The 55440-nt window shown below is 64.5% G+C and carries 57 protein-coding genes (2 of these 57 cut by a window edge); 38 read left to right on the top strand and 19 right to left on the bottom strand.

What is annotated here, in order from left to right; genetic code table 11:
- Nucleotides 1-789 carry the 3' end of a YccS family putative transporter gene (yccS, locus tag C8E00_RS11465; RefSeq protein WP_133697626.1) on the top strand. The gene continues 1398 nt to the left of window position 1, outside the view, so the window shows 789 of its 2187 coding nt (coding positions 1399-2187); its start codon lies beyond the left edge, outside the window; it ends in the stop codon at nucleotides 787-789.
- Nucleotides 790-922: 133 nt separating this feature from the next.
- Nucleotides 923-1357 (top strand): XRE family transcriptional regulator, encoded by a 435-nt coding sequence (locus C8E00_RS11470; RefSeq protein ID WP_133697627.1) that lies wholly within the window; start codon nucleotides 923-925, stop codon nucleotides 1355-1357.
- 28 nt (nucleotides 1358-1385) lie between these two features.
- Here the strand turns inward: C8E00_RS11470 and recG are convergent, their stop codons facing one another.
- On the bottom strand, nucleotides 1386-3479 hold the full coding sequence (gene recG, locus C8E00_RS11475; RefSeq protein ID WP_133697628.1) for an ATP-dependent DNA helicase RecG: 2094 nt from the start codon (nucleotides 3477-3479) through the stop codon (nucleotides 1386-1388).
- Nucleotides 3476-4396, bottom strand: coding sequence for a hydrogen peroxide-inducible genes activator (locus C8E00_RS11480; protein WP_133697629.1), 921 nt, complete (start codon nucleotides 4394-4396; stop codon nucleotides 3476-3478). Before C8E00_RS11480 ends, recG begins: the two co-directional genes overlap by 4 nt.
- A gap of 117 nt (nucleotides 4397-4513) precedes the next feature.
- Here C8E00_RS11480 and C8E00_RS11485 point away from each other — a divergent pair, with 117 nt between their 5' ends.
- The 15 genes from C8E00_RS11485 to C8E00_RS11555 all read left to right on the top strand — a co-directional run bounded on the left by C8E00_RS11485 (nucleotide 4514) and on the right by C8E00_RS11555 (nucleotide 17065).
- Nucleotides 4514-5392 carry an SDR family oxidoreductase gene (locus C8E00_RS11485; protein WP_133697630.1) on the top strand — a complete coding sequence of 293 codons (879 nt, stop codon included), beginning with the start codon at nucleotides 4514-4516 and terminating at the stop codon, nucleotides 5390-5392.
- A 249-nt stretch (nucleotides 5393-5641) separates the two neighbouring features.
- Nucleotides 5642-6466 (top strand): phosphonate ABC transporter ATP-binding protein, encoded by an 825-nt coding sequence (phnC, locus tag C8E00_RS11490; RefSeq protein ID WP_133697631.1) that lies wholly within the window; start codon nucleotides 5642-5644, stop codon nucleotides 6464-6466.
- A gap of 50 nt (nucleotides 6467-6516) precedes the next feature.
- A complete protein-coding gene (gene phnD / locus C8E00_RS11495) occupies nucleotides 6517-7533 on the top strand; it encodes a phosphonate ABC transporter substrate-binding protein (protein WP_133697632.1) in 1017 nt (338 codons plus the stop codon).
- 77 nt (nucleotides 7534-7610) lie between these two features.
- The gene (phnE, locus tag C8E00_RS11500) at nucleotides 7611-8405 is read left to right on the top strand and encodes a phosphonate ABC transporter, permease protein PhnE (RefSeq protein ID WP_133697633.1); all 795 of its coding nucleotides are present in this window, start codon (nucleotides 7611-7613) and stop codon (nucleotides 8403-8405) included.
- A 34-nt stretch (nucleotides 8406-8439) separates the two neighbouring features.
- Nucleotides 8440-9234 (top strand): phosphonate metabolism transcriptional regulator PhnF, encoded by a 795-nt coding sequence (phnF, locus tag C8E00_RS11505; RefSeq protein WP_166638311.1) that lies wholly within the window; start codon nucleotides 8440-8442, stop codon nucleotides 9232-9234.
- Nucleotides 9231-9683, top strand: coding sequence for a phosphonate C-P lyase system protein PhnG (phnG, locus tag C8E00_RS11510; protein ID WP_133697635.1), 453 nt, complete (start codon nucleotides 9231-9233; stop codon nucleotides 9681-9683). The genes phnF and phnG overlap by 4 nt, the downstream gene beginning before the upstream one ends.
- 14 nt (nucleotides 9684-9697) lie before the next feature.
- Nucleotides 9698-10336, top strand: a complete 639-nt coding sequence (gene phnH, locus C8E00_RS11515) for a phosphonate C-P lyase system protein PhnH (RefSeq protein WP_243833179.1) — start codon at nucleotides 9698-9700, stop codon at nucleotides 10334-10336.
- On the top strand, nucleotides 10336-11460 hold the full coding sequence (locus C8E00_RS11520) for a carbon-phosphorus lyase complex subunit (RefSeq protein WP_133697636.1): 1125 nt from the start codon (nucleotides 10336-10338) through the stop codon (nucleotides 11458-11460). Before phnH ends, C8E00_RS11520 begins: the two co-directional genes overlap by 1 nt.
- A gap of 1 nt (nucleotide 11461) precedes the next feature.
- Nucleotides 11462-12295, top strand: a complete 834-nt coding sequence (locus C8E00_RS11525; RefSeq protein WP_133697637.1) for an alpha-D-ribose 1-methylphosphonate 5-phosphate C-P-lyase PhnJ — start codon at nucleotides 11462-11464, stop codon at nucleotides 12293-12295.
- Complete coding sequence (locus tag C8E00_RS11530; RefSeq protein WP_133697638.1) at nucleotides 12292-13152, top strand: phosphonate C-P lyase system protein PhnK; 861 nt, start codon at nucleotides 12292-12294, stop codon at nucleotides 13150-13152. Before C8E00_RS11525 ends, C8E00_RS11530 begins: the two co-directional genes overlap by 4 nt.
- A gap of 13 nt (nucleotides 13153-13165) precedes the next feature.
- Complete coding sequence (gene phnL, locus C8E00_RS11535; protein WP_133697639.1) at nucleotides 13166-13918, top strand: phosphonate C-P lyase system protein PhnL; 753 nt, start codon at nucleotides 13166-13168, stop codon at nucleotides 13916-13918.
- Nucleotides 13915-15063: an alpha-D-ribose 1-methylphosphonate 5-triphosphate diphosphatase gene (locus C8E00_RS11540; protein ID WP_133697640.1), complete on the top strand. Its 1149-nt coding sequence runs from the start codon at nucleotides 13915-13917 to the stop codon at nucleotides 15061-15063. The genes phnL and C8E00_RS11540 overlap by 4 nt, the downstream gene beginning before the upstream one ends.
- Before the next feature lie 9 nt (nucleotides 15064-15072).
- Nucleotides 15073-15645 carry a ribose 1,5-bisphosphokinase gene (phnN, locus tag C8E00_RS11545; RefSeq protein ID WP_133697641.1) on the top strand — a complete coding sequence of 191 codons (573 nt, stop codon included), beginning with the start codon at nucleotides 15073-15075 and terminating at the stop codon, nucleotides 15643-15645.
- Nucleotides 15642-16436, top strand: coding sequence for a phosphonate metabolism protein PhnP (gene phnP / locus C8E00_RS11550; RefSeq protein WP_243833180.1), 795 nt, complete (start codon nucleotides 15642-15644; stop codon nucleotides 16434-16436). The genes phnN and phnP overlap by 4 nt, the downstream gene beginning before the upstream one ends.
- Nucleotides 16406-17065: a DapH/DapD/GlmU-related protein gene (locus C8E00_RS11555; RefSeq protein ID WP_133697642.1), complete on the top strand. Its 660-nt coding sequence runs from the start codon at nucleotides 16406-16408 to the stop codon at nucleotides 17063-17065. Before phnP ends, C8E00_RS11555 begins: the two co-directional genes overlap by 31 nt.
- Nucleotides 17066-17067: 2 nt before the next feature.
- Here the strand turns inward: C8E00_RS11555 and thpR are convergent, their stop codons facing one another.
- From thpR to C8E00_RS11570, 3 genes are all read right to left on the bottom strand, one after another.
- Nucleotides 17068-17592, bottom strand: coding sequence for an RNA 2',3'-cyclic phosphodiesterase (gene thpR, locus C8E00_RS11560; RefSeq protein WP_166638312.1), 525 nt, complete (start codon nucleotides 17590-17592; stop codon nucleotides 17068-17070).
- An 87-nt stretch (nucleotides 17593-17679) separates the two neighbouring features.
- Nucleotides 17680-20862, bottom strand: a complete 3183-nt coding sequence (locus C8E00_RS11565; protein ID WP_133697644.1) for an efflux RND transporter permease subunit — start codon at nucleotides 20860-20862, stop codon at nucleotides 17680-17682.
- A gap of 103 nt (nucleotides 20863-20965) precedes the next feature.
- Nucleotides 20966-22150: an efflux RND transporter periplasmic adaptor subunit gene (locus C8E00_RS11570; protein ID WP_133697645.1), complete on the bottom strand. Its 1185-nt coding sequence runs from the start codon at nucleotides 22148-22150 to the stop codon at nucleotides 20966-20968.
- Between the two features lie 355 nt (nucleotides 22151-22505).
- Here C8E00_RS11570 and C8E00_RS11575 point away from each other — a divergent pair, with 355 nt between their 5' ends.
- Complete coding sequence (locus C8E00_RS11575) at nucleotides 22506-23474, top strand: AraC family transcriptional regulator (protein ID WP_133697646.1); 969 nt, start codon at nucleotides 22506-22508, stop codon at nucleotides 23472-23474.
- A gap of 26 nt (nucleotides 23475-23500) precedes the next feature.
- Here the strand turns inward: C8E00_RS11575 and C8E00_RS11580 are convergent, their stop codons facing one another.
- The 4 genes from C8E00_RS11580 to gmk form a co-directional block, all read right to left on the bottom strand.
- Complete coding sequence (locus tag C8E00_RS11580; RefSeq protein WP_133697647.1) at nucleotides 23501-23890, bottom strand: RidA family protein; 390 nt, start codon at nucleotides 23888-23890, stop codon at nucleotides 23501-23503.
- A gap of 150 nt (nucleotides 23891-24040) precedes the next feature.
- Nucleotides 24041-26176, bottom strand: a complete 2136-nt coding sequence (gene spoT, locus C8E00_RS11585) for a bifunctional GTP diphosphokinase/guanosine-3',5'-bis pyrophosphate 3'-pyrophosphohydrolase (protein WP_133697648.1) — start codon at nucleotides 26174-26176, stop codon at nucleotides 24041-24043.
- 28 nt (nucleotides 26177-26204) lie between these two features.
- The gene (gene rpoZ, locus C8E00_RS11590) at nucleotides 26205-26456 is read right to left on the bottom strand and encodes a DNA-directed RNA polymerase subunit omega (RefSeq protein ID WP_133697649.1); all 252 of its coding nucleotides are present in this window, start codon (nucleotides 26454-26456) and stop codon (nucleotides 26205-26207) included.
- Between the two features lie 65 nt (nucleotides 26457-26521).
- Entirely contained in the window at nucleotides 26522-27169 is a 648-nt protein-coding gene (gmk, locus tag C8E00_RS11595; RefSeq protein WP_133697650.1) for a guanylate kinase, read from the bottom strand.
- Nucleotides 27170-27279: 110 nt separating this feature from the next.
- Between gmk and C8E00_RS11600 the strand changes: the two genes are divergently transcribed.
- Together C8E00_RS11600 and pyrC are read left to right on the top strand one after the other, a co-directional pair.
- Nucleotides 27280-28488 carry an MFS transporter gene (locus C8E00_RS11600; protein WP_133697651.1) on the top strand — a complete coding sequence of 403 codons (1209 nt, stop codon included), beginning with the start codon at nucleotides 27280-27282 and terminating at the stop codon, nucleotides 28486-28488.
- A 33-nt stretch (nucleotides 28489-28521) separates the two neighbouring features.
- A complete protein-coding gene (gene pyrC / locus C8E00_RS11605; RefSeq protein WP_133697652.1) occupies nucleotides 28522-29577 on the top strand; it encodes a dihydroorotase in 1056 nt (351 codons plus the stop codon).
- Nucleotides 29578-29587: 10 nt separating this feature from the next.
- Here pyrC and C8E00_RS11610 read toward each other — a convergent pair whose 3' ends face one another.
- A complete protein-coding gene (locus C8E00_RS11610) occupies nucleotides 29588-30172 on the bottom strand; it encodes a histidine phosphatase family protein (protein ID WP_133697653.1) in 585 nt (194 codons plus the stop codon).
- Between the two features lie 177 nt (nucleotides 30173-30349).
- On the opposite strand from C8E00_RS11610, the gene C8E00_RS11615 reads away from it, so the two are divergent.
- On the top strand, nucleotides 30350-31567 hold the full coding sequence (locus C8E00_RS11615) for an MFS transporter (RefSeq protein WP_133697654.1): 1218 nt from the start codon (nucleotides 30350-30352) through the stop codon (nucleotides 31565-31567).
- Nucleotides 31568-31799: 232 nt separating this feature from the next.
- Entirely contained in the window at nucleotides 31800-32111 is a 312-nt protein-coding gene (locus C8E00_RS11620; RefSeq protein WP_133697655.1) for a 50S ribosome-binding protein YggL, read from the top strand.
- Nucleotides 32112-32140: 29 nt separating this feature from the next.
- Here the strand turns inward: C8E00_RS11620 and C8E00_RS11625 are convergent, their stop codons facing one another.
- Nucleotides 32141-33250, bottom strand: coding sequence for a phosphotransferase (locus C8E00_RS11625; protein WP_133697656.1), 1110 nt, complete (start codon nucleotides 33248-33250; stop codon nucleotides 32141-32143).
- Between the two features lie 397 nt (nucleotides 33251-33647).
- Between C8E00_RS11625 and C8E00_RS11630 the strand changes: the two genes are divergently transcribed.
- From C8E00_RS11630 to C8E00_RS11675, 10 genes are all read left to right on the top strand, one after another.
- Nucleotides 33648-34853, top strand: coding sequence for an ABC transporter substrate-binding protein (locus C8E00_RS11630; RefSeq protein ID WP_133697657.1), 1206 nt, complete (start codon nucleotides 33648-33650; stop codon nucleotides 34851-34853).
- A gap of 8 nt (nucleotides 34854-34861) precedes the next feature.
- Nucleotides 34862-36562, top strand: a complete 1701-nt coding sequence (locus tag C8E00_RS11635) for an ABC transporter permease (protein WP_341765854.1) — start codon at nucleotides 34862-34864, stop codon at nucleotides 36560-36562.
- A gap of 16 nt (nucleotides 36563-36578) precedes the next feature.
- Entirely contained in the window at nucleotides 36579-37253 is a 675-nt protein-coding gene (locus C8E00_RS11640; protein WP_133697659.1) for an ATP-binding cassette domain-containing protein, read from the top strand.
- Nucleotides 37250-37918: a DUF3047 domain-containing protein gene (locus C8E00_RS11645; RefSeq protein WP_133697660.1), complete on the top strand. Its 669-nt coding sequence runs from the start codon at nucleotides 37250-37252 to the stop codon at nucleotides 37916-37918. The genes C8E00_RS11640 and C8E00_RS11645 overlap by 4 nt, the downstream gene beginning before the upstream one ends.
- Before the next feature lie 18 nt (nucleotides 37919-37936).
- A complete protein-coding gene (locus tag C8E00_RS11650; RefSeq protein ID WP_133697661.1) occupies nucleotides 37937-38284 on the top strand; it encodes a glutaredoxin family protein in 348 nt (115 codons plus the stop codon).
- 8 nt (nucleotides 38285-38292) lie between these two features.
- Nucleotides 38293-38997, top strand: coding sequence for a TIGR04283 family arsenosugar biosynthesis glycosyltransferase (locus C8E00_RS11655; protein WP_243833181.1), 705 nt, complete (start codon nucleotides 38293-38295; stop codon nucleotides 38995-38997).
- Entirely contained in the window at nucleotides 38987-39619 is a 633-nt protein-coding gene (locus C8E00_RS11660) for a TIGR04282 family arsenosugar biosynthesis glycosyltransferase (protein ID WP_243833182.1), read from the top strand. Before C8E00_RS11655 ends, C8E00_RS11660 begins: the two co-directional genes overlap by 11 nt.
- A gap of 76 nt (nucleotides 39620-39695) precedes the next feature.
- The gene (locus C8E00_RS11665; protein ID WP_133697663.1) at nucleotides 39696-40304 is read left to right on the top strand and encodes a sigma-70 family RNA polymerase sigma factor; all 609 of its coding nucleotides are present in this window, start codon (nucleotides 39696-39698) and stop codon (nucleotides 40302-40304) included.
- A complete protein-coding gene (locus C8E00_RS11670) occupies nucleotides 40301-40519 on the top strand; it encodes a zf-HC2 domain-containing protein (protein ID WP_208291921.1) in 219 nt (72 codons plus the stop codon). Before C8E00_RS11665 ends, C8E00_RS11670 begins: the two co-directional genes overlap by 4 nt.
- Nucleotides 40516-41427, top strand: coding sequence for an AraC family transcriptional regulator (locus tag C8E00_RS11675; protein ID WP_133697664.1), 912 nt, complete (start codon nucleotides 40516-40518; stop codon nucleotides 41425-41427). The genes C8E00_RS11670 and C8E00_RS11675 overlap by 4 nt, the downstream gene beginning before the upstream one ends.
- Here the strand turns inward: C8E00_RS11675 and C8E00_RS11680 are convergent.
- Together C8E00_RS11680 and C8E00_RS11685 are read right to left on the bottom strand one after the other, a co-directional pair.
- Nucleotides 41405-41719, bottom strand: coding sequence for an EthD family reductase (locus tag C8E00_RS11680; RefSeq protein WP_133697665.1), 315 nt, complete (start codon nucleotides 41717-41719; stop codon nucleotides 41405-41407). The genes C8E00_RS11675 and C8E00_RS11680 overlap by 23 nt on opposite strands.
- Nucleotides 41720-41817: 98 nt before the next feature.
- Nucleotides 41818-42486, bottom strand: coding sequence for a haloacid dehalogenase type II (locus C8E00_RS11685; RefSeq protein ID WP_133697666.1), 669 nt, complete (start codon nucleotides 42484-42486; stop codon nucleotides 41818-41820).
- A gap of 178 nt (nucleotides 42487-42664) precedes the next feature.
- Here C8E00_RS11685 and C8E00_RS11690 point away from each other — a divergent pair, with 178 nt between their 5' ends.
- Both C8E00_RS11690 and C8E00_RS11695 read left to right on the top strand, forming a co-directional pair.
- The gene (locus C8E00_RS11690; RefSeq protein WP_133697667.1) at nucleotides 42665-43222 is read left to right on the top strand and encodes a carboxymuconolactone decarboxylase family protein; all 558 of its coding nucleotides are present in this window, start codon (nucleotides 42665-42667) and stop codon (nucleotides 43220-43222) included.
- A gap of 243 nt (nucleotides 43223-43465) precedes the next feature.
- Nucleotides 43466-45640 (top strand): FAD-dependent oxidoreductase, encoded by a 2175-nt coding sequence (locus tag C8E00_RS11695; RefSeq protein WP_133697668.1) that lies wholly within the window; start codon nucleotides 43466-43468, stop codon nucleotides 45638-45640.
- A gap of 209 nt (nucleotides 45641-45849) precedes the next feature.
- Here C8E00_RS11695 and C8E00_RS11700 read toward each other — a convergent pair whose 3' ends face one another.
- From C8E00_RS11700 to C8E00_RS11720, 5 genes are all read right to left on the bottom strand, one after another.
- A complete protein-coding gene (locus C8E00_RS11700; protein WP_341765855.1) occupies nucleotides 45850-46875 on the bottom strand; it encodes a L,D-transpeptidase family protein in 1026 nt (341 codons plus the stop codon).
- Nucleotides 46876-47074: 199 nt separating this feature from the next.
- A complete protein-coding gene (locus C8E00_RS11705; protein WP_133697670.1) occupies nucleotides 47075-48298 on the bottom strand; it encodes a CynX/NimT family MFS transporter in 1224 nt (407 codons plus the stop codon).
- Nucleotides 48299-48448: 150 nt separating this feature from the next.
- Nucleotides 48449-49285, bottom strand: a complete 837-nt coding sequence (locus tag C8E00_RS11710; protein WP_133697671.1) for a protein NO VEIN domain-containing protein — start codon at nucleotides 49283-49285, stop codon at nucleotides 48449-48451.
- 269 nt (nucleotides 49286-49554) lie between these two features.
- Nucleotides 49555-51108, bottom strand: coding sequence for a Na+/H+ antiporter NhaC family protein (locus C8E00_RS11715; RefSeq protein ID WP_133697672.1), 1554 nt, complete (start codon nucleotides 51106-51108; stop codon nucleotides 49555-49557).
- A 98-nt stretch (nucleotides 51109-51206) separates the two neighbouring features.
- The gene (locus C8E00_RS11720; protein WP_133697673.1) at nucleotides 51207-52070 is read right to left on the bottom strand and encodes a YicC/YloC family endoribonuclease; all 864 of its coding nucleotides are present in this window, start codon (nucleotides 52068-52070) and stop codon (nucleotides 51207-51209) included.
- Nucleotides 52071-52235: 165 nt separating this feature from the next.
- On the opposite strand from C8E00_RS11720, the gene rph reads away from it, so the two are divergent.
- Complete coding sequence (gene rph, locus C8E00_RS11725) at nucleotides 52236-52958, top strand: ribonuclease PH (RefSeq protein ID WP_179152373.1); 723 nt, start codon at nucleotides 52236-52238, stop codon at nucleotides 52956-52958.
- Between the two features lie 78 nt (nucleotides 52959-53036).
- On the opposite strand, the gene C8E00_RS11730 is transcribed toward rph, so the two are convergent.
- Nucleotides 53037-53804, bottom strand: coding sequence for an exodeoxyribonuclease III (locus C8E00_RS11730; RefSeq protein WP_133697674.1), 768 nt, complete (start codon nucleotides 53802-53804; stop codon nucleotides 53037-53039).
- Between the two features lie 93 nt (nucleotides 53805-53897).
- On the opposite strand from C8E00_RS11730, the gene pyrE reads away from it, so the two are divergent.
- From pyrE to trmL, 3 genes are all read left to right on the top strand, one after another.
- A complete protein-coding gene (gene pyrE, locus C8E00_RS11735; RefSeq protein ID WP_133697675.1) occupies nucleotides 53898-54584 on the top strand; it encodes an orotate phosphoribosyltransferase in 687 nt (228 codons plus the stop codon).
- 81 nt (nucleotides 54585-54665) lie between these two features.
- Nucleotides 54666-55220, top strand: a complete 555-nt coding sequence (locus C8E00_RS11740; protein ID WP_133697676.1) for a YfaZ family outer membrane protein — start codon at nucleotides 54666-54668, stop codon at nucleotides 55218-55220.
- Nucleotides 55221-55401: 181 nt separating this feature from the next.
- Nucleotides 55402-55440: the 5' portion of a tRNA (uridine(34)/cytosine(34)/5-carboxymethylaminomethyluridine(34)-2'-O)-methyltransferase TrmL gene (trmL, locus tag C8E00_RS11745; RefSeq protein WP_133697677.1), read on the top strand. 456 nt of this gene lie beyond the right edge of the window; 39 of the gene's 495 nt are visible here — the first part of the coding sequence; it begins with the start codon at nucleotides 55402-55404; the stop codon falls past the right edge of the window.

Below are 55440 nucleotides of genomic sequence, written 5' to 3' on the forward strand. Positions count from 1 at the left end.
CCCACCGAACCCATTCAAGCGCTGATCGCGGTGGCGGCCGGCGTCGCCTTCTTCGCCACCCGTGCACATCATTACACGCTGGCGACGGCGGCCATCACGTTGATGGTGCTGTGTTGCTTCAACCAAGTCGGTGACGGGTTCGGGCTGATCTGGCCGCGTCTGTTCGATACCTTGCTGGGCGCCGCGATCGCGGGACTCGCCGTACTCTTGATCCTGCCCGATTGGCAGGGGCGCGGCCTGCACCGCCAAGCGGCGGCGACGCTCGAGGCCAGCGCGGCTTATCTGCGCGCAATACTCGATCAATACGCGCGTGGCAAACGCGATGACCTGGCCTATCGGTTGGCACGGCGCAATGCCCATAACGCCGATGCGGCGCTTTCCACGACGCTGGGCAATGTCCTGCTGGAGCCGGGCCACTTTCGCAAGGATGCCGATGTCGGGCTGCGTTTTCTGGTGCATTCGCACACCTTGCTGAGCTATCTCTCGGCGTTGGGAGCCCACCGCGGGGCAGCCGGCGCCGCAGGCGACGACAATGAAGCGGTCACGGCGCTGGCCGATGACGTGGCCGAGACGCTCGAGCGGGTGGCGCGCCAGCTCGCCGCGGGCGAGACGATCGCGCCAGGCGAAGATACCCTGACGCGACAGGCAGGCCTGCTGGAGGCATCGGCCGCCGAGGAAACGTGTGATGAGCGTCGCTTGCTGCAGACGCAACTGGCCTTGATCTGTCGCCAGCTCGTCGCGGTGAGCGAGGCGGCGACCCGCTTGTCGACCCAGGCTTCGCGCGAATGAGGGCGCTGCGGGTAAGTCGTTGCTATCGCGGCATAATCGCTACCATGAAACGTAACCGATAGTGTGGTGTTATCTTCAAAAACATAGCGAACTGGTTACGTCGTAGAGGGGCGAGACGTCTTACTGTGCAGGCATGAAAGATGCCAAGACACAATTCGCCCAACGCCTGCGTGACGCCATGCAACAAGCCGGCTATGCGCCCAAGCCCGCCGTGCTGGAGCGCGAGTTCAATCTACGCAACCCAGGACGCCCGGTGACCCTGCACGGTGTACGCCGCTGGCTGCGAGGCGAGACGTTGCCCACCCAGGACAAGCTCGTGGTGCTCGCCGAGTGGCTGAAAGTGCCGCCGGAAGCGCTGCGCTTCGGCACTCACGTGCAGCATCGTGTCCATGAGCGCGATCATTTGTGGGAAGGCTTGAGTTACCGCGAACGCGACACCCTGGAAGCCTTCGCGAGTCTGCCGCCGAGTCAACGTGCGATCGCTCGCGAGGTCATCATGGCACTGGCCAAGGCCGGCAAGTGGGAGCGCCAGGTGGCGCAGGCCGACGACGATGCATCGTCATCGTGAAGGATAGGGCGAGGGCGCATCGCGCCCGTCAGACATGCCCGTAATCCCCGGCGTCTTCGCCCAGCCAGCGACGAATCAATGGCGTGGCGGCCTCCGGTGCCTCGTCGAGCAACGCGCGCGCCAAGGGACTTACGGTGTCGAGGAGGTCACGGTCGCGCTCCAGGTCGGCGATCTTCATCTGTGCCAGGCCCGTCTGGCGAGTACCGAGCACCTCGCCGGGGCCGCGTAGCTCGAGATCCTTCTCGGCGATGCGGAAACCATCGCTGGTATCGCGCATCACCCCGAGCCGCTCGCGCGAGTGGTGCGACAACGGTGGATGATACAGCAGCACACAGAAACTTTCGGTCGCGCCGCGCCCCACCCGGCCGCGTAGTTGATGCAGTTGGGAGAGCCCCAGCCGCTCGGGGTTCTCGATGATCATCAAACTGGCGTTGGGCACGTCGACTCCTACTTCGATCACCGTAGTGGCGACCAGCAGGTCCAGCTCGCCCGCCTTGAAGGCGTCCATCACCTCGGCCTTTTCCGTCGCCTTCATGCGGCCGTGCACCAGACCGACCGCCAGATCGGGCAGCGCCTCGGTCAGATGCGCATGGGTGGCCTCGGCGGCCTGACAGGTGAGCGCCTCCGATTCCTCGATCAGCGTGCACACCCAATAGGCCTGATGGCCCTCGGCGCAGGCGCGCCGGATGCGCTCGACCACTTCGGGACGACGTTCGTCGGGTACCGCCACCGTTTGCACCGGCGTGCGCCCGGGCGGCAACTCGTCGATCATCGACAGGTCGAGATCGGCGTAGGCGCTCATTGCCAGTGTGCGCGGAATCGGCGTGGCGGTCATGATCAACTGATGCGGGGTGAGGCCGCCGGCCTCGCCCTTCTGGCGCAGTGCCAGGCGCTGGTGAACCCCGAAGCGGTGCTGCTCGTCGATCACCGCCAGTCCCAGTCGATGGAACGTCACATCGTCCTGGAAAAGGGCATGCGTCCCCACCGCGACCTGGACGCGCCCATCGGCGATGGCGGCCTTGGTGTCCAGGCGCGCCTTGCCCTTGAGCTTGCCGGCGAGCCAGCCGACTTCGATGCCCAGTGGCGCGAACCAAGCGCGGAAATTGCGATAGTGCTGCTCGGCAAGAATCTCGGTGGGCGCCATGATCGCTGCCTGGCAGCCACCGGCGATGGCGGCCAGGGCGGCCATGGCGGCGACCACGGTCTTGCCGGAGCCGACGTCGCCTTGCACCAGGCGCAACATGGGAACGTCACGTTTCAGGTCGTGGCCGATTTCGTCGAGCACCCGCCGTTGCGCGCCGGTCAGCGAGAACGGTAACTGGGTCAAAAAGCGGGCCTGCAGGCTACGACCGCCGCCCAATGCGGGCGCGTTATCGGTCTGAATGCGCAGTCTTACCTGGCGCAGGCTGAGTTGATGGGCGAGCAGTTCCTCCAGCGCCAAGCGTCGCTGGGCCGGATGCTGGCCTTCGGCGAGTTGTGCCACCGGTGCATCGGGTGGCGGTTCGTGCAGGTAGCGCAGCGATTCGAGCAGTCCCGGTAGCCGAAAACGCTGACGTAGCGTATCGGGAATCCAGTCCGGCAGGGCCTCGGACATCGTCTCGAGCCGCTTGAGCGCTTGCTGGATCAGGCCGCGCAGGCGTGGCTGGGTCAGCCCCTCGGTGGCGGGGTAGATCGGCGTCAGATGCTCCTCGACCGGGGCGTCTTCCTGGCGCAGCAGGCGGTATTCGGGATGGTAGATTTCCAGTCCCGTTGCGCCTGCGCGCGCCTCGCCGAAGGCGCGCACGCGCAGGCCGCGCGTGAATTGCTGCTGCTGCGCGGGGGAGAAATGGAAGAAGCGCAGGCTGAGGATGCCTGAGCCGTCCTTGAGGCGCACCAATAGGCTGCGCCGACGTCCCTTGACCACATCGGCCGCGGCGATTTCCCCCTCGATCACGGCCTCGGTGCCGGCGCGCAGGGTCCCGATCGGCGTGATGCGGGTACGGTCCTGATAGCGCAGTGGCAGGTGGAAAAGCATGTCGGCGATACTGACAATGCCCAAGCGGGCGAGTTTGGCGGCCAACGCGTCTCCCACGCCGGTCAGGTCGCTGACCGGTGCATCCAGCGCCTTTATGTCATCGCTCATGCCGCTTGAATACGCTGCTGTTGGAACGTGTCGATGGCCTCGGTCAGAGCATCGATGGCCTTGGGCCGGGGGAAGCTGGCGCGCCAGGCGATGGCCACCGTGCGGCTGGGCACGCTATTGGCGAAGGGCCGGCTTTCGAGCAGTCCCGCTTCGTAATGGCCGGTCCCGATGGCCGACTTGGGCAGTACCGTGATGCCCAACCTCGACGCCACCATGTGGCGGATGGTCTCCAATGAGCCGCCTTCGGCGATCAGTGTATTGCCAGGATTGTTGAGCTGGTTGTTGATGGCGGGGCACGCCTCGAGAATCTGATCGCGGAAGCAGTGGCCCTCGCCCAGTAGCAGCAACTTTTCGTGCAACAGGTCCTCCTTGGCAATGGCGGTCTTACGCGTCCAAGGATGCCCGCTGGGTAACAGCACTTCGAACGGCTCTTCGTAGATCGCCTTGGTCAGCACATCCGGCTCGTTGAATGGCAGTGCCACGATCACGGCATCCAACTCGCCGCTGCGTAGCTTGCGACGTAAATCCCCCGTGAAGCCCTCTTCGATGTACAGTGGCATCTGTGGCGCATGACGCGACAGCTCGGGAATCAAGTGTGGAAACAGGTACGGACCGATGGTATAGATCGCCCCGATGCGCAGCGGACTCGCCAACTGATCCTTGCCCGCGGTGGCCATTTCCTTGATGAGGCCGGCCTGTTCGAGGACACGATGCGCCTGAGCCACGATCTTTTCGCCCAGGGGTGTGACCTGTACGGTGGATTTGGAGCGCTCGAACAGAGCGATGCCCAGTTCGTCTTCCAGTTTCTTGACGGCCACCGAGAGTGTCGGCTGAGACACATGGCAGCGCTCGGCAGCGCGTCCGAAGTGGTGCTCTTGGGCCAAGGTTACGATATAACGAAGTTCTGTTAGGGTCATGGGCTGGGCCTTTTCGGGCCTCCTGAGCGGTTCAATGGTTCAACACGATATTCGATGCAAGGATCTTTCTACCAAGTAATTTTACTCAGGGACTTTTTACCAAGGGGCTAGGGAAAGGTGAAGAATACGACTCTGATTATTGGTTGTGGCGACATTGGTATCCAGCTAGGCAAACGGCTCATCGACGTCGGTCAGCGGGTAGTCGGCGTGCGTCGCAATATCGCGCCGCTCGCGGAGACCGGCATCGAGGCCCTGGCACTGGACGTCACCGATCCGGCGGTGTTGTCACGCCTGCCAGACGCGGAGACCATCGTCTATATACTAAGCGCTGCGCGCTTCGACGAAAACGCCTATGCCGATGCCTATCCCAAGGGGCTCAAGGCGGTGCTCGGCGAACTCGAGACGCGCGCCACGCCACCCAAGCGCGTGTTTTTCGTCTCATCGACCGGCGTCTATGCCCAGCAAGCCGGCGAAGTGGTCGATGAAACCTCCGAGACCGAGCCCACCGGATTCTCGGGGCTGTTGATGCGCGAGGCCGAACAAGCGCTGCTCGACCATCCGCTGCCCGGCACCGTGGTACGTTTTTCCGGGATCTACGGCCCGGGGCGCGATCGGTTGATCCGCCAGGTCAAGGAAGGGCGCGTCGCGGCGGCGAATCCGCCGATGTATTCCAACCGTATCCATCGCGACGATTGCGTAGGCGTGCTGGCGCATTTGATCGCCCTGGCGCTGGACAACCAGCCGCTGGAGTCGCTCTATCTGGCCAGTGACTGCGAGCCGACACCGTTGCACGAAGTCATGACCTGGATGGCCGGCAAGCTCAAGGTCGAGCTCACCGAGACCATTCAGTCGCCGTTACGGCGCCGGGCCAGCAAGCGCTGCGACAACACGCGGCTGCGTGACAGCGGCTACCGCTTTCAGTATCCCACCTTTCGCGAGGGATACGAGGACGTTCTGAAGCAAGGCGGTTTTCTGAGTGCCACGGAAAACGCCTGACGCCCGACAGACGCTCGGCATTTCCACCCGGCGGATGTGACGCTGCAACGACGAATTCGTGTCAGCAAGATGACGTCCTCCGCCAACCCATTGATTCCTTTCATAAAGCGCCTATGGCGCTTTTTTTGTTGCGCTTCCCTCCCCCGTATTCGTCACCATTTCTTAATTGTCTAGATAAATAGTCGTCATAGGACGTCGCCAGACTGTGTTCAGACTTTCGAGTTCCAAACACCTTCCGGGACGAATCGTATGACCGCCATCATCAGCGTCGAACGGCTCGATAAATCCTTCGGTACCCATGCCGCGTTGCGCGAGGTCGGTTTCGAGATCGCCAGCGGCGAAATGGTCACCCTGATCGGGCCCTCGGGATCGGGCAAGTCGACCCTGCTGCGTCATCTCATCGGGCTGACCCGCGCCGACCGCCACTCGCACAGCCATGTTCGGGTGCTGGATCGTGACGTGCAGCACGGCGGGCGTCTGCTCGGCGCCAGCCGCGAACAGCGCTGTCGCGCCGGCTATATTTTCCAGCAATTCAATCTCGTCAGTCGGTTGAGCGTGATGACCAACGTGTTGATCGGGCACTTGGGGGGCATGCCGCGCTGGCGCTCGCTGGCCGGGCGGTTCACTCGTCAGGAACATGAAGCGGCGCTGCATGCGATGGCACGAGTGGGTATCGAAGAACTCGCCGAGCAGCGCGCGAACACACTCTCCGGAGGACAGATGCAGCGGGTGGCCATTGCCCGCGCGCTCGTCCAGGACGCCGAAGTGATCCTCGCCGACGAACCGATCGCCTCCCTCGATCCGCGCAGTGCCCGGGAAGTGATGGAGATCCTCCAGCGCATCAATCGCGAAGACGGCCGCACCGTGGTCATCACCCTGCATCAGGTCGATGTGGCGCGCCGGTATTGTCAACGCGCCATCGCGCTCAAGAAGGGACGTCTCTACTACGACGGGCCTATCGCGGGCCTGACCGACACTCGCCTGCAGGCGCTCTACGAAGACGCAGGGCTCGATGAGCTCGGCACTCGTGAGGACTGGCCGCCGGCCACTGAACCGCTTCACGCCGTGGGCTGAGCCCACACATTTCACAACGCTTCAGCGATCGCAACCATCAGGAGTCGAATATGGCTTTACGCTCTCTGCACCGTCTGGCTTTGCCACTCATCGCGACCATCGGCATCGGGGGCGGGCTACCGGCGCACGCCCAAGAACATGACACGCTGACCTTCGGCATCATTTCCACCGAGTCCATGAACGCGCAGCGCGAAATGTTCCAGCCCCTGCTCGACGACATGTCCGATGCGATGGGCATGCAGGTCGAGCCGTTCTTCGCCACCGACTACGCCGGCGTGATCCAGGCGATGCGTTTCGACAAGGTCGATGTCGCCTGGTATGGCAATAAGGCCGCGATGGAGGCGGTCGATCGTGCCGGCGGTGAGATCTTCGCCCAGACCGTCGCCGCCAATGGCGAGCCGGGTTACTGGAGTCTGATGATCGTCAATCAGGACAGTCCCTACGACAGTGTCGACGAGATTCTCGACAACGCCGACCAACTGGTCTTCGGCAACGGCGACCCCAACTCCACCTCAGGCTACCTGGTGCCGGGTTACTACATCTTTGCCAAAAACGGAGTCGAGGCGGCGTCTGCGTTCAAGCGTACGTTGAATTCGAGCCACGAGACCAACGCGTTGAGCGTGGCCAATCACATGGTCGATGTCGCCACGTTCAATACCGAAAGCATGGCACGTCTGGAAGAGACCCATCCGGAGAAGGCCGAGCAACTCAAGGTGATCTGGAAGTCCCCGCTTATTCCCTCGGATCCGTTGGTATGGCGCGAGGACCTGCCCGAAGCAACAAAAGAAAAGCTGCGCGAATTCTTCCTGAACTACGGTGACACCGAACGTGAGCAGGAGATTCTGACGCCGCTGCAGTGGTCCGGTTTTCAGCCCTCCAGCAACGCTCAACTGCTGCCGATTCGCCAGCTTGCGCTGTTCAAGGAGCGCGCCAACGTCGCCAACGACGACTCGCTTGATGCCCAGGAGAAGGAACAGAAGCTCAACGCGCTCGATGCCAGGCTCGAGAAGCTTGATCAGCGTATGGGGCAGCAAGCGAACGCGGACACCACGCAACAGGCGTCCTGATCAACGACGGGGGGCGCACGCGCGTCCCTCTTCTCGGTTTGGATGGTGACGAATGCTGGATGGCTTGAGTAGGAAAGATGGCTACAACGATTTCCGATGAGATGCAGGTGCGCGCCGGCAGGCGCAGCTGGAAGAAGCCCTTGTGCTGGGCCGTCGCACTACTGGTGCTGAGCTGGGCATGGCAGGGCGCGGGTATCGCCCCGGGGCTGCTGCTCGATAATTTCGACAACATGGTGGTGCTGGCTGGCGATTTCGTACCGCCGACGTTCGGTAACCTGATGCGCTATGTCCAAGAGATGCTGGTGACGATCCAGATTGCCATCTGGGGCACGCTGCTGGCGGTGATCTGCGCCGTGCCATTTGGTCTTTTCAGTGCTTCTAACATCGCTCCCTGGTGGATCAATCAGCCCGTTCGCCGCTTGATGGATGCCTGTCGTGCGATCAACGAGCTGGTGTTCGCGATGTTGTTCGTGGTGGCCGTGGGGCTTGGCCCCTTCGCGGGAACGCTTGCTTTGTTCGTCCACACCACCGGTGTGCTGGCCAAACTCTTTTCCGAGGCCGTGGAGGCCGCCGATGCCGGGCCGATGGAAGGCATACGCGTCACCGGTGCCGGGCGTCTCGAAGAGATCGCCTTCGGCCTGATCCCCCAGGTGCTGCCGCTTTGGCTCTCGGTGAGCCTCTACCGTTTCGAGTCCAACATCCGGTCGGCGACGGTGCTGGGCATGGTCGGCGGTGGCGGTATCGGCGTCTCGCTGTGGCAGACCCTGCGCGGATTCGACTACGCCGAAGCGGCCACGATCATGCTGGTGATCATCGTCGCGGTGTCGCTGCTCGACATGCTGTCTCAGCAAGTGCGCAAACGTTTCATCTGATACCGAGGGTTCCTCGGTTTTTTTGGGCCTGATGATGTCTAGACAAATCCTTTCGATGCCGCGCTATCGTGAACTGGCCGACGTACTGGTCCGCGAGGTTCGTGCCGACTACGGCCCCGGCGACCTGCTGCCAACCGAGGCACAGCTCGCCAAGCGCTTCGCGGTCAACCGCCACACCGTGCGCCGAGCGCTGGACGAAGTGGTCGCTGCCGGCCTGGTGACCCGCCATCAGGGGCGTGGCACCCAGGTGGTCGATCGGCGACTCGACTACGCCGTCAGCGCCGGCAGCAAGGTGACCCAGAATCTCGCCGGCCTCGGTCTCCCTTCGAGTACCTGCTGCCTCGAACAAGATCTCGTGATGCCCCCCGAGGCCATCGCCCAGCGCTTCGGGCGACCTGCCAGCGAGCCGCTGCTGCGAGTCGATACCGTGCGCTATGTCGATGACGCGCCGCTGATGCGCCTGCGCCACTGGTTCGATCCCGAACGGGTGCCGGGCTGGTTGGCGCGCTACCGCGGCGGCTCCACCCGCGCCCTGCTGGCCCAGCACTACGGCCTGCAGCTGCATCGGCGGCGGGTGCGCATCGACGCCGTCGGCGCCGATCGCGACGACACCCGCTGGCTGCAGTGTCCGCTCAACGCGCCGCTGCTGGTGATGACCAGCGACAACACCGACGCCGACGGCGTACTGGTGGAAGTCTCCGTGGGGCGGGCGCGTGCCGACCGGCTCTCCTATCACATCGATTTCGACGAAGCCACGGACGGTCGTCACGGCGGTGCCGGCACGACCGGTCCTTCCGATCTCTTTCCATCCGACGAGGACGACGCATGAGCCGCACATCTCGAGGCGCCCGTCAGCGATTGCTGGCGCTCTCCTCCCGTCAGCACATCGAGGCCCGCTGGGGCGCACTGGGCGCGTTGCTCGGCGATTTCCCCGCGCACCGCTGCGTCCGCGGCCCGGAGACCGGCATGGCGATGCTCAAGGGGCGTACCGGCGGTACCGGCAACGCCTTCCACCTGGGCGAGATGACCCTGACCCGGGCCAGCGTCGCTCTCGACGACGGCACCGTCGGCCACGGCTGGGTGCGTGGTCGCGATCATCGCCACGCCGAACTGATCGCGCTGGCCGATGCCGTCGCCCAGCACGCCGAATGGCAGGAGGCACTCGAGGCGCAGCTGCTCGCGCCGCTGGCCGAGGAACTGGCCGAGCGCCAACGCCGTGACGCCGCCACCGCCGCCGCCACCCGCGTCGACTTTTTCACGCTGGTACGTGGCGAATGACGATGGAGACAGGAATGACAGTAAAGACGGAAATGACGAAGGATCTCGTCTGGCCCGGACTGGCCGACCCCGCCCACGACAGCCAGCGCCTGTTTCGCCAGATTCTCGGCGCCATGTCCGAACCGGGCACGCTGACGACACTGGCGTTGCCGGCACCGCCCCAGGCGGCGCCGAGTGACGCCCTTGGCGCCGCGCTGTGGGGGGCGGTACTGACACTCTGCGATCTCGAGACACGCGTCTGGATCGCCGCCGACCTCGACTCGCCGGCCCTGCGCCAGGCGCTGACCTTCCACACCGGGGCGCGCATCACCGACGACCCGGTGAGTGCCGACTTCGCGCTGCTGACCCATGAATCCTTCGATCCGCAGACGCCGTTTGCGCTGGGCAGCGACACCTATCCCGATCGCGCTACCACGCTGCTGGTCGTCGTCGAGCGACTGGCCAACGCCGGGCCCTCGATGCTCTCCGGGCCTGGCATCGAGACCACCCGCGCACTCGACATCGGCGATTCCCCCGGCTGCCGGGCGCTGAAGGATCGGCTGGCCGCCAACCGTGCCAGTTTCCCCCGGGGGCTGGACATGATCTTCGGCTGCGGCGCGCAGCTGGCGGCAGTGCCCCGCAGCACGCGCGTCGATTCTCGGGAGGTGAACTGATGTACGTTGCCGTCAAGGGAGGCGAGCAGGCCATCGCCAGTGCCCACCGCTGGCTGGCCGACCGCCGTCGCGGCGATCGTGATCGCCCGGAACTCGAGGTCGACCAGATCGGCGATCAGCTGCGCCTGGCCGTCGACCGGGTGATGAGCGAAGCCTCGCTGTATGACCCGGAGCTCGCCGCGCTGGCGTTCAAGCAGGCCAGCGGCGATCTCACCGAAGCGGTGTTTCTGCTGCGGGCCTATCGCACCACGCTGCCGCGACTGGCGGTCAGCGAGCCGCTCGACACCGCCAGCATGCGTATCGAACGGCGTATCAGTGCCACCTACAAGGATATTCCCGGCGGCCAGATCCTGGGCCCGACCTACGACTACACCCACCGCCTGCTCGACTTCCTGCAGCTGGCCGGCGCCGAGGTGCCGCCTGCCGAGACCCGGGATGACGTGACCGACGCCGAGCCATGCCCGCAGATTCTCGAACTGCTCAACGATGAAGGGCTGGTGGAGCAGGAGATCGACGACGGCAGCGAGCCTACGGACATCACCCGCGATCCACCGGATTATCCGATGGACCGCGCCGCCCGGCTGCAGATGCTGGCCCGTGGCGACGAGGGCTACCTGCTGGCGCTGGGGTACTCCACCCAGCGCGGCTACGGCCGCAACCACCCGTTTGCCGGCGAGATCCGCCTGGGCCAGGTGGAAGTGGAAATCCACGTCGACGAGTGGGACGAGACCATCTGCGTCGGCGAGATCGCGCTCAGCGAGTGCCAGATGATCAACCAGTTTGGTGGCTCGCGCGAGGCCGCGCCGCAGTTCACGCGGGGGTACGGCCTCGCCTTCGGCCACAACGAGCGCAAGACCATGGCCATGGCGCTGGTCGATCGTGCCCTGCGCGCCGAGGAGCTGGACGAGCCGATCATCGGCCCGGCGCAGCAGGCGGAGTTCGTGCTGGCCCACGCCGACAGCGTCGATGCCGCCGGCTTCGTCTCGCATCTGAAGCTGCCGCACTACGTCGACTTCCAGTCCGAGCTCGATCTGCTCAGACGCCTGCGCCGCGAACATGCCGCGCGTCAGGCGGAACTCGACAGCGCTCGTGATACGGCCAGCCCCCAACCGAAGGAGCGGTGATATGGACGGGTACAATTTCGCCTACCTCGACGAACAGACGAAAAGAATGATCCACCGCGCGCTGCTCAAGGCGGTGGCGATCCCCGGCTACCAGGTGCCGTTCGGCGGCCGCGAGATGCCGATGCCCTACGGCTGGGGTACCGGTGGCGTGCAGCTCACCGCCAGCATTCTCGGGGCCGACGACATCCTCAAAGTGATCGACCAGGGGGCCGACGACACCACCAATGCGGTCAGCATCCGCCACTTCTTTCAGCGCGTGGCCGGCGTCGAGACCACCACCGCCACCACGGCGGCGGACGTGATCCAGACTCGCCACCGGATCCCCGAGACGCCGCTGCGCGCCGGCCAGATCCTGGTGTTCCAGGTGCCGATTCCCGAGCCGCTGCGCTTCATCGAGCCCAGCGAGCAGGAGACGCGACTGATGCACGCGCTGGAGGAGTACGGCGTGATGCACGTCAAGCTCTACGAGGACATTGCCCGCTACGGCCATATCGCCACCACCTATGCCTACCCGGTCAAGGTCGACGGACGCTACGTGATGGACCCGTCGCCGATCCCCAAGTTCGACAACCCCAAGCTCGACGGCAACCCGGCACTAATGCTGTTCGGCGCCGGGCGCGAGAAGCGGCTTTATGCGATCCCGCCCTATACCCCGGTCGAGAGTCTCGACTTCGAGGACCATCCGTTCGAGATCCAGCGCTGGGAGCATAGCTGCGCGCTGTGCGGCAGCGACCGCAGCTACCTCGACGAGGTGATCACCGACGACAAGGGCGGGCGGATGTTCGTCTGCTCCGATACCGACTACTGCCAGACCCGGCGGGGAGACGTGGCATGAAGAAGCCGGCACAGGAATATCCGGTCCTGCTCGACGTACAGGACATCACCCGCCTCTACGGTCCCGCCAAGGGCTGCGAGGCGATCGATTTTCGACTGCATGCCGGCGAGGTGCTGGGCATCGTCGGCGAATCCGGCTCCGGCAAGTCGACGCTGTTGCGGGTGCTCGCCGGCCTGGAAGCGCCGGACGCGGGACGAGTGATCTATCGACGTTCTTCTAACGAGCCTGAAGCCGCTCGAACCGGCACCGGCAAACACGAGAGTGGCGGCGATCAGAAGGAAAACGCAGAGGCCGCACTCGATCTCTACGCCATCGGCGAGGCACGGCGCCGGGCACTGCTGCGCCTCGAGTGGGGGCTGGTACACCAGAACCCCCGCGACGGCCTGCGCATGGGCGTGTCCGCCGGGGCCAACATCGGCGAACGGCTGATGGCCCAGGGTCAACGCCATTACGGCCAGCTCCGCGCCACCGGCCAGGCGTGGATGCGCCAGGTCGAGCTCGATCCCGGGCGTATCGACGATGCGCCGCGCACCTTCTCCGGCGGCATGCAGCAGCGCCTGCAGATCGCTCGCACTCTGGTCACTCGGCCACGGCTGGTCTTCATGGACGAGCCCACCGGCGGGCTCGACGTCTCGGTGCAGGCGCGGCTGCTGGACATGCTGCGCACGCTGGTACGCCAGCTGGGTCTCTCGGTGGTGCTGGTGACCCACGATCTCGCCGTGGCGCGCCTGCTCGCCCACCGGCTGATGGTGATGCGCCACGGCCAGGTGGTGGAGACCGGCCTCACCGACCAGATCCTCGACGACCCGCAGCACGAGTACACCCAACTCCTGGTTTCTTCGGTCCTTACGCCTTGAGGGAGGAATTTTGATGCATCCCACGACCTACGCCCAGCCTCGCCTCACGGTGGAAGGGCTGCACAAACGGTTCCTGCTGCACGGCCAGGGCGGGCTCGAGATCGACGTGATGCGCGAGCTCTCGCTGACACTGCATGCCGGTGAATGCCTGGTGCTGGCCGGACGCAGCGGTATCGGCAAGAGCACGCTGCTGAAGATGCTCTATGGCGACTACCGCATCGATCAGGGGCGAATCCGGCTGCACTTCGACGACGGCGAACTCGACCTCGAGACGCTGCCGGCCTATGCCTGGCATGGCCTGCGCCGGGACGTGATCGGCTACGTCAGCCAGTTCCTGCGCGTGGTGCCGCGGGTCGCCGCCGTCGACGTGGTAATGGAGCCGCTGCTGGCCCGCGGCGCCGATGAAGCCGAATCGCGCCAGCGGGCGGAGACACTGCTGGCCCGGCTCAACCTGCCCGAGCGGCTGTGGCAACTGCCGCCCGGCACCTTCTCCGGCGGCGAGCAGCAGCGCGTCAACATCGCCCGCGGCTTCATCGGCGAACATCCGCTGCTGCTGCTCGACGAGCCCACCGCGTCGCTGGATGCCGCCAATCGTGACGTGGTGATCGCGCTGATCGGCGAGGCCAAGGCGCGTGGTACCGCCATGCTCGGCATCTTTCACGACGAAAATGTTCGTGAGCGCATCGCCGACCGCCTGCTGCCACTGGATGGCAGCCTGGGCAACTTATCCATCGTTAGTCAGGACTTCCGGGAGAGCCTGTCATGAGCGCACAGGAACAGATTCTGACCCACGCCACACTGGTGCTCGACGACGAGACGATCGACGGCACCCTGGTGATCCGCGACGGCCGGATCGCCGCCGTCGATCAAGGGGTGAGTCAGGCGTCGGGCGCCATCGATTGCGGCGGCGACATTCTGCTACCGGGGCTGGTCGAACTGCACACCGATAACATGGAGAAGTACTTCCAGCCGCGCCCCAAGGTCGAGTGGCCGAGTCTTCAGGCGGCGTTGGCCCATGACGCCCAGATGGCGGCCAGCGGCATCACCACCGTGTTCGATGCGGTCTCGGTGGGTGACGTCGACGAGCAGAGCATGCGTCACGGCGCCCTCGACGAGATGTGCCAGACGCTGTCACGGATCGTGCACGACGGTCTGGCGCGGGTCGATCATCGCCTGCATCTGCGTTGCGAGGTGAGTCACCCGAACACGCTGGCGCGCTTCGACGCGCTGGCGTCGTCGCCGTTGCTGGGGTTGGTCTCGCTGATGGACCATGCTCCCGGTCAGCGCCAGTTCGCCAGTCTCGAGGCGTACCGTGTTTACTATCAGGGCAAGTATGGTCTCGACGACGCGGCGATGGAGGCCTTCATGAAGGCCCAGCTCGACAACAGTGAGCGCTACAGCGCCATGCAACGGCGTGCCATTGCCGCCGCCTGCCGCGAGCGGAGCCTGGCGCTGGCCAGCCATGACGATGCCACCGTAGAGCACGTCGCGGAGAGCTTTGAGTACGGCACCCGGGTGGCGGAATTCCCCACCACGCGTGAAGCCGCCGAGGCCTCTCATCGCGCCGGCATGGCGGTGATGATGGGCGCGCCCAACGTGGTGCGCGGCGGCTCCCACTCCGGCAATATCGCCGCCGCCGAGCTGGTCGAACAGGGTGTGCTGGATATCCTGTCGTCGGATTACTACCCGGCGGCGCTGCTCGACGCGGTGTTCAAGGTTGCGGCGATGGAGACCGGCTATGCCTTGCCCCGTGCCGTTGCCACCGCGACCCGCCTACCGGCCGAAGCGGTAGGGCTCGAGGATCGTGGACGCCTGGTGCCGGGGCTGCGTGCCGATCTGCTGCGGGTGCGAGTGATCGACGATCATCCGGTGGTGCAGCGGGTGTGGTCCGCCGGCAAGCAAGTGCATTGAGGATTCATCATGAATATCCGGCATTCCCCACCGGGGCGATTGCTCTACGTCATGGGTGCCAGCGGCGTCGGCAAGGACAGCCTGCTACGCGAATTGCGCCGGCGTCGCCCGGATGTACTGGTGGCGCATCGCTATATCACCCGGTCGAGTGGCGGCGGCGAGAATTGCGTCGAGTTGAGCGCTGCCGAGTTCGTCTGGCGCCGGGCGCAGGGGCTGTTCTGCCTCCATTGGGACGCGCACGGGCTCGACTACGGCGTCGGCATCGAGATCGAGACGTGGCTGGCGGCGGGGCATACGGTGGTGCTCAACGGCAGCCGCCGCGCGTTGCAAAAGGCGCGCGAGCGATTCGGCGGAACCCTGGTACCGTTGTTGATCGTGGCAGAGGCCGAGGTGCTGCGGCAGCGTCTGATCGCCCGCGGCCGCGAGACGCCGGCCGAGATCGAGGCGCGTCTGGCGCGACGCGGCGAGGAGGCGGCGTTGTCCGATATCGCGAGAATCGATAACGGCGGCGAGTTGGCGGAGGGCGTGGTGGCGCTCGAAGCCTGGCTCGATGCCTCACACCTGCCGGAGCATTCGGCATGAAGCTACGTTTCGCCGGCACCGGCGACAGCGGGCAGGTGCCCTGCTTCGGTTGCGACTGCCCGGCGTGTCAGCGTGCGCGGCTGCTGAGCTGTCACCGCCGCGAGCCTTGTTGCGGCGAGCTCGAACTCGCTGGGCAGCTATTCCTGATCGATGCCGGGCGCATGGATCTGGCCGCGCGCTGCGAGCGCCAGCGTCCGGCGGCCCTTCTGCTGACGCATTATCACGCCGATCACGTCCAGGGGCTTCTGCACCTGCGCTGGGGGCATGGCGAATCGATTCCGGTCTATGGCCCGAAAGATCCTCAAGGCTGTGCCGACCTGTACAAGAATCCTGGCATCCTCGCTTTTCAGCCCGGCCTCAAGCCGTTTCGCGCGCTCACATTGGGCGGTCTCACGGTGACGCCGCTGCCGCTCAATCACAGCAAACCCACGCTGGGTTACGCCCTGGACGATGGTGCCAATCGCATCGCCTGGCTTTGCGATACCGTCGGTTTGCCCGGGGCCACCGAGCGCTTCTTGACCGAATGGCGGCCGCACGGCGTGGTGATCGATGCCACGCACCCGGATTCTCATGCTGAGCCCCGCAACCACAACAACATCGGCATGGCGCTGGAGATCATCGAGCGATTGTCACCAGCGCAGGCCTGGTTGACGCATATCAGTCACGAACTGGATGCCGACCTCCTGGCAACGCCCCGACCCTGCCGGAAGGCGTGGAGCTGGCCGCCGATGGCAGCGATATTCTTTTTTGAGAGAGAGTCATGTCTTCACAGCCCGTTTCCCTACGCTTGAGCCCCGCCCCCACCAGCGCGACCACGGCGAAGCTCCATGAAAGTCATCTGGGCGCCTGGACCGAGGTGGGCGATCGCTGCGTCTTCAATCACGTCACGCTTGGCGACTACAGCTATGTCGAGCGCGATTGCGATCTGATGTTCGCCGAGATCGGCAGGTTCACGTCGATCGCCTCCAGTGTGCGCATCAATCCCAGCAATCACCCCTGGTGGCGCCCGACGCTGCACCATTTCAGCTACCGGCCCGGCAAGTTCGCCTTTGCCGAAAGCGACCAGGGCGTCGACGACCGGATCTTCGACTGGCGTGCCGAGGATCGTGTCGTTATCGGTCACGATGTCTGGATCGGCCACGGTGCCATCGTGCTGCCCGGCGTCACCATCGGCAATGGCGCCATCGTCGGTGCCGGCAGCGTGGTGACCAAGGACGTTGACGCCTACACCATCGTCGTCGGTAACCCCGCTCGTCCGCTGCGGCCTCGCTTCGAGGATCCCGGCACCGTGGTACGCTTGGAGGCGCTGGCCTGGTGGGAGTGGCCTCACGAGCGACTGGCCCGCATGCTGCCACTGTTTCAGGGCGATACCGAGGCGTTTCTCGAAGCCGCCGAGAGCGAGTCGCGTCCAATGCCATGATCTCAGCCGACGTTGTCAGCCAGCGTCCGATAGCGCGAGCCGCCGTCGTCGAGCTGCGATTCCACCAGGGCGAGATGGTCGAAGCGCCAGCGGAGCGGGGGGGACAGCCGTGACGCCGGGGCCGCGCGGTCGGCCTGGCGCACCAGGCTGACATGCGGGGTGAAGGCACGCTGCGGCGCGGTGAAGCCGTGACGGGCCAGCGCCTGCCAGAGCTTGGCATCGAGCGTCAGAAGCGCGGGACTCGGCGCCTGGCTGCCCGCCCAGACGATGCGGGGCTTGGGGAAATGCCCGAGCCGATCCAGCGTCCACTCGCCCTGCAGCGCCGGCCACGCCTGCGCGAGGGCGATGAGTGGGGCGATTCGGGCCTCGTCGACATTACCCAGAAACGCCAGCGTGATATGCATGTTCTCCGCGGGCAGCGGATAGCCGCCGCAGTGCGATGCCAGGCGTTCGGCCTCGGCGGCCAGGGCCCGGCGCGTGGTGGCGTCGGGCCACAGGGCGAAGAAGAGTCGGCGAGAAACGGTCACGATAGCGGCTCCCGGTGGGGTTGCCAGCAGGGTGCCGTATCGTTCCCCTTCTTGCCAACGGTTTGCGGGTATGGCCGTGGCTCCCGATCAGGCGGAGTCGCTTTCCGGCCGGTGATCTTCGCCTTCCATCGTCGAGCCGTGATCCTGGCTGAGCGGACCGGCCAGCTTGCGCAGCGCGACATAGAAGACCGGCGTCAGGAACAGGCCGAACAGGGTCACGCCGAGCATCCCGGCGAACACCGCGATCCCCAGCGCCTGGCGCACCTCGGCCCCGGCGCCATGGCCCAGCGCCAGCGGTATCACCGCCGCGGTGAAGGTGATCGAGGTCATGATGATCGGACGCAGTCGCAGCCGGCACGCTTCCAGCGCCGCCGCCACCACGCCGCGCCCCTGGAACTCGAGCTCGCGGGCGAACTCGACGATCAGGATGGCGTTCTTGCAGGCCAGCCCGATCAGCACCACCAGCCCCACCTGAACGAAGACGTTGGTATCGCCGCCGGAGAGCCTGACGCCGACCAGCGCCGACAGCAGGCACATCGGCACGATCAGGATCACCGCCAGCGGCAACGTCCAGCTCTCGTAGAGCGCCGCCAGGACCAGGAACACCAGCAGGACCGCCAGCGGGAACACCACCAGCGCGGCATTGCCTTGAGTGGACTGCTGATAGCTGAGGTCGGTCCATTCGAAGTCGATGCCCGCCGGCAACACCCGCTCGCCGATAGCGGACAAGACGCTCATCGCCTGGGGCGAGGAGAGCACCCGCGGATCGGCCTCGCCGGCCAGGTCCGCCGCCGGGTAGCCGTTGAAGCGCAGCACCGGGTCGGGGCCGAAGCTCTGGCGGATATCGATCATCGAGCCGATCGGCACCATGTCGCCCTGGGCGTTGCGGGTGCGCAGCCGGGCGATGTCCTCGACGCTGTCGCGATAGGGCGCGTCGGCCTGGGCGATGACCTGCCAGGTGCGGCCGAAGCGGTTGAAGTCGTTGACGTAGGTGGAGCCCAGATAGGTCTGCAGGGTATCGAACAGGTCGCTCACCGCCACGCCCTGGGTCTTGGCCTTGAGGCGATCCACCTCGGCGTCGAGCTGGGGCACGTTGGCCTGGTAGCTGGTGATCGGATAGCTCATCCCCGGCGTCTGCACCACCGCGCCCTGGAAGGCGGTCACCGCCTCCTGCAGCGGGCCGTAGCCGAGGCCGCCGCGATCCTCGATGAACAGCTGATAGCCCGAACCGTTGCCCAGCCCCAGAATCGGCGGCGGCATGAACGAGAACGCGATGCCGTCCTTGAGGCCGCTGATCTTGCCGGCGATCTCGGCGTTGATCGCCGCTGCGGTGCGGGTGCGCTGATCGAACGGCTTCAGGGTCAGAAACGCCAGCCCGGTGTTGGCGGTGTTGGTGAACTGCAGCGCGTTGAGACCGGGAAACGAGATGGCGTGTTCGACGCCGTCGGTCTGCATGGCGATGTCCACCACCTGACGCAGCAGGGCATCGGTGCGATCCAGTGAGGCGCCCTCCGGCAGTTTCACGCCGGCGATCAGGTACATCTTGTCCTGCACCGGAATGAACCCCGGCGGCACGATCTTCAACAGGTAGCCGGTGGCCCCCAGCAGGACCAGGTAGACCACGAACACCGCGCCGCGCCGGCGCAGGCTGCTCGAGACCACGCCCTGGTAGCGATGGGAGCCGGCGTTGAAGACGCGGTTGAACGGCCGGAACAGCCAGCCGAACAGGACGTCGATCATCCGAGTCAGGCGATCCTTCGGGGCGTCGTGGGGCCTGAGCAGTATCGCGGCCAGCGCCGGCGACAGGGTCAGCGAGTTGATGGTGGAGATCACCGTCGAGATGGCGATGGTCACCGCGAACTGACGGTAGAACTGGCCGGTCACGCCGGACAGGAAGGCCATCGGCACGAACACCGCACACAGCACCAGGCCGATGGCGACGATCGGCCCTGACACCTCGCGCATCGCCTGATGCGCGGCGGCGCGTGGCGCCAGCCCCTGGCCGATGTTGCGCTCCACGTTCTCCACCACCACGATGGCGTCGTCGACGACGATGCCGATGGCGAGCACCAGCCCGAACAGGGTCAGGGTGTTGATCGAATATCCCAGCAGCAACAGCACCGCGAAGGTCCCCACCACCGAGACCGGCACCGCCAGCAGCGGAATCAGCGACGCACGCCAGGTCTGCAGGAACAGCGTCACCACCAGCACCACCAGCAGTATCGCTTCCAGCAGGGTCTGGATCACCGAGCGGATCGAGTCGCTGACGAACAGGGTGGTGTCGTAGACGGTGCGATACTCCACTCCCGGCGGGAACCGGGTGGCCAGCTCGTCCATGGTCCGGATCACCTGGTCGCGAATCTGCAGGGCGTTGGCGCCGGGCGACTGGAAGATGCCGATCGCCACGGCCTCCTTGCCGTCCAGCCGGGAGCGCAGCGTGTAGTCGCCCGCGCCCATCTCGAGCCGAGCGACATCGCCAAGTCGCAGGATCTCGCCATCCTCGCCGACCTTGAGCACGATGTTGCCGAATTCCCGCTCGGTGGACAGGCGCCCCTTGGCGTTGATCAGGGTGAGGAAGTCGCTGTGCGGCATCGGCTCGGCGCCGATCTGGCCGGCGGAGACCTGAACGTTCTGTTCGCGCATGGCCGCGACCACGTCGCCGGCGGTGAGACCGTGAGAGGCGATACGGTCGGGGTCCAGCCAGGCGCGCATGGCGTAATCGCCGCCGCCGAACAGCTGCGCCTCGCCGACGCCGGAGATCTTCGCCAGCTGATCGCGCACGTGCAAACGCGCATAGTTGCGCAGGTAGAGCGTGTCGTAGCTGTCATCCGGCGAGACCAGGTGCACTACCATCAGGAAGGTCGGGGACTGCTTCTGGGTGGTCACGCCCTGTCGCCGCACCGCTTCCGGCAACCGCGCCAGCGCCTGGCTGACCCGGTTCTGGACGCGCACGGTGGCCTGTTCGGCATCCGTCCCGGGCTGGAAGGTGATGGTCATCTGCAGCACGCCATCGGAGCCGGCCACGGACTTGTAGTACATCATGTCCTCGACGCCGGTGATCGCCTCCTCCAGCGGCGTCGCCACGGTCTCGGCGATCTCCTTGGGGTTGGCGCCCGGGTAGGTGGTGCGCACCAGCACCGAGGGCGGCACCACCTCCGGGTACTCGCCGATCGGCAGATTGGGAATGGCGATGACCCCTACCGCGAAGATGACGATGGAGAGCACCGCGGCGAAGATCGGCCGGTCGACGAAAAAGCGGGAAAAATTCATGACGACTGGCTCCTGGGCGGCGGGGACGATGCCCGCCGCGTCTTGTCATTCCGGGAAGAGACGCCTGGGAGAGACGCGCTCGAGCGTGAAACGCCGGGAAGTGCTAGGGCCGGTTGACGGCAACATCGTTGCCCACGCCCGCCTCGCGCATGGCGATCGGATTGGGTGTGACCGGCATGCCGGGGGCGAGGATCTTCTGGGTGCCGTTGACGATCACCCGCTCACCGGCCTTCAGGCCGTCGCGGACCACTACCAGATCGCCCACCTCGCGGCCGAGCTGTACCTGGCGGGGCGTCACGGTGTCGTCGTCGCCGACCACGTAGACGACGCGCCGGTCCTGATTGGCGAGCACGGCCTTGCGGTTGATCAGCATCGCCTCGCTGAGGTTGGCGACGGGCATCTCCACCCGCGCGAACTGGCCGGGCCTGAAGAGGCCATCCGGATTGGGCAGGACGGCGCGGTAGCGCAGCGTGCCGGTATCCGCGTTGATCTGGTTGTCGACGAAATCCAGCCGTCCCTGGTGGGGGAAGCCCGTCTCGCCGGTCAGGCCGATGTTCAGCGTCAGCGGCTCGTTCCGGGCCAGCAGTGTCTGTGCTCCCTGCGCGTCGGCTTCGTTGCTGTCGAAGTAGACGTACAAGGGATCCACCGACACCAGCGTGGTCAGCACCGACGCATCGGCGCTGGCGAGATTGCCCTGGGTGACCATGGCGCGTCCGGTGCGGCCGGCCACCGGCGCGGTGACCCGGGTGTACTGCAGGTCCAGTTCGGCACTGGTCAGCGCGGCCTCGGCCTCGGCTTGCCGCGCCCGGGCAGCGAGCGCGGCCGCCTGGCGCTGATCGTGCTGCTCCTGGGAAATCATGTGTTTCTGGATCAACTGGCGGGATCGCTCCGCCTCGACGTTGGCGAGGCGGCGTTGACTCTGCGCCTGAGCCAATGAGGCCTTGGCGGCCTGGACGCGGGCCTCGTAGGGACGGGGGTCGATGCGGAACAGCAGATCGCCGGCCTCGACCAGTTCGCCTTCCTCGAAGGCGACCTCGTCGATATAGCCGCTCACCCGTGGCCGAACCTGTACGGTCTGCGGCGACGCCACGCGGCCGGTGAAGGTCTCGCGCAGCGTGACCGGCGCCACCAGCACCGTGGCCACATCCACTTCCGGGGGCGGCGGCGCACTGGCGGATTCCGCCTCGCCATGGGCGTCGCAGCCGGTCAGCAGCGCGCTGACGAGCATGACGCCCAGGCCGTGAGTCAGCCCTGATCTCGGCATGCGCTTGTGGTCGAACCTTTTCATTGCCTGGCCCCCTGGGTCGTTCCCGGTCGTCGATCCCGTGTCCTTGCGTCCGGCGCAGCGCCCTGGCGGGCGACGATGAGCCGGCATGGGATCATGGACGATCAATGTACGGTTCCAGGGCGGAGGCGCGTTATCGGGTTACTCGTGGTTGATTGCCTAATCCTGTAGACCTCGTTCATCGGGGATAAGAAAAGCGCTCGCCATCGAGCGGCTCAGGAAGGCGCTTGCCCGTTCCTTCAAAGATCTTGCCCAATCCTGCAGGGATCGGTTTTTGTCATCAAAATGCCGGTTGGCTGGCCTATACTCGCGCTTTGTCGAACACCGATAACCAGTCCACCTACGAGAGGGCGGAGTCGTGAGTGTCGTGCAGCCTGTTTTCGAGACACCGGATGATGAGATCGACCAATTGGCGAATACTCTGTCTCGACAGATACAGAAATGGGCACCGGAAGAAGGTCTGACGCCGACGGCGGTGCCGGGCCTGGAACTGGTGCGCGCCAATTCCTCGTTGACGAACTGTATCGGCTCGACGGTCTACGACCCTTCGCTGTGTCTGATCGCGCAGGGCAGCAAGCGTATATGGCTGGGTGATCGGGAAATCGATTATGGGCCGCTGAGCTGCATGGTGTCGGCGGTGCATCTGCCGGTGCTGGGCAAGGTCACCGAGGCTTCGGCGGAGCGGCCCTACCTGGGGCTGAAGCTTGCCGTCGATGCCCAGGAAGTCACCGCTCTGGTACTGGAGCTGGGTGAGGGACTGGGCGAGATGGAGGAGCGGGAGTGCGCCGAGACCGCTTGCGGCCTCGGGCGCGTGCAGGCCGAGAAGGGGCTGGTGGACGCCTTGCTGCGACTGGTGAGCCTGCTCGATTCACCCCAGGACATCCGCATTCTCGCACCGCTGGTGCGGCGCGAGATCTTCTATCGCGCGCTGGTCGGCGAGATCGGCCTGCACATGCGCAAGTTCGCGGTGGCGGATACCCAGACCCACCGCATCTCGAGGGTGATCGCGGTACTCAAGGATCGTTTCACCGAGCCGCTGCGCGTTCGCGAGCTGGCGGCGATGGTGAACATGAGCGAGTCGTCACTGTTCCACAGCTTCAAGCAGGTCACCCGGATGTCGCCGGTGCAGTTCCAGAAGAAACTGCGCTTGCACGAAGCGCGCAGGCTGATGCTGGCCGAAGGGATGGAGGCGGCCACCGCCAGTTTCCGCGTGGGGTACGGCAGTCCATCCCATTTCAGCCGTGAGTACAGCCGTCTGTTCGGCGTGCCGCCCCGCACGGACGTGAGCAAGCTGCGCGGTGAGCTGCCGCAGACTGCCCGCGCCTGATCGTGTGTCGGGGGCGAGTGACGGCCTCAGTCGCCGATGACCATCACGGCTTCCGCTTCCACCTGGCTGCCCTTGGGAAGCTGCTTGACGCCGACCGCGGCACGGGCCGGATACGGCGTCTGGAAGTACTCTTCCATGATTTGATTGACCACGGCGAAGTTGCCCAGATCGGTCAGGTAGAGGTTGAGCTTGACGATATCCTGCAGCGAGCCGGCGGCTTCGTGGCAGACGGCCTGGAGATTGGTGAAGACCTGACGCGCCTGGGCTTCGAAGTCCTCGCCGACCAGCTCCATGGTGCCGGGATCCAGCGGGATCTGCCCGGACATGTACACGGTGTTGCCGGCCTTGATGGCCTGCGAGTAGGGGCCGATGGCGGCGGGCGCCTGCTCGGTATTGATGACGGCTTTGTTGCTCATGGCATGGCTCCTTGTCGTTATGCGGTGTGCGCATTGCGATGGACAAAAATAACGACGCCGCCGCGTCCGCATGAGCGGGCGCGGCGGGCATCGTAAAAACGAAACGACCGACCCGCCGCCAGCAGGAGCGGCGGGTCGGTCGCCACGGTGTCAACTGCGAACGCGAGTGATCTTGCCGACGTGGGGCAGGTTGCGCAGTCGTTTCATGATACTTGCCAGATGCACGCGATTGTGGACGGCCAACGTCAAGTTGATGATCGACAAGCGTGCATCGCGTTCTTCGATGCCAATGCGTTCGATGTTGGCATCGGCGTCGGTCACCAGGCCGGCCAGCTCGGCGACCAGACCGCGCCGCGTCTCGACGTGGAGACGCAGCGCCACCGGGAAATCCTGGTCGATCTGCTGCGACCACGCCAGGGCGAACAGCTTGTCGGGGTCGTCGCGCAGTTCCTGAAGGTTACCACAATCGTGGCGGTGCACCACGATCCCCTTGCCCACCGATAGATGGCCGACGATGGGGTCGCCGGGCAGCGGGTAGCAGCAGCGCGCGAAGCTGATCACCATGCCCTCGGCACCGTTGATCACGATGGGCACGCCGGAGCCCGGTGCCGTGGCGACTTCCTCGGCGCTCGACGGCGCGCTGGATTCCAGAAGACGTCGCGCGATGGCGTAGGCCATGCGCGTGCCGAGGCCGATGGATTCGAGCAGATCGTCCTCGTGCTTGAGCTCAAGCTCCTCGAGTAGCGTCGCCAAGCGATGCTCGGGCAGTTCTTCGAGGCTGGTCTCGAAGGCGCTCAGTGCGCGGTTGAGCAGGCGCCGGCCGAGCTGCACGGATTCGGTGCGCTGCTGATGCTTGATGGCGTGGCGGATCGCCGAGCGGGCCTTGGCGGTGACCACGAAATTGAGCCAGGCCAGGTTGGGTCGGGCGCCGGGGGCGGTGATGATTTCCAGCGTCTGGCCGCTTTCCAGGGTCGAGGACAGCGGTGCCAAATGACGATCGATGCGGCAGGCGATGCAGCTGTTGCCGATGTCGGTATGCACGCTATAGGCGAAGTCCACCGCGGTGGCGCCGCCGGGGAGTTCCATGATATCGCCCTTGGGCGTGAACACGTAGATATCGTCGGGGAACAGGTCGTTCTTGACGTGCTCGATGAACTCCAGGGAATTGCCGGCGTGGCGTTGCATTTCGAGCAGGCCGCGTACCCACTCACGCGCGCGCGCATGGCTGCCGGCGCCGATGGGGCGTTCGGTCTGGCCGGCCTTGTACAGCCAGTGTGCGGCGATGCCGTTGTTGGCCATCGCTTCCATCTCACGGGTACGAATCTGTACCTCGATGGGCATCCCGCTGGGACCGAACAGTGTCGTATGCAGGCTCTGGTAGCCGTTGGCCTTGGGGATGGCGATATAGTCCTTGAAGCGCCCCGGTACCGGCTTGTAAAGATTGTGCACCGCGCCGAGGATGCGGTAACAGGTGTCGACGTCGTCGGTGATGATGCGAAACCCGAACACGTCCATGATCTCGGCGAAGGGTTTGCGCTGATCGCGCATCTTGCGATAGATCGACAACAGGTGTTTCTGGCGCCCCACCACGCTGCCGCCCAGCGCGTCGTCATCGAGGCATTTCTGCAGGCTGTCCTGGATCTGGCGCATCATCGAGCGACGATTGCCGCGCGCCTTGGTGACGGCGCGCTTGATGCGTTCGGCGCGCATCGGGTGGATCGCCTGGAAGGAGAGATCCTCGAGCTCGACGCGGATGGTGTTGATGCCCAGGCGGCTGGCGATGCGGGCGTAGATTTCCAGCGTCTCGCGGGCGATGCGGCGCTTCTTGTCAGGCCTGAGCGCCCCGAGGGTACGCATGTTGTGCAGGCGGTCGGTGAGCTTGACGATGATCACGCGGATGTCCTGAGACATCGCCAGGACCATCTTCTGGAAATTCTCGGCCTGGGCGACCGCCTTGTCCTCGAAGGTGATCTGGGTCAGCTTGGAAACGCCATCCACCAGTTCGGCCACGGGGTCGCCGAACTGCCTGGCCAGTGCTTCCTTGGTCACGCCGGTATCTTCGATGACGTCGTGCAGCATGGCCGCCATCAGACTCTGATGGTCCATGTGCATGTTGGCGAGGATGTTGGCGACGGCGAGCGGATGCGTGACGTAGGGCTCGCCGGAGCGCCGACGCTGACCGTCATGGGCCTGCTCGGCGTAGTAGAAGGCGCGCTTGACGTGCAGAATCTCCTCGGGCGGCAGGTAGCTGCCGAGTCGGTCTGCGAGGTCGTCGATGGTGAACATAGTGCGCGCCTTCGAGGATGGAGAGGCCTTAGTCGTTGTACTCTCGCTCGGGGCGCGGCTTGGCGGCGGGCGGCTCGACGACTTCGTTGAGGACGCTGGCGTCGACCAGGCCGGCGGCGATTTCACGCAGTGCCATGACCGTGGGCTTGTCGTTTTCCCAAGGCAGCAAGGCATCGCGCGAGCCGCGAGCGAGTTGACGTGAACGCTGGGTGGCGATCATCACCAACTGAAAACGGTTATCGACGTTGTCGAGGCAATCTTCTACGGTAACGCGTGCCATGAGTGTGGACCCTGATCGAGAAATATAAAGCGGCTTGCGCCGGACCTACGGAAGGACCCTCGAGTCTACTCGACGTCTTCCACGCGTGACAAGAGCGCTTCCAGTAGCGGGGTGTGAGCGGCCTGTACGCGGCTCACGCGTGTCCGCTCGGCATGTACCAGGCAACTCAGCTCGTCGAGGGCATGCGCGAAGGTGTCGTTGATGATGACATGATCGTATTCGTCATAGTGCGACATCTCGTCGACCGCGTCACGCATGCGCCGCGCGATGGTCGCTTCATCGTCGGTGCCGCGCCCGGCAAGCCGTGCATGGAGCGCTTCCCGGGAAGGCGGCAGGATGAACACCGAGACCGCCGCGTCGAAGGCCGCACGCACTTGGCGGGCGCCTTGCCAGTCGATTTCCAGGATCACGTCCTGGCCGGCGTCGAGCAGGGCCTGCACGGCGGCACGTGAGGTGCCGTAGTAGTTGTCGAAGACCCGTGCGTACTCGATGAAGTCGCCGCTTTCGATCAACCGCTCGAACGTCGTGACGTCGACGAAGTGGTAGTTGACGCCGTTGCGCTCGCCGGGACGCATGGTACGCGTGGTGTGCGAGACGCTGACCTGAATGCCCGCGATGCGTTCGAGCAGGGCGCGTACCAGGCTGGTCTTGCCCGCGCCGGAAGGCGCCGAGACGATGTAGAGTGTCCCTTTTGACGGAAGCTGAGTGGGCATAGGGCGTGTCCGATTGAGCCGCTTCTGGGGAAACGTGCATTATCGCATACACTTTGTGTTCTGCCGACATCGCGCAGGATGCGTCACCCGCTGAACAAGGAACCTTTTGCATGCCCCCCACTGTGTCATCCACAAGTGCCTCGACGACGCGCCTGGCCTTCGCCGGGGTCGCCTTCGCGTTCCTCGTGACCATGCTGGGGACGACGTTGCCGACACCGCTTTACCCAGGCTATCAGGCGGCCTTCGGCTTCTCGCAGCTCATCATCACGGTGATCTTCGCCGCCTATGCCGTGGGGGTCATCGCCGCGCTGTTGGTCACCGGTCGCTGGTCGGATCAATTGGGGCGCCGTCCGCTGTTGTTTGCGGGGTTGGCGGCAGCGGCGCTTAGCGATGTCGTCTTCCTGGCGGCCGACGGTCTTTCCACGCTGTTGGTGGGGCGCGTGCTGTCAGGCATCTCGGCCGGTATTTTCACCGGCACGGCGACGGTGGCCGTGGTTGAGCTGGCGCCCGAGGCCTGGAAGCGCACGGCGACCTTCGTCGCGACCGCCGCCAACATGGGGGGGCTGGGCTTGGGGCCGGTGGTCGCGGGCGCCTTGGGAGAATACGCCGCGTGGCCGTTGCATCTGGCCTATGCCGTGCATCTGGGGCTATTGGCGATCGCCGTGCTGGGCGTCGCCATGGCGGCGGAGACCGTGACCCGACCGCCTCGGGTTCGCCTGCGGATCCAGCGTCTGAAGGTGCCCCCCGAGGTGCGCGGCGTGTTCATGCCGGCGGTGATCGCGGGCTTCGCTGGTTTCGCGGTGCTGGGGTTCTTCACCGCCACCGCCCCGGCGTTCATGAGCCAGGTGCTGGGGTATTCGAACCTGCTGGCGATCGGTCTGGTGGCGGGCTGCGTGTTCTTCGCCTCGACGCTGGGGCAACTCGTGCAGGGGCGTCTGCCCGAGGCGCACCGCTTGCCGCTGGGATGTGCCGTGGTGATCGTGGGGGCATTACTGGTGGGAGCCGGATTGGCATGGGCGACGCTCTGGGGCTTCCTGCTGGGGGCGCTGATCGTCGGCCTGGGTCAAGGTATCGCCTTTCGCGCCGGACTGGGTGCGGTGGCGGCGGCCTGCCCGTTGAATCAGCGTGGCGCGGTGACCTCGACCTTCTTCGTCATCGTCTATGTGGCGATCTCGATTCCCGTGGTGGGCATCGGCCTGATGGCGCGGCTCGTCGGCTTGCAAGCCACCGGGGTGGGATTCGCCATCGGCGTGGCCGCGCTGGCGGGCGTGGCTTTGGTATCATTGCAGCGTCAGCGTGCCGCGACGGCGGTGCGTTAAGCGTTTTTCACGTCAGCGCCCAGGAGTCCCAGCATGTCCGAGTCCCCCACCCGCCTTCGCCTTCGCCGCCCCGACGACTGGCATCTCCATCTGCGCGATGGTGACGTGATGCGCCTGGTGCTGCCCGCCACCAGTCGGGTCTATGGGCGCGCCATCGTGATGCCCAACCTGATGCCGCCGATCACCACGCTGGACGCCGCCGAGGCGTATCGCAGGCGGATCCTCGAGGCGTTGCCGTCGGGGCATGACTTCACGCCGCTGATGACTTGCTATCTCAACGAGAGCGTCAGCGCCGAGACGCTGGAGGCAGGGCACGCCAGCGGCTTGCTGACGGCGGCCAAGCTGTACCCGGCCAATGCCACCACCAACTCGCAGCATGGCGTCAAGCGTATCCAGGACATCTACCCGCTGCTCGAGACGATGCAGCGCATCGGCATGCCGCTGCTGGTGCATGGCGAAGTCACGCGCGGCGAGATCGATATCTTCGATCGCGAGAAGGCCTTCATCGACGAGGTGATGACACCGCTGCGCGAGCATTTCCCGGCGCTCAAGGTCGTTTTCGAGCACATTACCACCGGCGATGCGGCGCAGTATGTCCTGGAGGGCGATGCCAACCTGGCCGCGACGCTGACGCCGCAGCATCTGGCCCACAATCGCAATGACATGCTGGTGGGCGGTATTCGCCCGCATCTGTACTGTCTGCCGATCCTCAAGCGGGCCGAGCACCAGCGGGCGCTGCGCGCAGCGGTGGCCAGCGGGCACCCGCGGTTCTTTCTGGGGACCGACTCGGCACCGCACGTGGTCGCCGCCAAGGAGACCCGTTGCGGCTGTGCCGGGGTCTTCAACGCCCAGGCCGCGCTCTCGGTCTACGCGGAGGTGTTCGAGGAGGAAGGCGCGCTCGAGCACTTCGCGGCCTTCTGTGCGGAGAACGGACCGCGCTTCTATGATTTACCGCTCAACGATGAGGAGATAGAGCTCGTGCGCCAGCCGACGACCATGCCCGAGCGCATCGACGGCCATGGCGAGACCTTGAAGCCCTTCAAGGCTGGTGAAACCCTGGCCTGGACCGTCAATGCCGGACGCGACTGATGCGCTGGCGTCAGGTCGTCGTCGACAGGCGCGGCAAGTGCGCCACGTCTGACTCGTGCAAGGGGCGCACCTCCCAGCCGCGTGTCCCCCGTGGCGCTACCCATTGCGGCATAGCGTTATCGGTGCGCGGGCCTTCCGGCGTGCCGCTGTCGAGGTAACGGATCACCCGAATCAGTCCGGAATGGCCGACGACCAGCGGCGTCTCGTGCTCGACGAGCAGCGCATTGAGCGTGGCGACGATGCGGGTGACGAAATCCGCCCAGCTTTCGCCGCCCTCGGGCGAGATCAGATAAGGCATCGTCTCGGGGATGGGCTGCTCTTCGTGCTCGCCCCAATGGCGCTCCTTGAGCCCACCGATCAGGCAGTGCGGGGCGCGTCCGGTGGCCAGTTCGGCCGTGCGTCGGGCGCGCTCCAGAGGACTGGCGACGATCAGCGGCCAGGCGATATCACCGAGCAGCCGCGCTGCCTGGCGCGCCTCGCGCTCGCCCTGCGCGGTGAGGGGAACATCGCGCTGGCCGGCGATCCGACGGCTCAAGTTGCTGGTGCTCTGGCCGTGGCGCAGAAAGACGAAAGGGCGACGAATCAGCTCGGGCATGGCGTTGGCTCCATGGGCGATGATGTCTCGATCCTATCAGTTCATGCGTGCCACGGCGTGTCTTCCTGCATTGATGGCGGTGACGGGCCACGTCATGATGCAGCGCTTATGTTTAGACTTAAGTCTAAGTGAGCGATAATGCGCCGATCACCTCGGCACTCACAACAGGGAAACGACATGCACGCATCCACAGACGCGTCGACGCCTTCCGGCGGCGCCGCGCACCCACGCCTGGCGGAATTGGCCCTGGCGCTGGGTGGTTTCGGTATCGGTACCGGTGAATTCGTCATCATGGGATTGATGAGTCGTGTCGCCGAGGACCTGCAAGTGGCCATTCCCGATGTCGGTTATGCCATCAGCAGTTACGCGCTCGGCGTCGTCGTCGGTGCGCCGATCATCTCGGCGTTGGCGGCACGTCTGCCCAAGCGGGGGTTATTGATCGGGCTGATGCTGTTGTTCGCCCTCGGCAATGTCGCCAGCATCATGGCGCCGCATTTCGGTACCTTCGTCGGGCTGCGCTTCATCGCCGGTCTGCCGCATGGCGCCTATTTCGGCGTTGCGGCGCTGGTCGCGGCGGCGGCGGTACCCGTCGAGCAACGCGCTCGGGCGGTGGCGCGCGTCATGACCGGGCTGACCGTGGCGATCCTGATCGGGGCGCCGCTGGCGACTTGGGTAGGCAATATGATCGGCTGGCAGGCGGCCTTTGCGGGCGTGGCCGGTATCGCCTTGCTGACGGCGCTGATGGTGCGTCTGTGGGTGCCGTATCAGCCTGCCGACCGTCAGGCCAGCCCCAAGCGTGAGATGACCGCGATGATCAAGCCGCGCGTGCTGTTCACGCTGGGCGTGGCGTGTTTCGGGTGTGGCGGCATGTTTGCGGTGTTCAGTTATGTCATGCCCACGCTGACTCAGCAGGCGGGCATGGCGGCGTCGCTGGGGCCGTTGGTGCTGGCTATCTTCGGGGTGGGCACCATCCTCGGCAATTTCGCGGGCGCGCGCATCGCCGACTGGAATCTGCTGCGCGGGATTCCGATCATCCTGCTGTGGGTCGCCTGCGTGCAGGGCGGCTTCTACTTCGCTGCCAACACGGTCTGGACGGGGCTGTTGTTCGTGGCGCTGGTGGGCACCAGCATGGCCGTCGCCCCGGCGATGCAGACCCGATTGATGGATGTCGCCGAGGATGCCCAGACCATGGCCGCCTCGCTCAATCATGCCGCTTTCAACATGGCCAATGCTCTGGGCGCCTGGCTGGCCGGCGTCACGATCAAGATGGGCCTGGCGTGGTCCTCCACCGGGCTGGTCGGCGCCTCGCTGGCTCTGCTGGGCATCGCGATCTTCGCCACCGGCCGCTGGCTGGAAAAGCGCGAGGCGTTGCAGCAGCCCGCCGCCTCGTCATAAGACGACTGAGCCGTCAGTGGCTTGTGTTAGTCCGCTGGCGGCCGTCATGTCCCTCGAATCATCGTTCTCTCGCCCTCCCCATGTCCGCTGGCGTTTAAGTTTTCCCTTATGCTTGCCGATGAGAATCTAGGGGTCGTGTTGCCCAGCCGCATCGTCGGGTCAACGTGCTCGCGATACTTGTGCAGGGCCGGACCATTGGCACCACCAGGATGGACGTCATGGAGAAAAGGCTATGTCGGGTATGCAAGGTGGAGGGGGTGTGCGGGAACAGGGGGCCGTCGCGGTGCTCGGATTTACGCTCTCATGTCGATTGCAGGGGGCGTCGGAAGTCGTGGGATACCTGCTGGAAGCCCTGGAGGAAGAGCTCGAAGCGCGCGGTCTGATCATGGGCGGCGGGGTCGATGCGGATCGGCTGGATGTCTTCATCCTGCCGCGCAAGGGTGCCGAGCCCTCGCCGGACGACCGTCTGACGCTGGCCGACTGGCTCGCGCGGCAGCCTGCGTGCCTCGAGGTCGCGGTGGGCGATTGGGTGGAGATTGACTGAGCGTCCGCTGCGTTCTCCGACCCGGTGGCTCATACCGTTCCGGCGGCGAAATGGCGTTGCAGATGGCAAAACTCATCGTTGACGCGCATGACGCTCGGCGTCGAGAGGTAATGCGTGACTCGATCGGCGACATGGGCGATCAATCTTGGATCGCTCAGCGCCGTTGACCAGTCCTCGCCTCGGGCGAGCGCGTCGCGCTCACGGCGGTGCAAATGCCACCACTTGGCGCACCAGGTGATCGACCACAACCACATGGCACGACGCGCGGCGAGCAATGCCGCCTCATCGGCCAGCGGATCGTCCGTTCCGAGCCGGGCCTGCCATTGGCGATAGAACTGAATCACCGTATCGGGCTCGAGCACCGCGTGGCTGGCGGGGTCCCAGGTGGTCGAGGTATACAGCGAGGCGTGGGCCAGGTCGAAGCCGGGATGGCTGTAGCGGCATTTTTCCAGGTCCACCAGCACGGCTTTCCCCTCGGGCGTGATCAAGAAGTTGCCGGGATGCGCGTCGAAGCTGATCAGGCAACGCCGGGTATCGATGCCGGCGGCCGCAGCGTCGTTGCCGTCCAGCGAGGCGAGTGCCGCATCGATGTGGCGGCGCGCTTCGCGGTCGAGCAATGTGGCAGGCAGCATATCGAGATGCTGTGCCTGCGCCATGATCTCCTCGCGCATGGCTTGCCAGGGCGAGGCCGCACTGGCCAGTGGCGGGCGCGTCGCCGCTGCGGGCAAAGGCAGCCGATGGATGGCGGCGAGTGCCTCGGCGATGGCGGGAAGGTCCTCGGGAAGACGGGCCGGACGCCCATGGATGGCGGTGACCAGCAAACCGCCGCGCGGCAGTGTCGCGTCGCTGGGCAGTCGTCCGTGAAGCGTTGGCGTGTGACCACTCTCGCTGGCGCGTCGATAGCAGTGTGCCTGGAAGTCCAGATTGTCCTCGACGCCGAGCTGCATCTGGCTCTGCTTGGGCAGACGGGCGACCCAGTCCGGGCCGTGTCGGCGGTGGATCCAGATATGGTCGTGGGCGAGGCCGGTATCGGGCATGGGCTGCAGATCGATGCCGGTTTCGCCCCGGGACGCGAGGTGCGCGCGCACGGCGTCGCAGAGTGCCTTGGCGTGTCGTGTCTCGTCGGTGGATGCAGTCATAGGGAACGATGGCTCGTTGGGGTCGGCATGAAGGCTGGGCTCACCGGCCTGTTTCGTCAAATGGCGCAGCGAAATCCTCATCGCTGGGGAGGCAGGTGCTGGGTAGCCATCCTGCTGGTGTGGCGACGCGTCTCGACGGCTCAGAACCGCCACATCGCATGGGCCTGCCATGGTGTGCGCGTGATGATACGCTGGTCATGTCCCTATCCCCGTATTGATGTTGTGATACCCCTTGAGTCGTGCCTGGGCGGGTATCCTTACAGAATTCCCGCTGCGTACCGGCTGCAAAGGGAGCCGGTGGACGGAGAGGGCGTGTCGGCTGGAGAATCGGCGGCGTGCTGTGTAAGGAATATTGCCGTGTCACGACCAAGGCGGTGATCAATCGAGGGAGAGAGACATGACGTTTTCGCGAGGCGTGCTGGTGGCGGTGTTGTCGCTGTTGCCGACCATGGGCCAGGCTTACGAGTTGTCCGATTGGGACTCGGTGACCGCGGCCGCTCGGGGGCAGACGGTGTACTGGAATGCGTGGGGCGGTGATCCGCGTACCAATGCCTATATCGATTGGGTGGCCGAGGAGGTCGACGAGCGTTATGGCATCGATCTCGAGCACGTCAAGGTCAGCGATACCGCTGCAGCGGTGACCCGCGTGGTGGCCGAGAAAGCGGCGGGTAACGAGGACCGTGGCGCGGTCGACCTGATCTGGCTCAACGGCGAGAACTTCGCCACCATGAAGGAAAATGACCTGCTCTATGGCCCCTGGGCCGAGCAACTGCCCCACTTCCCGCTGACCGCGCCCAACCAGAACCCCGAGGTGCGCGAGGACTTCACCCTGCCGGTCGAGGGCTACGAAGCGCCCTGGGGACGTGCGCAGATCACCTTCTATTACGACAGTGCGCGTGTCGACGAACCGCCGCGCAGCATTCCTGCATTGCTCGATTGGGCCAAGGCGCACCCTGGGCGCTTCACGTATCCGCAGCCGCCGGCCTTTCTGGGCACGACCTTCCTCAAGCAGGCGCTGCTGGCGTTGACCGAGCACCGCGAGGCGCTTTACGCGCCGGTCGGCGAGGCCGATTTCGAGTCCGTCACCGCGCCGCTTTGGGCCTACCTGGACCGCTTGCATCCTTATCTGTGGCGCGAGGGTGAGCGCTTCCCCGCGGGTGGGCCTCGGATGCGTCAGCTGATGGGCGACGGGGCGTTGAGCCTGGCGTTCACCTTTACCCCCTCCGCGCCGGCCGCCGCGGTGCTCGATTATCAACTGCCACCGACCACGCGCAGTTACATTCTTGACGACGGTACGCTGGGCAACGTGCATTTCGTCGCCATTCCCTTCAATGCCCAGCACAAGGCCGGCGCCTTGACGGTCGCCAACTTCCTGCTCTCGCCCGAGGCCCAGGCCCGCAAGCAGGACCTCTCGTTGTGGGGCGATGCCACGGTGCTGGACATGTCGCGCCTGAGCCCCGAGCAGCGCGAAGCGTTCGCCCGCGATGGGCGGGCCGCCGAAAGCCTGCCGCCGTCCTCCCTGGGCGAGACGCTGCGTGAACCCCATCCCTCCTGGATCGCGCCGCTCGAGGAGGCTTGGCGGCAGCGTTACGGCGCGCAATGACAGCGGGCGTGGCCTATCGGCTCGTCGTCGGTGTCCTGCCCTGGCTGACCATCGCCTTGCTCAGCGTGCCGGTGGTCGCCGGTGTGCTGGGGGCGCTGGCGCCGGCCTTCGGCTGGCTGCCGGTACTCGGTGGAGAACGCCTGACCCTGGCGCCCTGGCGGCAGCTCTTCGCGGTGCCGGGGATCGTCGACATGGCACGACTCAGCCTGGTGACCGGGCTGGTCAGCGCGGCGCTGTCGCTGGGGCTGGTGGTGCTGTTTCTGGGCAGTTTCCTGCACACGCCGCTGTATCGTCGCATTCAGCGCTGGTTGTCGCCGCTGCTGGCGGTACCCCACGCGGCGGCGGCGATCGGCCTGGCGTTCCTGCTGGCCCCGTCGGGGTGGGTGGTGCGTGGCCTTTCCCCGTGGGCGACCGGGTGGGCCTACCCACCGGATTATGCCTTTCCCGGCGATGCCTGGGGGCTGTCGTTGATCCTGGGGCTGGTCGTCAAGGAGGTGCCCTTCCTGCTGCTGATGAGCCTGGCCGCCCTGGTGCAGTGCCAGGCGCGCGAGCGCCTGAGCGTGGCGCGCAGCCTGGGGTATCGTCCGCTGACGGCCTTTCTCAAGGGTGTCATGCCTGGACTTTATCCCTTGTTGCGGTTGCCCCTCTACGCGGTGATCGCCTTTGCCACCTCGACGGTGGACGTGGCCATGATCCTGGGGCCCACGACACCGCCGCCGCTGGCGGTGGCGGTGGTCGGCTGGCTCAACGACCCGACGCTGTCGATGCGCTTCATGGCCTCGGCGGGGGCGATGCTGCAGCTGCTGCTGACGCTGACGGCGTTGTTGATCTGGTGGACGCTGGAGCGGTTGGTGGCGCGCGTCAGCCGGGGTTGGTGCCGGGACGGACGGCGCCAGTGCGGCGACCGCTGGCTGGCCGGCATGGCCTGGCTGGCCATGCGCACCGTGCTGGGCCTGATGATGGCCGCGCTGGCGGGGCTGGCGCTGTGGTCGGTGGCCGGATACTGGCCGTTCCCGGCGTTTCTGCCGTGGCCGCCGATCGCGCACAACTGGCTGAACGCGGCCGATGATCTGGTCGCCCCGGTGTGGCAGTCGCTCGGCGTCGCGCTCGCCGCGACCCTGGTGTCCGTGGTGCTGGTGCTGGGCGCGCTGGAGTCGGAGACCCAGCGTCGCCGGCCGATGCGCCCCTGGGCGCAACTGATCCTGTACCTGCCGCTGCTGGTGCCCTCGGTGGCGTTTCTGTTCGGGCTGGTCATGATGCAGGCGCAAATGGGCGTTCGGCCCGGCCTGGGCGCGGTCATCATCGGGCATGCGGTGTTCGTGCTGCCTTACGTCTTCCTGTCGCTGGCGGAAAGCTATCGACGCCTGGACCCGCGCTGGAGCCAGCAGGCCCGCAGTCTCGGCGCCGGGCCCTGGCGGGTCTTCTGGCGTGTGCGCCTGCCGTTGTTGCTGACGCCGCTGCTGACCGCGGCGGCGGTGGGCTTCGCGGTGAGCATCGGCCAGTACCTGCCCACCATTTTGCTGGGCGCCGGACGCGTGGTCACGGTGACCACCGAGGCGGTGAGCCTGGCGAGCGGTGGAGACCGGCGGCTGACCGCCATTTATGCCCTGCTGCAACTGTTGCTGCCGGCGCTGGGCTTCATGCTGGCGATGCTGGTGCCGCGTTATGTGTTTCGACGGCGGCGCGATCTGCTGCCAGGCACCGACTGACGAAAGGAGGCATGCCATGGCGTCATTGAGGCTCGATGACATCGTCATTCACCAGGGCCAGCATCGCCTGCTGAGCCTGGACACCACGGTCGCCCCCGGTGAGGTGCTCACCGTCATGGGGCCCTCAGGCGTTGGCAAGTCCACCTTGCTGGCGTTCATCGCGGGGTTTTTGAGCCCGGCGTTCGAGGCACAAGGGTGCGTGCTGCTCGACGCGACGCGTATCGATACGCTGCCCGCCGAGCAGCGTCATGTGGGGCTGCTCTTTCAGGACCCGCTGTTGTTTCCGCATCTCGATGTGGCCGGCAACCTGGCCTTCGGCATGGTGCGCGAAGGCACCCGTCGGCAACGCCGTGCGCGAATCCATGACGCCCTGTCATCGGTGGGGCTGGAGGCGTTCGCGGGGCGCGATCCGGCAACACTGTCCGGTGGTCAGAAGGCGCGAGTCGCGCTGTTGCGGGTGCTGTTGTCGAAGCCGCGCGCGATGCTGCTCGACGAGCCGTTCTCCAAGCTGGATGCCGAGCGGCGCGGCGAGATCCGCCACTGGGTCTTCGAACGCGTGCGCGATCACCGCCTGCCCACGCTGATGGTGACCCATGATGAAGCCGACGCCCAGGCGGCGGGCGGGCGTATCCTGAGGTTGACCGAACGAGACACCGTTATGGGACCCACCGATAAGGAGGAACGTGCATGACGACGCATCGCTGGATGGGGCGGGCGCTGGCCTTGGGGGGATTGGTGCTCTCGACAGGCGCTCCGGCCGACGAGATCGCGTTTTCCGCTCAGGAAATGGCCGCCTGGGAGACGCGTGCCTTCGAGGGACAGACGCGTTACACGGTGGTCCGTGACAATGGCGTCGAGGTGCTCGAGGCGAACGCGCGGGGTCAGGCGTCCGCCAAGTACCTGGAGCGCGAGGTCGATCTGAGCGAGACCCCTTATCTGCACTGGTGCTGGAAGGTGGATACGCGTTATGCGGGGCTCGAGGAACGCACCCAGGCCGGCGACGACTATCCCGCCCGGCTCTACGTGGCGCGCAAGACGGGCCTGCTGCCGTGGCAGGTGCAATCGGTAAACTACGTATGGTCCTCCAATCAACCCATCGGGGCGCGCTGGCCGAATGCCTTCACCGACCGGGCGATGCTGCTGGCCCTTCAGGGGGAGCAGTCAGCGGTCGGCGACTGGCGGGCGCAGGTCCGCGACGTGAGCGCCGATTACCAGGCGCTGTTCGGCGAGGACGTGAGCGAGATCGACGGCGTGGCGCTGATGAGCGATGGCGATAACGCGGGCGGCAATGCCACCGCCTGGTATTACGGCGTCGGCTTCTCCGACTCGCCGACGCCTCCGAATTGCCCCGGGTGAACCAGAGGAGATAGCAGCATGCTGACAATGATACGGCGGTTGTGGGGGGATAACGACATGCCTGAGCGCTCTCCACAAGCCCAGGAAGAGGCCGATCGCGAAGCGCGCAAGCTGGCCCTCTACCATTTCGAGGGATGCCCTTTCTGCTGGAAGGTCAGGCGTGCCCTGACCACGCTGCGTGTCGATATCACGATGCATGACATCCACAAAGATCCCGCCGCCAGAGCGCAACTGGTGGCCGGCGGCGGCAAACAGACCGTGCCGTGCCTGCGGATCGACGAAGACGGGACGACCACCTGGCTGTATGAGTCCAGCGATATCGTCGAGCATTTGAAGCATCGATTTGCCGTGTCACCGTCCGCATGAGCGAGGTCATGGCACAAGAAAGCCTGACAACGCCATGGTTGAGCGTGATCGTGCCGGTGGTGAACGAAGCCGCGACGATCCAGGTCTGCCTGACCGCCTTGTTGCCGTTGAGGGACCGCGGCGTCGAGATCGTGGTCGTCGACGGCGGCAGCGACGACGACACCGTCGCGCTAGCGCGTCCCCTGGCGGATCGGGTGCTGGTCAGTGCGCGCGGTCGAGCCCGACAGATGAACCACGGCGGTCGGGAAAGTCGCGGCGACGGCCTGGTCTTCGTGCATGCCGACACGCGCCTGCCCGGTTGCGCCGACCGGTTGATCGACACAGCACTGAAGGGGCCGACGTGCTGGGGGCGCTTCGACGTCGAGATCGAGCGCGGGTTCGCGCTGGCGGGGCTGGTCGGCTGGAGCATGAACCGGCGCTCGCGCCTCACCGGCATCGCCACGGGGGACCAGGCAATCTTCATGGCCCGCGACGCGTTCGAACGCGTCGGCGGTTTCCCCGACCAGCCGCTGATGGAAGACATCGAAATCAGCCGGCGCCTGCGTCGTCTGTCCGCCCCGGCTTGCCTCGCCCAACGGGTGACCACGTCCGCGCGGCGCTGGCAGCAGCACGGCCCGTTACGCACCATCGTCACGATGTGGTGGCTGCGCCTGCGCTACTGGTGCGGTGTATCGCCCTGGACCCTGGCGGGGGAGTACACCGATGCCCGCTGACGCGATGAGCGCCGGTGCCGAGGTGGCGCTGCTGGTGTTCGCCAAGGCGCCGATCCCCGGCAAGGTCAAGACCCGGCTGATGCCGGCACTCGATGCCGAGCAGGCGCGGGACGTGCATGTCATGCTGCTCGAATGCACGCTCGAGGTGGCCCGCCAGGCCTTTCCCGCCGCACGGGTACAGCTGTGGGCGGGGCTGGCGCCGCGCCATCCGCTGCTTGAAGCGTTGGCGGCGCGACATGGCATCGCGCTGCACGCCCAGCCGTCGGGGGATCTCGGGCAGCGAATGCACACCGCCTTGTCCGCCCAGCGCGGCCCGGCGTTGCTGATCGGCAGCGACTGCCCGGTGTTGACGCAGGCGCTATTGGCGCGCTGCGCGCGAGCGCTGGACGACCACGATCTGGTGATGCTGCCTGCCGAGGACGGTGGTTATGCATTGATCGGGGGCCATCGTCTCCCCGCAGAGCTGTTCACGGACATGGCCTGGGGTGGCAGCGAGGTGGCGGCGCAGACGCTCGCCCGGGCACGCGAGCTGGGCCTTCGCGTAGCCTGCCCCGGTACGGTGTGGGACCTCGACACCCCGCGTGATCTCGAGCGCTGGCGCATGTTGAACGCTGCGACATGAATGCGGGTCTTATCGAGTGGAGGTCGGCGTGTTTTGTTGCCATGCTGAGCGATGGTCATCGATTGGGAAAAACACCATGTCAGCAAGCCCCGACTCAGCACATGACGCGGACTCTCTCGATGCGCGTCAACGTCGCCTGGCGGCGGTAAGGCCGCGACTACTTGCCTTCGCGCGTCTGCAATTGCGTGATGCCTCCGAGGCGGACGATGTCGTACAGGAAGCCTTGATCACCGCCGTCGAGAAGGATGCCCACTTTGCAGGCAAATCCGGTTACGAGACCTGGGTCTTCGGCATCCTGAAAAACAAGATTCTCGATGCACTGCGTGCCCAGAAGCGTCGCGGAAAGTGGCAATCCTGGGAGGATGACGGCGTCGAGGCGGCCGTGGAAAATCAATTTCAGGCAACGGGGCGATGGCAAGACATGGCTCGACCCAGATCCTGGGGTGATCCCGAGAGCACGCTTGCCAGCGAGCGGTTCTGGCAGGTGTTCGATAGCTGCATGATCGCGCTACCCGAGAATATCGCCCGGATCTTCACCATGCGCGAACTCATGGGGCTTTCCACGCGCCAGATCTGCGAAGAGGCCGGTATCAAGGAAAACAACTGCTGGGTCATCCTGCATCGCGGCCGCCTGTTGTTGCGTGCGTGTCTGGAAAAAGGCTGGCTGACGGAGGCCGACTCATGAAAATGCTGATGTGCCGGGAGGCCACGCGTCTCATGTCGAAGCGTCTGGATGTGTCGTTGGGCATTCAGGAAAAAATGGCGCTGAAATTTCACCTGGCCATGTGCGGGGCCTGCAAGCAATGCAATAAGCAGTTTCAATTGCTGCACGATGCAGGACGCGTCCTGGAACATCAGACCACGGCGATGCCCTTCGATGTGGGGGGCGATTCGCGATGACACACCGCGAAACGCGAGGAGACGTTGCCCAGGATCCCCTGACCGCCCTCCTGAAACCCATCTTCATGGGGAGCGATTTTTACCATGTCGCCAAGCAATGCGGCGATTGGCTGCTGTCGCATGAACATGCCGTTGCCCCGAGCTTTCATCTGGTGACCGAGGGGCAGTGTCGTCTTGCCTGGCATGACGGGGGCGAGGAGCATTTGCAGGCTGGCGATCTGGCGTTTTTCCCCGGTGATGCGCCGCACCAACTGACACCCCAGGGCGTGTCTACCGACACGCCGACGCAGGTGGTACCGCTACGCAGTTCGCGACCCGGCGTGGGATTGATCTGTGGTCATTTTCGCTTCGTGCATGATGTCCCCCCGGCCTGGTTCGGTGCGTTGCCGCGTATCGTGCGTATTCCCCGACAGGCGCGTGGGCAAACGTTTCAACATGCGGTCGAAGCCTTTGCCGAGGAGTTGTCCAACGGCGATGCGCCCGGACACGCCCCGGTGACGAATGCCTTGGCCAATGCCCTGTTGATCCTGATGCTGCGCCACTGCCTGGAGACGCGGCTGCTCGATCAGCGTCATTTGATGGCGTTTCTGGATACCCCGGTTAGCCGGGCACTCAAGCTGTTGCATGAAGACCCGCGATGCGACTGGACGCTGCACGAACTGGCCCGTGCCGTGGGGCTTTCCCGTTCGAGTTTCAGTGAACGTTTCCATCGCGTCGTGGGCATGACCGTGGTGCGCTATCAAGGACGGCTACGCATGATATTGGCGGACCAGGCCCTCGCCAACGGCGAGAGCATCGTGGGGGCCATGCTGGCCAGCGGCTATCGCTCGGAATCCACCTTTCGCAAGGCCTACAAGCGGATCAGGGGCGTGCCGCCCTCACGTCTCAAGACGCACGCGACGGAGTGACCACCTCGCTGACCTGCAACACCGGTTCCACATTGGTGAAGTGGGGCACATCGTTCATGAGTATTTGGCCAACGGCATCAAAAGCCGACTCGAAAGCCTCCGCCGAATCGAATCCCAGATGAGTCATCAAGTGGTAGGGAGACGCGGCATCGGTACCGCGATGAATCCGTACATAACGCAGGCCGTGTTCGCCTAGGTTGTCTTCGACAAGAGGAACATGTTTTTCCAGGTAGTACTGGTCATCGAAGGTAAGATCATTCTGGTTGGGATACGCTACCATGACGTCGATCATTGTCGTCTCCAGGAATAGACAAGAATTGAGGAAGTACTCTTGTTCAGTCGTGTGGTGTCTCTACACCTTACATGCCGCTTCACTCGTTCGGTCGGGCTTTACGCTTTAACGTCTGCCATCAGTTGCTGACTCAGCGTCGTGAGCGAGTCGGCGTGCCAGTCGGGCTCGAAGAGTTGCGTGTCGATCACTTTTCCGGGGCGAGCGATGAAACCTGTCATGCACCCCGCGCTGGCGGCGCCGATAAGGTCCCAGCCATGAGCCGCGATCATGACCAGCTCACGCGGTGATACCTGCCAGTGATCGGCAACATATTGGTACGCCTTTGGGCTTGGCTTGTAGGTCTCTATGGAATCGACGCTTAGCACGACGTCGAAAAGGTCCCGCAATCCGGCCTGTTCCAGCTGACACTGCACGGCGTCGAGAGTGCCGTTGGTCAGAGCGGTCAATTGATAGCCTGCAGCGCGAAGCTTGATGAGGGCAGGCGCTGTATCGGGGTGCGGTGGCAAGGTGACGAGTATGTCGAGGAGCTGGCGCTGGTGGTCGTCGCTAATGTCGACACCATGACGCAAACCGGTTTGCCGCAAGGCACTTTTCGCGAGCAACCCGAAGGGAAGGTAGCGGCCGGCAAGCGTGGTCGTCATCCATGCCTCTTCCAGAGTCAGGAACCACTCGCCGCGCACGGCTGCATTGCCAAATATCTTCTCGAAGAGTGGCGTCAATGCTGCGGTATCGAGCAGCGTCTCGTTGATATCGAATACCAGGATCATGTGTATGTTCCGCTGTCAGGTAAAAGGCCCCATCACTCAAGCATGCATGGCCGTGATTCGCAGCGATTTCGGCCTGATGATGTACGCTGCGACATGAATTGGAGACGTGGCGTAGCATTCCTTGCACTCGATGGGGACTACCCTAGTGAGTGACATACGACCTCACGAGGAGAGCTACATGACGGACTTCACACTGCACACGATCGACAGCGCGCCCCAGGAAGCCAAGGATCGCCTGGAAAGCACGCAAAAACAGATGGGGTTTTTGCCCAACCTGTTCGCCAAGATGGCGGAAGCCCCGACTCTCCTGGAGGCGTATCAGACGCTGGATGGCATCTATTCACGGACCAGTCTGACGGCGGCGCAGCAGCAGGTCGCGCTACTCGCCATCAGCTCCGTCAACGGCTGCAGTTTCTGCGTGGCGGCGCATACCGGTGGGGCGAAAGCAGCCAAGGTGCCGGAGGGCGATATCGCGAAGCTGCGCGAGCTGCAAAACCCCGATGACCCGAAACTCAACGCTGTGTCGCGCTTCGCCAAGCATCTCGTCGAGGCACGGGGCTGGGCCGATGACGCCGAGGTGAACGCGTTTCTGGAAGCCGGTTTCGAAAAACAGCAGGTACTCGAACTGGTCATCGCCGTCAGTCTCAAGACGCTGTCCAACTACACCAATCACATCGCCGGCACACCACTCAACGACGAGTTGAAGTCGCTGGAATGGCAGGATCCGCGTACCTGAGGGATGCGAGCGCAAGGTGTTAGCGGTTGCGTAAGAAAAAGCGGGCGATATACCGGTGCTGGTATATCGCCTTTTTCGTGGCGATCAAGGCAGTCACGTGTAAGGATCAGGGAGCGGGCACGACTCAATCCCTGAACGCGTCGCCACGCTGGGCCACTGCATGGAGCTGGCGACCGGCGCGCGGGTATCGTGTCACCGGTAACGTCGATACCTGCCGATCACCGTAGGAACAAGGGGGATGGATTGAAACATTATCGCGTGGTGATTCTGGGGGTGGTGCTGGTGGCGATCGTGGCCTTCTTTGCGGGAGGCTTCGACGATTACCTGACACTGGAGTCCATCCAGTCGCTGCAAGGGCGGTTCGACCAGTGGTTCGCCGATGCACCCTGGCTCGTCGCCGGCGGCTTCTTCCTCGTCTACGTGCTGATCGCCGCGCTCTCGCTGCCCGGCGCCGCCTTCCTGACGCTGCTGGGGGGCGCCCTGTTCGGCCTGGGCTGGGGGTTCCTGATCATCTCCTTCGCCAGCACGATCGGCGCCACGCTGGCGTTTCTCGTCTCCCGTACGTTGTTCAGGGAAACCGTGGAGCGTCGCTTTTCTCGATATCTGGACACGATCAATAAAGGTATCGAGCGTGATGGCGCGCTGTATCTATTCAGCCTGCGACTGGTGCCGGTTTTCCCGTTTTTCGTCATCAATCTGGTGATGGGCCTGACCCGACTGCGTACCTCGGTGTTCTATATCGCCAGCCAGATCGGCATGATTCCGGGCACGCTGGTCTACGTGAATGCCGGCCAGCAACTCGGCGAGCTGCAATCGCTGGGGGGCGTCGTGTCGCCGTCGCTGCTGCTGTCCTTCGCCCTGCTGGGCGTCTTCCCGCTGATCGCACGGTGGGTCGTCGACGGGCTGCAACGCCGCAAGCGCTATCGGGGGTATGCCAAGCCGCGGCACTTCGATGTCGACATCCTGGTGATCGGCGGCGGCTCAGCGGGACTCGTGACCAGCTATATCGCCAGTGCGGTGCGGGCCAAGGTCGCGCTCGTCGAACGTGACGCCATGGGGGGCGATTGCCTCAATACCGGCTGCGTGCCCTCCAAGGCGCTGATTCGCGCCGCGCGGGCCGCCCAGAACGTGCGTGACGCCGAGCGGCTGGGTGTGCACGCAGGGGCGCCGCGTATCGACTTCGGCGAGGTCATGGGCCATGTGCGGCGTGTCATCGAGGAAGTGGCACCCCATGACAGCGAGGAACGCTATACCGGACTGGGCGTCGAGGTGAAGCGTGGCACGGCGCGGCTGCTGTCTCCGTGGACGGTGGATGTCGACGGCCAGCCGCTGACGGCGCGGCATATCGTCATCGCCACCGGCGCCACGCCCAAGGTGCCGCCGATTCCGGGCATCGAGCAGGTAGACGTGCTGACCTCCGAGAACCTGTGGACGCTGACCGAGCAGCCGCGCCGCCTGGTGGTGCTGGGCGGTGGCGCGATCGGCTGCGAGCTCGGCCAGAGCTTCGCCCGCCTGGGCAGCCAGGTCACGCTGGTCGAGGGCGCCGAGCAGCTGCTGGGGCGCGAGGATGACGATGTCGGCGAACTCGTTGCCGGCCTGCTTGCCGAGGAAGGCCTCGAGATCATGACCGGCACCCGGGCGCTGTCGGTGACGGTCGAGAACGGCGAGAACCAGCTCCACGTCGAGGCGGCCGACGGTCGCCAGACGCACATTCCCTTCGACCGCCTGCTGGTCAGCGTCGGCCGTCAGGCCAACGTCGCAGGGCTCGGACTGGAAGCGCTGGGGATCGCCACCCGCGACAACGGGACCCTGGAGGTCAACGAGCAGCTACAGACCAAGCTGCCCAACATCTGGGCCTGCGGCGATGTCGCCGGCCCTTATCAGTTGACCCACGCCGCCGCGCACCAGGCCTGGCATGCCGCCGTCAACGCCCTGTTCGGCGAGTTCAAGCGCTTCAAGGTCGACTACCGCATCATGCCCGCGGTGACGTACCTGCAACCCGAAGTGGCACGCGTGGGGCTCAACGAGCGCGAGGCCAAATCTCAGGGCATCGCTTACGAGGTCACCCGCTACGACATGGCCGAGAGCGACCGGGCGATCGCCGAGCGCGCCACCGCCGGTTTCGTCAAGATTCTCACCGTCCCCGGCAAGGACCGCATCCTCGGCGCCACTCTGGTCGGGGAAAACGCCGGTGAATGGCTGGCGGAGGTGACGCTGGCCATGAAGCACAACATCGGGCTCAACAAGTTGCTCGGCACGATTCACCCCTACCCGACCCTCTCGGAAGCCGTCAAAGGCACTGCCGGCGTGTGGAAGAACGCCCACAAGCCCGAGCGCCTGCTCGGCTGGCTGGCACGTTATTTCCGCTGGCGGCGGGGAGAGCGGCACCGTCACGGCGTCGATTCATCGTCCCCATGATCGTCAGCGTGGCGTGACAATGCTGGGCAAGGCGATTGAAATTTTGCAACGCAACGGTGCTAAAAAACGGTGCCAAAAGAGTGTCCCGTTGAATGGTTAAAGCCGCTTCGATCGGCACACGGAGCACTCCGGTACGGCAAACGCCCGGCGAATGAAACGCCGGGCGAGGATGTGGATTGCGTCGCTCGTATGCCGGGGCTTTTGAATCTTCAGTCCTGAAGACTCGCATCGATCCGATTATAGAACGTCTTCGAAAGATGCGTCCGCGTGAAGAATGTCTGCGGTGGTTCAGGCATCGGGAAAGGCAGCCCGGTCAGCAGTAATGATGTCGGTATCCCGTCGGGATCCATACGCAATGCCTCGAGACGCCCGAAGTCGATCAAGAAACGTGGCGGCTGCTTAACCGTATCGTGGAGCCGTTTCATGGCATGGGAACGGCTGGGAATATCGACAGATTTCTCGCCACCATGCTGGACCGGATACAACTGAGCAAAAAGCGTCCCTGCCGCATCCCAACCGAATTTGACTGGCTCGTCGATGATGCGCACCTGCGTGCCATTGGGCACGCGTGTGGCAAGGTACTCGATATCCCTTGGCAGCATACGAATACAACCGTGAGAGACTCGCATCCCGACGCCTCGTGGCTGGTTGGTGCCATGAATCAGATAACCGGGGATATCGAGCATCATGGCGTATTCACCCAGAGGATTGTCAGGGCCGGGAGGTACGACACGCGGTAGCTTCTTACCGTCTTCAGCACGCTCTTCGATGATGCTTTCCGGTGGATACCAGGCGGGATCCTTGATCGTCATGGTGACGGTCGTCTTGCCCAGCGGGGTTTGCCACCCCTGCCGGCCAATGCCGATGGGAAAGGTCTCGACGCGGGGTGTCTCGCCCTCTTCCACGGGGGGATAGTAATACAGCCGTAACTCGGCAAGATTGATCACGATCCCCTTGTGGGGGCCCGGGGGAAGAATGAAACGAGTGGGGACCCTCACCTCGGTGCCTTTACCGGGTACCCAGGCATCGACATCGGGGTTGGCCCGTTGCATGGCTTCGAAGCCAACGCCGTGGCGCAATCCGATATCGATCAACGTATCCTTGGCAGCGGCTTCGACGATCTTGACGTGGCCGATGATATCGCTCGATGCGGGGAGCCGATAAAGTCCCTGCGACCGACTATCAGACGTTTCCTGAGCCTGTGCCCAGCCGGGCAGTGCCAACACTATCAGCATTAGCATCATCCCTAATAAATGCGACCTCGCTTGCATCGATATCCTCTCCATAGCGCACATAAAGACGGTTGGCTCCAGTATTAAACCATTGGCTTGCTGAAGGCTCCACTCGTCGCGCAGCGGTGGCCCACGCCTTGGCGTGCCGGCAATTCGTGGGCGACGTTCCAAGTTCCGATGGCTGGAGCCGTCACACCGCCCATCATGACGTGCCTTGTGTCGACGCCACTTGGCGGTTGCGCCCCGCGCCCAGCGCCATGACCAGCGCGCTCAGGGCAATCGTACTGACCAGCACACCGATCACGTTCCAGCCGCCACTCCAGTCGTGCAGCACGCCGACCAGCAGCGGCCCCAGTGCCGCCAGGGTGTAGCCGATGCCCTGGGCCATCGCCGAGAGGCTGGCGGCCGTCGTCGCATCCGGCGCGCGCAGGGCCAGCAGCGTCAACGCCATGCTGAAAGTGCCGCCCTGGCCCAGCCCCAGCACCACGATCCATAGCCACACACCATCGATCGGCGCGTAGAGGCAGCCCAGCAGCCCGGTCAGCGTGAGTGTTATCACGACGGCCAGTACCGCTCGCTGGTCACGCATGCGGCTGCCGATCAAAGGCGCCAGGATCGCGGTGGACACCTGCAGCAGGATCGATACCGACAGCGCCAGCCCCGCGGTGACTGCTGCCAATCCGCGATCCTGCAGGATCGTCGGCAGCCAGCCGAACACGATATAGGCCAGCGACGACTGCAGCCCCATGAACAGTGATACTTGCCAGGCCAGCGAATCGTGACGCAGCCGCGCGCCGCGCCGCGCGGGAACGCGAGTAGGCTTGGTGCCCCTGAGCTGCGGCAGCCACAGCAGCGCGGCGATCACCGCCGGCAGCAACCAGAACGCCAGCGCGCCCTGCCAGGCACTGAGGGAAGCTCCTTGCGCAACGCCATCCAGCAGTTGACGCAGCGGCTCCGTGGTACCCGCGGCAGCGGAAGCGCCAAGGTTGAGCGCCACGGTATAGAGGCCGGTCATGATGCTGACGCGACGGGGGAAGTCCCGCTTGACGATGCCCGGCAGCAGCACCCCGATGATTCCGATGCAGCTGCCGGCGATCGCCGTGCCCAGAAAGAGCCCCAGCGTGCCGATATAGGGCCTCACGAGCAGCGCCATCGCCAGCACCACGAGGGCCGCAAACACGCTGCGTTCAGGGCCGATCCGGCGGATCAGGCGTGGTGCCAGCGGCGCCGCGAGCCCCAGAAACAGCACCGGCAATGTGGTCAGGATGCCCTGCCAACTGGGGGAGAGCGCCAGCGCCTCACCGATGTTGCCAAGTACCGGCGCAACACTGGTCAGTGCCGGGCGAAGGTTGAGCGCCACCAGCAGCAGCGCGACGAGAGTCAGAACGCCCCGGCGGGGCATCGCGGAAGTCGACAAGAGAACCATCCTTGGAAATCGAAAGGTAATGCATCACGGCGGCAAAGCCGAAGACGCAAGGGTAGCCGATTACGGCCAAAATCGGGATGGTTCTACGCCAATGGTCGGGTTTCGACGACATGGAGGGCGGTCGGCTACTATCCCTTGAAGTCGAGTGTGTCAGCGAACCCCGGCCCGATAGCTTTCGGGCTCCAGCCACAGGTGGTCGCGCAGATCGCCCTGGAGGCAGAACATCCTCGGCCGGTCACGGAAGCTGAAGAGCCGATAAAGGTAGTAGTGTGCAGCGTTTTTACCTGAGCAATCCAACTCGTTGGGCGAGAGAAAGAAGGCGCACTCCTTGGCGAAAGCGGTGGTCTTGACCTCGACCAGGCGTTCGCTGCCATCGGAGGAAAAAGAACGAACATCGAAGCCCATGCCATCTCCCTGGGTAACGGCGACATGTTCCACCGCTTCGGCGAGGTTCTGAGCTCCCTCGGCTATCAGCCGTTGGCGCTCATAGGCAAGCACGAAACACTCGCCTGCATGCCCTAGCTCACGGTTGCGGGCCTCGCGAGCAAGATAGTCGCGTTTCACGACATAGCTGCCCTGCCTTTCTTGTACCTGAGGAGTCGCTTTAGGGGGATCAACGACTACGCCTTCGAGGGTTTCGGGCGTATTGTCGATGACGGGGCGTTCTGCCGCCGATAGGGCCGCTCGATCAAAAACTTCACTGCGTAATAAACGCTGCTCGACGCATTCTGCCAAGATTGCCTGATAGTTACTCCGTGGTTTGTACCCCGCCACGTAGGGGCAGCCGGCATCGCGAAGTACTGCGCTAATGTTGCAGTGTTTGAATTCGATAGAGCCTGAACTTCGCTTGGGTAAACGCTCTGCCAACTGACGATTGAGAGCTGCTTTGTTGTAGCGCTGATGGCTCAATTCCGCGATTAACATCTTGCGGTAGGTGTCGACGATGGATGCGATTTCACCGTCGGACCATGAATCGTCACGGGACATTTAATTAACCCGACATTCTATATTTAAAATGAATCGTTTTTCATCACGACTTATATCGGGAGTGACCAGCAAAAACACCAAGACTTGATCCTCCCTGATCTTGCATACACTCGAGGTGGACGTCGTATTGCGTCACGCCATCTACAAGCCCGTACGGTATCAGGTTATCGCTGCGGCAATAGGATTGCCAGGCCACGAATCCATACCGGCGCTCCTGTGTCTGATGGCCTGCGAGGCGGGGGAGAAGGCCCCCGCCTGCCGGGTCATGGTCAGCTGGCCGAGTCGTACTCTGCGGATGCTTTCGGGCCCCACGCCCAGCGCAGTACAAACACCACCATGAACAGTGCGGCTACCCCGCTGAGTCCCCCGATCCAGGCTGAGCCTGTCAGTCCTGCGACCAAAAAGGCGATGATCCCGGATGTTCCTGCGCTCATTGCATAGGGTAATTGGGTTCGTACGTGGTCGATGTGGTCACACGAAGAGCCGGCCGAGGAGAGGATGGTGGTATCCGAAATCGGCGAGCAATGATCGCCGAAGATACCGCCGCTGAGTACAGCGGCAATGGCCAACGATAACGACATGTCCATTGCAGCAGCCACCGGCATGGCGATGGGGATCATGATCGCGAAGGTGCCATAGGAGGTGCCGGTGGTGAAGGCGACGAGCGAGCCGATCAAGAACAGCAAGACGGGAATCAGGCTCGGCGCGATGCCGGCCTGGGCCAGCGTGACCAGGTAATCGGCAGTGCCCAGCTGTGAGGTCACGCTACCGATCGACCAGGCCAGGGTGAGAATGATGTAAACCAGCGTCATGCTCTTGATGCCGGTGACCACCAGATCCATCGCTTCACGAAAATCGAACAGCCGCTGTTGCAGTCCCATGCCCAGCGCTACGCTGACCGCCAGGAAGGTCGCGATCAGGATCGACAGGCCGCCCTCGGCTTCTCCCATCGCCGTGATCAGGTCGTTCTCGGGGAAGTTGCCGGTCCACAGGAACAGGGGCGGAATCATGCCCACCAGCACCAGGATCGGCACGAGCATGTTGCGCTTGCGCGAGCTCTCTTCGGCAACGCCCAGCATCTCGGTCGCTTCGCGATCGGAAGGTGGCTGGGCGCCATCCGCCAACAACTTGCCACTCATCCGTGCGCGCTGCTCGGCCGTGGCCATGGGGCCGAAATCCGATTGGGTGACGACGATCACCAGAATCAACAGCAGCGCCAGCCAGGCATAGAAATTGAGCGGAATCGACGACAGGTATATCAGATACTCGGAGCCCGTCATGTCCATCTCGCCAAGCTGGGTGCCGATCAGCCCCATGACGAACACCACCCAGGTGGAGACGGGCCCCAACAGGCACATGGGCGCCGAGGTCGAATCGACGATGTAGGCGAGCTTTTCTCGCGAGACGCGCATGCGGTCGGTGATCGGCCGCATGACACTTCCCACCGTCAATGCATTGAAATAGTCCTCGAAGAAGATCAGGACCCCGAAGCCCAGGGTGGCGCCCTGGGCTCCACGCGGCGAGGCCACCTTCGAGGCAATGGCGCGGGCGATGGCATGGGCGCCGCCGGTTCGCTGCAGCACGGTGATCAGTACCCCGAACAGGCCGCAGTAGATGAGAACGGTAGCGCTCCATTCACCGCCCACACTGGGGATGATGAAATCCGCGAAACTATTGTAGAGCCCGGCTGCCGGATTGCCGCCACTGAGCATCGTCGCTCCCAGCCAGACCCCACAGAATAACGCGGGAATCACGTTGCGGGTCACCAGCGCCAGCAGGATCGCGAGCAACGGAGGGAACAGGGAAAACAAGCCAAAGGACATGAAGCGTCTCCATCATGTAATTGTTGTGCGTCGTATCAAGAACGGGGCGGCAGGCCCAACCGTTGGAAGAGTGTCCCCGGTCCTCGTGCGCGTGGACTTCACTCTATATTCTGGATCTGCTCGCGCATCTGTTCGATCAACACCTTCAGCTCCACCGCGCAACGGGTGGTGTCGGCGACGATGGATTTCGAGGAGAGGGTGTTGGCTTCGCGGTTGAGTTCCTGCATCAGGAAGTCGAGGCGGCGGCCGATGGGACCTTTTTGCGTGAGCTGACGCTCGACCTCGGCCACGTGGGTCTCGAGACGGTCGAGTTCTTCGGCGACGTCGGCCTTCTGGGCGAGCAGGGCGATTTCGGTCTCGAGGCGTTGCGGGTCGAGCTCGGCCTTGAAGGCGGTCAGGCGCTCGATTAGTTGCTCGCGCTGGCGTTCCAGAATCTCGGGCAAATGGGCGCGGACCTCGGCGACCACGGCACGAATGCCCTCTAGCCGGTCGCGGATCAACTGCGCGAGGCGCTCGCCTTCGCGGGCGCGGCCGGCGGTCAGGTCGTCCAGCGCGGTTGCGAACAGCGCCTGGGCGGCCTGCTGGACGCGTTCGAGGTCGACGCCGTCGCTCTCCAGCACGCCGGGGTGATCAAGCAGCGCCAAGGCGTTGGGCATGGCGGCGTCGGGCACCTGTGCGCGTACTGTTTCCAGCGCTTGGGCCAGGGTGGCCAGGCGCGTCTCGTTGACGCTGAGCGTGGCGTTGTCGTGGGCCGGGTCGAAACGCAGCGTGCATTCCACCTTGCCACGCGAGAGACGCTTGCGGAGCGCCTCCCGATAGGCGGGCTCGAGGTCGCGCAGACTGTCCGGCAGGCGGAAATGCGGTTCCAGATAGCGCTGATTCACCGAACGCAGCTCGAGCTGCAAGCTGCCCCAGTCGGCGTCCTGCGTCTGCCGGGTAAAGGCGGTCATGCTGTACGCCATGCGATTCTCCTGCGCGGTATGTGGCCACTTTCGTTCAATTCTGCAGTCTAACCGATTCCGGTCCGCGTGAGGCCCGCTTGGGTGTAGAATGCGCGAATCGTCGCGGCATGGCCGCGACTGGAGCTTTTGAAGTGAGTCTTTCGATCGACGATGCAGAGAGGTGGTATGCGCCCGAGTGGACGACAGCCCGATCAACCCCGCGAGATCACCCTGGAACGAGGCTACACGCGCCATGCGGAGGGGTCCGTACTGGTGAGCTTCGGCGATACCAAGGTGCTGTGCAACGCCAGCGTGGAAGCCGGCGTGCCGCGCTGGCTGCGCGGTAAGCAGCAAGGATGGATCACCGCCGAATACGGCATGCTGCCGCGCGCGACCCACACCCGTGGCGGACGCGAGGCCACGCGTGGCAAACAAGGCGGGCGTACGCTGGAGATCCAGCGCTTGATCGGCCGTTCGCTGCGCACGGTGGTGGATCTCAAGAAGCTGGGCGAATTCACGATCACCGTGGATTGCGACGTGATCCAGGCCGATGGCGGCACGCGCACGGCATCGATCACCGGCGGCTGCGTGGCGCTGGTGGATGCGATCCATCACTTGCAACGCGAGAAGTTGATCAAGAAGGATCCCTTCAAGCAGTTGGTGAGCTCGGTATCGGTGGGTATCTTCAAGGGCCAGCCGGTGGTGGATCTCGACTATCCCGAGGACAGCACGGCAGGCACCGACATGAACGTGGTGATGGCCGAGGATGGCGGCTTGATCGAGGTGCAGGGCACCGCCGAGACGGCGACGTTCACCCGTCAGGAACTCAATGCGATGCTCGACCTGGCCGAAGGCGCCGGGCGTCAGCTGTTCGCGCATCAGCGCGAGGCGCTGGGCTTTCGTGACTGATCGCGAGCGCTATCATACGGCAAGAACCCACGACGCCGGCCCTGGGCCGGCGTCGTCATTTGCGCGGGACCGGCGACGTTATAGCTCGAGATCGTACTCGACGATGAGCGGCGCGAATTCGGAGAAGGTCGCGTCGCGGTCGATCCAGGCATCTACCACGTGGCGGCGGAACTCGGGGCCCACGATCTGGTAGTCGAGGCGCCAGCCTTCCTGGCGCATGCGCGGTACGTCCTGATCGAGCTTGGGCCACCAGGTGTACTGATTGGCATCGCGATTGACTTCACGGAAGGTGTCGATATAGCCCATCGGGCCGAAGACCTGATCCATCCACGCGCGTTCCTCGGGACGAAAGCCCGGTGTGGTCTGATTGTCGGCCCAATTGGCAAGATCGATGGTCTTGTGCGCGATGTGCCAGGTGCCGCAGATGATGTACTCGCGGCGCTTTTTCACCATCTTGCTGAGATATTCCTGGTACCGACTCATGAAGGACTGCTTGGCTTCCAGGTCGCTACCGTCGGGCATCAGGAAGCTGGCGATGCTGAAGCGCTCGTAATCGGCCTGCAGGAAGCGCGCTTCGTTATCGCACTGGGGGAAGCCCAGTCCGTACATGATGGCCTTGGGGATCTTGCGGCAATAGAGCCCCACGCCGGAGAAACCGTCCTCCTCGGCGTCCAGGAAATAGCCTTCGTACCCCTCGGGAAAAAGAATGCTGTCGTCGAGTTCGAAGCTTTTGGCCTTGAGGTTCTGAACGCAGATGACGTCGGCGTCCTGGTTGGCCAGCCAGTCGAGAAACCCCCTCCCGACCGCTTCGCGGATTCCGTTGACATTGATGCTGGCGATTTTCATACATGGTCCCTTTTTCGTCGCGCGTGTATGATACCTGAGCTTTCGACGTTTAGGTAAATGTGTAATAGCGATCAGGGTGATAGGGAGTCCGGCGTGACCGCGCAACTGCAACCATATCAGCAGGAGTTCATCGAGTTCGCCATCGACGAAGGCGTGCTAAAGTTCGGTGAATTCACCCTCAAGTCCGGGCGCGTCAGCCCCTATTTCTTCAACGCCGGTCTGTTCAAGAGCGGTCGTGCCCTGGCGCGTCTGGGCCGTTTCTATGCCCAGGCCATCGCGCATAGCGGGCTCTCGGCGGATGTCCTCTTTGGCCCAGCTTACAAGGGCATTCCGCTGGCGACGACCACCGCCGTGGCGCTGGCCGACCATCATGACCGCGACCTGCCGTTCGCGTTCAACCGCAAGGAAGCCAAGGCCCACGGCGAAGGTGGCACCCTCGTCGGCGCGGCGCTCACCGGCCGGGTGCTGATCATCGATGACGTCATCACCGCCGGTACCGCCATTCGCGAGGTCATGGACCTGATCGATGCCGCCGATGCCCAGGCGGCGGGCGTGGTCATCGCCCTCGATCGTCAGGAGTGCGGCCAGGTCGAGGATGGCGCCCAGCGCCGCAGCGCCATCCAGGAGGTCGAGGCACGCTATGCCATGCCGGTCGTGAGTATCGTCACGCTCGACCAGGTGCTTGCCTATCTCGACACTCATGCCGGTAACGACCTCAAGCCGCATGCCGAGGCCATTCGTGCGTATCGTGATCGTTACGGCGTGCGTCTCGACGGCTAAGGTTTGAAAACGGCGTTTCTAAACTGCTGTGATTATGCCATAGTGACGGCGATGTTCACCATCTTTTGCGGGAGTTCCCACATGATCAAGTCACTCCGTTTCGCGCTCACTTCCGCCGGTCTCCTGTTGGCCAGTCATCAGGCCATGGCGCTCAGCGTGTCCGCCAATGCCGGCCCCGATTCCCAGGGGATCGAGGCGAGCCAAAGCATCTTTCCGACCCTGCGGGCCAGTGTCGGCTACTTTTCCTCGGACGATAGCGGTCATGACGCCGACGCGTATTCCGGGTCGTTGATGTTCTCGCCCTATCTGCCGCTGGTCGATCTCTCGGTGGGGGCGCGCTATCAGTACCAGGACACGCACTTCGGCGACGGTGGCGGCGTCGGGCTCGGCGGTTCGGCCTACGTCGATACGCCGATTCCGCTGACCTCGGTGGGGGGCTACGGCTTCTACACTCCGGACGGCCTGAGCCACGGCGATATCAAGAAGAGTTATGAGTACGGTGCCCAGGCGCGGGTCAACGTCGTCGCGCAGACCTACCTGTACGGGGGCTATCGCTATTACCGCACGGATTTCGGCGACAGTGGCGAGCACACCCTCGACAGTGGGCCGGTGGTGGGCGTCAGCGTCGGCTTCTGAGCGTGCCCGGCTGCGCCGGGAGCCATAAGCTTTAAGCTGAAAGAAAGGTCCAACGCATCATCGATAGCTGCGAGCGTTGGCGTTGGTTCCAGGGTGCTGGAGAAAGCACCGATCGGCGTCCCATTCGGGGCGCCGATTGCGTATCATGGTGGCTCTTCGCCGCCTTGGCACAGTGATCCTCATGCTCGATATCGTACTCTTTGAGCCCGAAATTCCGCCC

The organism is Chromohalobacter marismortui (genome assembly GCF_004364315.1).
In the GTDB taxonomy this organism is placed as follows: Bacteria; Pseudomonadota; Gammaproteobacteria; order Pseudomonadales; family Halomonadaceae; genus Chromohalobacter; species Chromohalobacter marismortui.

Coding starts and splice junctions, on each gene's coding strand:
- C8E00_RS11470 (WP_133697627.1), top strand. CDS start 923: ATGAAAGATGCCAAGACACAATTCGCCCAACGCCTGCGTGACGCCATG.
- recG (WP_133697628.1), bottom strand. CDS start 3,479: ATGAGCGATGACATAAAGGCGCTGGATGCACCGGTCAGCGACCTGACC.
- C8E00_RS11480 (WP_133697629.1), bottom strand. CDS start 4,396: ATGACCCTAACAGAACTTCGTTATATCGTAACCTTGGCCCAAGAGCAC.
- phnC (WP_133697631.1), top strand. CDS start 5,642: ATGACCGCCATCATCAGCGTCGAACGGCTCGATAAATCCTTCGGTACC.
- phnD (WP_133697632.1), top strand. CDS start 6,517: ATGGCTTTACGCTCTCTGCACCGTCTGGCTTTGCCACTCATCGCGACC.
- phnE (WP_133697633.1), top strand. CDS start 7,611: ATGGCTACAACGATTTCCGATGAGATGCAGGTGCGCGCCGGCAGGCGC.
- phnF (WP_166638311.1), top strand. CDS start 8,440: ATGTCTAGACAAATCCTTTCGATGCCGCGCTATCGTGAACTGGCCGAC.
- phnG (WP_133697635.1), top strand. CDS start 9,231: ATGAGCCGCACATCTCGAGGCGCCCGTCAGCGATTGCTGGCGCTCTCC.
- phnH (WP_243833179.1), top strand. CDS start 9,698: ATGACAGTAAAGACGGAAATGACGAAGGATCTCGTCTGGCCCGGACTG.
- C8E00_RS11520 (WP_133697636.1), top strand. CDS start 10,336: ATGTACGTTGCCGTCAAGGGAGGCGAGCAGGCCATCGCCAGTGCCCAC.
- C8E00_RS11525 (WP_133697637.1), top strand. CDS start 11,462: ATGGACGGGTACAATTTCGCCTACCTCGACGAACAGACGAAAAGAATG.
- C8E00_RS11530 (WP_133697638.1), top strand. CDS start 12,292: ATGAAGAAGCCGGCACAGGAATATCCGGTCCTGCTCGACGTACAGGAC.
- phnL (WP_133697639.1), top strand. CDS start 13,166: ATGCATCCCACGACCTACGCCCAGCCTCGCCTCACGGTGGAAGGGCTG.
- C8E00_RS11540 (WP_133697640.1), top strand. CDS start 13,915: ATGAGCGCACAGGAACAGATTCTGACCCACGCCACACTGGTGCTCGAC.
- phnN (WP_133697641.1), top strand. CDS start 15,073: ATGAATATCCGGCATTCCCCACCGGGGCGATTGCTCTACGTCATGGGT.
- phnP (WP_243833180.1), top strand. CDS start 15,642: ATGAAGCTACGTTTCGCCGGCACCGGCGACAGCGGGCAGGTGCCCTGC.
- C8E00_RS11555 (WP_133697642.1), top strand. CDS start 16,406: ATGTCTTCACAGCCCGTTTCCCTACGCTTGAGCCCCGCCCCCACCAGC.
- C8E00_RS11565 (WP_133697644.1), bottom strand. CDS start 20,862: ATGAATTTTTCCCGCTTTTTCGTCGACCGGCCGATCTTCGCCGCGGTG.
- C8E00_RS11570 (WP_133697645.1), bottom strand. CDS start 22,150: ATGAAAAGGTTCGACCACAAGCGCATGCCGAGATCAGGGCTGACTCAC.
- C8E00_RS11580 (WP_133697647.1), bottom strand. CDS start 23,890: ATGAGCAACAAAGCCGTCATCAATACCGAGCAGGCGCCCGCCGCCATC.
- spoT (WP_133697648.1), bottom strand. CDS start 26,176: ATGTTCACCATCGACGACCTCGCAGACCGACTCGGCAGCTACCTGCCG.
- rpoZ (WP_133697649.1), bottom strand. CDS start 26,456: ATGGCACGCGTTACCGTAGAAGATTGCCTCGACAACGTCGATAACCGT.
- gmk (WP_133697650.1), bottom strand. CDS start 27,169: ATGCCCACTCAGCTTCCGTCAAAAGGGACACTCTACATCGTCTCGGCG.
- C8E00_RS11600 (WP_133697651.1), top strand. CDS start 27,280: ATGCCCCCCACTGTGTCATCCACAAGTGCCTCGACGACGCGCCTGGCC.
- pyrC (WP_133697652.1), top strand. CDS start 28,522: ATGTCCGAGTCCCCCACCCGCCTTCGCCTTCGCCGCCCCGACGACTGG.
- C8E00_RS11610 (WP_133697653.1), bottom strand. CDS start 30,172: ATGCCCGAGCTGATTCGTCGCCCTTTCGTCTTTCTGCGCCACGGCCAG.
- C8E00_RS11615 (WP_133697654.1), top strand. CDS start 30,350: ATGCACGCATCCACAGACGCGTCGACGCCTTCCGGCGGCGCCGCGCAC.
- C8E00_RS11620 (WP_133697655.1), top strand. CDS start 31,800: ATGTCGGGTATGCAAGGTGGAGGGGGTGTGCGGGAACAGGGGGCCGTC.
- C8E00_RS11625 (WP_133697656.1), bottom strand. CDS start 33,250: ATGACTGCATCCACCGACGAGACACGACACGCCAAGGCACTCTGCGAC.
- C8E00_RS11630 (WP_133697657.1), top strand. CDS start 33,648: ATGACGTTTTCGCGAGGCGTGCTGGTGGCGGTGTTGTCGCTGTTGCCG.
- C8E00_RS11640 (WP_133697659.1), top strand. CDS start 36,579: ATGGCGTCATTGAGGCTCGATGACATCGTCATTCACCAGGGCCAGCAT.
- C8E00_RS11645 (WP_133697660.1), top strand. CDS start 37,250: ATGACGACGCATCGCTGGATGGGGCGGGCGCTGGCCTTGGGGGGATTG.
- C8E00_RS11650 (WP_133697661.1), top strand. CDS start 37,937: ATGCTGACAATGATACGGCGGTTGTGGGGGGATAACGACATGCCTGAG.
- C8E00_RS11655 (WP_243833181.1), top strand. CDS start 38,293: ATGGCACAAGAAAGCCTGACAACGCCATGGTTGAGCGTGATCGTGCCG.
- C8E00_RS11660 (WP_243833182.1), top strand. CDS start 38,987: ATGCCCGCTGACGCGATGAGCGCCGGTGCCGAGGTGGCGCTGCTGGTG.
- C8E00_RS11665 (WP_133697663.1), top strand. CDS start 39,696: ATGTCAGCAAGCCCCGACTCAGCACATGACGCGGACTCTCTCGATGCG.
- C8E00_RS11670 (WP_208291921.1), top strand. CDS start 40,301: ATGAAAATGCTGATGTGCCGGGAGGCCACGCGTCTCATGTCGAAGCGT.
- C8E00_RS11675 (WP_133697664.1), top strand. CDS start 40,516: ATGACACACCGCGAAACGCGAGGAGACGTTGCCCAGGATCCCCTGACC.
- C8E00_RS11680 (WP_133697665.1), bottom strand. CDS start 41,719: ATGATCGACGTCATGGTAGCGTATCCCAACCAGAATGATCTTACCTTC.
- C8E00_RS11685 (WP_133697666.1), bottom strand. CDS start 42,486: ATGATCCTGGTATTCGATATCAACGAGACGCTGCTCGATACCGCAGCA.
- C8E00_RS11690 (WP_133697667.1), top strand. CDS start 42,665: ATGACGGACTTCACACTGCACACGATCGACAGCGCGCCCCAGGAAGCC.
- C8E00_RS11700 (WP_341765855.1), bottom strand. CDS start 46,875: ATGCTGATAGTGTTGGCACTGCCCGGCTGGGCACAGGCTCAGGAAACG.
- C8E00_RS11705 (WP_133697670.1), bottom strand. CDS start 48,298: ATGGTTCTCTTGTCGACTTCCGCGATGCCCCGCCGGGGCGTTCTGACT.
- C8E00_RS11710 (WP_133697671.1), bottom strand. CDS start 49,285: ATGTCCCGTGACGATTCATGGTCCGACGGTGAAATCGCATCCATCGTC.
- C8E00_RS11715 (WP_133697672.1), bottom strand. CDS start 51,108: ATGTCCTTTGGCTTGTTTTCCCTGTTCCCTCCGTTGCTCGCGATCCTG.
- C8E00_RS11720 (WP_133697673.1), bottom strand. CDS start 52,070: ATGGCGTACAGCATGACCGCCTTTACCCGGCAGACGCAGGACGCCGAC.
- rph (WP_179152373.1), top strand. CDS start 52,236: ATGCGCCCGAGTGGACGACAGCCCGATCAACCCCGCGAGATCACCCTG.
- C8E00_RS11730 (WP_133697674.1), bottom strand. CDS start 53,804: ATGAAAATCGCCAGCATCAATGTCAACGGAATCCGCGAAGCGGTCGGG.
- C8E00_RS11740 (WP_133697676.1), top strand. CDS start 54,666: ATGATCAAGTCACTCCGTTTCGCGCTCACTTCCGCCGGTCTCCTGTTG.